The organism is Butyrivibrio sp. AC2005, assembly GCF_000424145.1.
In the GTDB taxonomy this organism is placed as follows: Bacteria; Bacillota; Clostridia; order Lachnospirales; family Lachnospiraceae; genus Butyrivibrio.
Genome location: NZ_AUJI01000009.1, coordinates 1 through 57671 on the forward strand (window position 1 = coordinate 1; position 57671 = coordinate 57671).

General features: G+C 40.9%; 50 protein-coding genes (1 of these 50 running past the window's edge). 45 read left to right on the forward strand and 5 right to left on the reverse strand.

The window, feature by feature from the left end:
- The first annotated feature begins 305 nt into the window (after positions 1–305).
- From G602_RS0100010 to G602_RS0100030, 5 genes are all read left to right on the forward strand, one after another.
- Positions 306–896, forward strand: a complete 591-nt coding sequence (locus G602_RS0100010; protein ID WP_026657035.1) for an HD domain-containing protein — start codon at positions 306–308, stop codon at positions 894–896.
- Positions 897–928: 32 nt separating this feature from the next.
- Entirely contained in the window at positions 929–1408 is a 480-nt protein-coding gene (locus tag G602_RS0100015) for a DNA-deoxyinosine glycosylase (RefSeq protein ID WP_026657037.1), read from the forward strand.
- A gap of 115 nt (positions 1409–1523) precedes the next feature.
- On the forward strand, positions 1524–2363 hold the full coding sequence (locus tag G602_RS0100020; protein ID WP_026657038.1) for a S66 family peptidase: 840 nt from the start codon (positions 1524–1526) through the stop codon (positions 2361–2363).
- 357 nt (positions 2364–2720) lie between these two features.
- Positions 2721–3641, forward strand: coding sequence for a hypothetical protein (locus G602_RS0100025; protein WP_026657039.1), 921 nt, complete (start codon positions 2721–2723; stop codon positions 3639–3641).
- Between the two features lie 140 nt (positions 3642–3781).
- A complete protein-coding gene (locus G602_RS0100030) occupies positions 3782–4222 on the forward strand; it encodes a hypothetical protein (RefSeq protein WP_026657040.1) in 441 nt (146 codons plus the stop codon).
- A 21-nt stretch (positions 4223–4243) separates the two neighbouring features.
- Here G602_RS0100030 and G602_RS0100035 read toward each other — a convergent pair whose 3' ends face one another.
- A complete protein-coding gene (locus G602_RS0100035; RefSeq protein ID WP_026657041.1) occupies positions 4244–4426 on the reverse strand; it encodes a hypothetical protein in 183 nt (60 codons plus the stop codon).
- A 164-nt stretch (positions 4427–4590) separates the two neighbouring features.
- Between G602_RS0100035 and G602_RS0100040 the strand changes: the two genes are divergently transcribed.
- The 4 genes from G602_RS0100040 to G602_RS0100055 all read left to right on the forward strand — a co-directional run bounded on the left by G602_RS0100040 (position 4591) and on the right by G602_RS0100055 (position 7696).
- Complete coding sequence (locus G602_RS0100040; RefSeq protein ID WP_026657042.1) at positions 4591–5193, forward strand: 5' nucleotidase, NT5C type; 603 nt, start codon at positions 4591–4593, stop codon at positions 5191–5193.
- Between the two features lie 38 nt (positions 5194–5231).
- Complete coding sequence (locus G602_RS0100045; protein ID WP_026657044.1) at positions 5232–6260, forward strand: NAD-dependent epimerase/dehydratase family protein; 1029 nt, start codon at positions 5232–5234, stop codon at positions 6258–6260.
- Positions 6261–6365: 105 nt separating this feature from the next.
- Entirely contained in the window at positions 6366–7058 is a 693-nt protein-coding gene (locus G602_RS0100050; RefSeq protein WP_242835464.1) for a YdcF family protein, read from the forward strand.
- A gap of 110 nt (positions 7059–7168) precedes the next feature.
- Positions 7169–7696: a QueT transporter family protein gene (locus G602_RS0100055; RefSeq protein ID WP_026657046.1), complete on the forward strand. Its 528-nt coding sequence runs from the start codon at positions 7169–7171 to the stop codon at positions 7694–7696.
- Positions 7697–7821: 125 nt separating this feature from the next.
- On the opposite strand, the gene G602_RS28395 is transcribed toward G602_RS0100055, so the two are convergent.
- The gene (locus tag G602_RS28395) at positions 7822–8877 is read right to left on the reverse strand and encodes a hypothetical protein (protein ID WP_049944967.1); all 1056 of its coding nucleotides are present in this window, start codon (positions 8875–8877) and stop codon (positions 7822–7824) included.
- Positions 8878–9047: 170 nt separating this feature from the next.
- Entirely contained in the window at positions 9048–9908 is an 861-nt protein-coding gene (locus G602_RS0100065; protein ID WP_026657047.1) for a YitT family protein, read from the reverse strand.
- 108 nt (positions 9909–10016) lie between these two features.
- Here G602_RS0100065 and G602_RS0100070 point away from each other — a divergent pair, with 108 nt between their 5' ends.
- The 27 genes from G602_RS0100070 to G602_RS0100200 all read left to right on the forward strand — a co-directional run bounded on the left by G602_RS0100070 (position 10017) and on the right by G602_RS0100200 (position 43091).
- Complete coding sequence (locus G602_RS0100070) at positions 10017–10655, forward strand: sugar transferase (RefSeq protein WP_305803860.1); 639 nt, start codon at positions 10017–10019, stop codon at positions 10653–10655.
- Between the two features lie 40 nt (positions 10656–10695).
- Positions 10696–11691, forward strand: coding sequence for an ATP-grasp domain-containing protein (locus tag G602_RS0100075; RefSeq protein ID WP_026657050.1), 996 nt, complete (start codon positions 10696–10698; stop codon positions 11689–11691).
- A gap of 26 nt (positions 11692–11717) precedes the next feature.
- Positions 11718–12824, forward strand: a complete 1107-nt coding sequence (locus G602_RS0100080; RefSeq protein ID WP_026657051.1) for a glycosyltransferase family 4 protein — start codon at positions 11718–11720, stop codon at positions 12822–12824.
- Positions 12825–12875: 51 nt separating this feature from the next.
- Positions 12876–14192: a nucleotide sugar dehydrogenase gene (locus tag G602_RS0100085; RefSeq protein ID WP_026657052.1), complete on the forward strand. Its 1317-nt coding sequence runs from the start codon at positions 12876–12878 to the stop codon at positions 14190–14192.
- A gap of 67 nt (positions 14193–14259) precedes the next feature.
- Entirely contained in the window at positions 14260–15063 is an 804-nt protein-coding gene (locus G602_RS0100090; protein WP_026657053.1) for a DUF2334 domain-containing protein, read from the forward strand.
- A 2-nt stretch (positions 15064–15065) separates the two neighbouring features.
- On the forward strand, positions 15066–16343 hold the full coding sequence (locus G602_RS0100095; RefSeq protein ID WP_026657054.1) for a glycosyltransferase: 1278 nt from the start codon (positions 15066–15068) through the stop codon (positions 16341–16343).
- A complete protein-coding gene (locus tag G602_RS0100100; protein ID WP_044930693.1) occupies positions 16343–17575 on the forward strand; it encodes a glycosyltransferase in 1233 nt (410 codons plus the stop codon). Before G602_RS0100095 ends, G602_RS0100100 begins: the two co-directional genes overlap by 1 nt.
- A gap of 43 nt (positions 17576–17618) precedes the next feature.
- Positions 17619–18716, forward strand: a complete 1098-nt coding sequence (locus G602_RS0100105; protein ID WP_026657057.1) for a glycosyltransferase family 4 protein — start codon at positions 17619–17621, stop codon at positions 18714–18716.
- A gap of 269 nt (positions 18717–18985) precedes the next feature.
- On the forward strand, positions 18986–20926 hold the full coding sequence (gene asnB / locus G602_RS0100110) for an asparagine synthase (glutamine-hydrolyzing) (RefSeq protein WP_026657058.1): 1941 nt from the start codon (positions 18986–18988) through the stop codon (positions 20924–20926).
- A gap of 92 nt (positions 20927–21018) precedes the next feature.
- Positions 21019–22269 (forward strand): glycosyltransferase, encoded by a 1251-nt coding sequence (locus G602_RS0100115; RefSeq protein WP_044930694.1) that lies wholly within the window; start codon positions 21019–21021, stop codon positions 22267–22269.
- Positions 22270–22527: 258 nt separating this feature from the next.
- The gene (locus G602_RS0100120; RefSeq protein WP_242835465.1) at positions 22528–23808 is read left to right on the forward strand and encodes an MBOAT family O-acyltransferase; all 1281 of its coding nucleotides are present in this window, start codon (positions 22528–22530) and stop codon (positions 23806–23808) included.
- A gap of 23 nt (positions 23809–23831) precedes the next feature.
- The gene (locus G602_RS24550) at positions 23832–24941 is read left to right on the forward strand and encodes a hypothetical protein (RefSeq protein WP_049944968.1); all 1110 of its coding nucleotides are present in this window, start codon (positions 23832–23834) and stop codon (positions 24939–24941) included.
- Positions 24942–24955: 14 nt separating this feature from the next.
- Positions 24956–25999, forward strand: a complete 1044-nt coding sequence (locus G602_RS0100130; RefSeq protein ID WP_026657061.1) for a glycosyltransferase family 2 protein — start codon at positions 24956–24958, stop codon at positions 25997–25999.
- Between the two features lie 40 nt (positions 26000–26039).
- Complete coding sequence (locus G602_RS0100135; RefSeq protein WP_026657063.1) at positions 26040–26909, forward strand: alpha-1,2-fucosyltransferase; 870 nt, start codon at positions 26040–26042, stop codon at positions 26907–26909.
- A 13-nt stretch (positions 26910–26922) separates the two neighbouring features.
- Positions 26923–28746: an ABC transporter ATP-binding protein gene (locus tag G602_RS0100140; RefSeq protein WP_044930695.1), complete on the forward strand. Its 1824-nt coding sequence runs from the start codon at positions 26923–26925 to the stop codon at positions 28744–28746.
- Positions 28715–29899, forward strand: a complete 1185-nt coding sequence (locus G602_RS0100145; protein WP_026657065.1) for a hypothetical protein — start codon at positions 28715–28717, stop codon at positions 29897–29899. The genes G602_RS0100140 and G602_RS0100145 overlap by 32 nt, the downstream gene beginning before the upstream one ends.
- The gene (locus G602_RS0100150) at positions 29883–31292 is read left to right on the forward strand and encodes a sugar transferase (protein ID WP_026657066.1); all 1410 of its coding nucleotides are present in this window, start codon (positions 29883–29885) and stop codon (positions 31290–31292) included. Before G602_RS0100145 ends, G602_RS0100150 begins: the two co-directional genes overlap by 17 nt.
- 38 nt (positions 31293–31330) lie before the next feature.
- A complete protein-coding gene (locus G602_RS28400) occupies positions 31331–32365 on the forward strand; it encodes a glycosyltransferase family 2 protein (protein ID WP_049944969.1) in 1035 nt (344 codons plus the stop codon).
- The gene (locus G602_RS0100160; protein WP_026657067.1) at positions 32365–33405 is read left to right on the forward strand and encodes a glycosyltransferase family 2 protein; all 1041 of its coding nucleotides are present in this window, start codon (positions 32365–32367) and stop codon (positions 33403–33405) included. The genes G602_RS28400 and G602_RS0100160 overlap by 1 nt, the downstream gene beginning before the upstream one ends.
- A 9-nt stretch (positions 33406–33414) precedes the next feature.
- Positions 33415–34794, forward strand: a complete 1380-nt coding sequence (locus G602_RS0100165) for a DUF3329 domain-containing protein (RefSeq protein WP_026657068.1) — start codon at positions 33415–33417, stop codon at positions 34792–34794.
- A 4-nt stretch (positions 34795–34798) separates the two neighbouring features.
- Positions 34799–36010 carry a polysaccharide pyruvyl transferase family protein gene (locus G602_RS24560; protein ID WP_044930745.1) on the forward strand — a complete coding sequence of 404 codons (1212 nt, stop codon included), beginning with the start codon at positions 34799–34801 and terminating at the stop codon, positions 36008–36010.
- Positions 36010–36924: an alpha-1,2-fucosyltransferase gene (locus G602_RS0100175; RefSeq protein ID WP_026657069.1), complete on the forward strand. Its 915-nt coding sequence runs from the start codon at positions 36010–36012 to the stop codon at positions 36922–36924. Before G602_RS24560 ends, G602_RS0100175 begins: the two co-directional genes overlap by 1 nt.
- Positions 36925–36971: 47 nt before the next feature.
- Positions 36972–37781: a DUF4422 domain-containing protein gene (locus tag G602_RS0100180; protein WP_026657071.1), complete on the forward strand. Its 810-nt coding sequence runs from the start codon at positions 36972–36974 to the stop codon at positions 37779–37781.
- A 27-nt stretch (positions 37782–37808) separates the two neighbouring features.
- Positions 37809–40580: a sulfatase-like hydrolase/transferase gene (locus tag G602_RS28405; RefSeq protein ID WP_049944970.1), complete on the forward strand. Its 2772-nt coding sequence runs from the start codon at positions 37809–37811 to the stop codon at positions 40578–40580.
- The gene (locus G602_RS24570; protein WP_049944971.1) at positions 40581–41504 is read left to right on the forward strand and encodes a LicD family protein; all 924 of its coding nucleotides are present in this window, start codon (positions 40581–40583) and stop codon (positions 41502–41504) included.
- Positions 41505–41529: 25 nt separating this feature from the next.
- Entirely contained in the window at positions 41530–42255 is a 726-nt protein-coding gene (locus tag G602_RS0100195) for an IspD/TarI family cytidylyltransferase (RefSeq protein WP_026491751.1), read from the forward strand.
- The gene (locus G602_RS0100200; protein WP_026657072.1) at positions 42252–43091 is read left to right on the forward strand and encodes a LicD family protein; all 840 of its coding nucleotides are present in this window, start codon (positions 42252–42254) and stop codon (positions 43089–43091) included. The genes G602_RS0100195 and G602_RS0100200 overlap by 4 nt, the downstream gene beginning before the upstream one ends.
- Before the next feature lie 47 nt (positions 43092–43138).
- On the opposite strand, the gene G602_RS0100205 is transcribed toward G602_RS0100200, so the two are convergent.
- Positions 43139–44092 (reverse strand): glycosyltransferase, encoded by a 954-nt coding sequence (locus G602_RS0100205; RefSeq protein WP_026657073.1) that lies wholly within the window; start codon positions 44090–44092, stop codon positions 43139–43141.
- A 106-nt stretch (positions 44093–44198) separates the two neighbouring features.
- On the opposite strand from G602_RS0100205, the gene G602_RS0100210 reads away from it, so the two are divergent.
- The 9 genes from G602_RS0100210 to G602_RS28410 all read left to right on the forward strand — a co-directional run bounded on the left by G602_RS0100210 (position 44199) and on the right by G602_RS28410 (position 57486).
- Positions 44199–45914 carry a CgeB family protein gene (locus G602_RS0100210; protein ID WP_026657074.1) on the forward strand — a complete coding sequence of 572 codons (1716 nt, stop codon included), beginning with the start codon at positions 44199–44201 and terminating at the stop codon, positions 45912–45914.
- Positions 45915–45979: 65 nt separating this feature from the next.
- The gene (locus tag G602_RS0100215; protein WP_026657075.1) at positions 45980–46783 is read left to right on the forward strand and encodes an ABC transporter permease; all 804 of its coding nucleotides are present in this window, start codon (positions 45980–45982) and stop codon (positions 46781–46783) included.
- Positions 46784–46803: 20 nt separating this feature from the next.
- Positions 46804–47745, forward strand: a complete 942-nt coding sequence (locus tag G602_RS24575; RefSeq protein ID WP_081675776.1) for an ABC transporter ATP-binding protein — start codon at positions 46804–46806, stop codon at positions 47743–47745.
- A gap of 1 nt (position 47746) precedes the next feature.
- On the forward strand, positions 47747–48844 hold the full coding sequence (locus G602_RS0100225; RefSeq protein ID WP_026657076.1) for a glycosyltransferase family 2 protein: 1098 nt from the start codon (positions 47747–47749) through the stop codon (positions 48842–48844).
- A complete protein-coding gene (locus G602_RS0100230) occupies positions 48844–49890 on the forward strand; it encodes an NAD-dependent epimerase/dehydratase family protein (protein WP_026657077.1) in 1047 nt (348 codons plus the stop codon). The genes G602_RS0100225 and G602_RS0100230 overlap by 1 nt, the downstream gene beginning before the upstream one ends.
- A gap of 163 nt (positions 49891–50053) precedes the next feature.
- Positions 50054–51268, forward strand: coding sequence for a CDP-glycerol glycerophosphotransferase family protein (locus G602_RS24580; RefSeq protein WP_044930699.1), 1215 nt, complete (start codon positions 50054–50056; stop codon positions 51266–51268).
- Positions 51268–53265 carry an LTA synthase family protein gene (locus tag G602_RS24585; protein WP_049944972.1) on the forward strand — a complete coding sequence of 666 codons (1998 nt, stop codon included), beginning with the start codon at positions 51268–51270 and terminating at the stop codon, positions 53263–53265. The genes G602_RS24580 and G602_RS24585 overlap by 1 nt, the downstream gene beginning before the upstream one ends.
- 6 nt (positions 53266–53271) lie before the next feature.
- Positions 53272–54972 (forward strand): DUF6020 family protein, encoded by a 1701-nt coding sequence (locus tag G602_RS0100245; RefSeq protein ID WP_026657079.1) that lies wholly within the window; start codon positions 53272–53274, stop codon positions 54970–54972.
- A gap of 15 nt (positions 54973–54987) precedes the next feature.
- Positions 54988–57486 (forward strand): CDP-glycerol glycerophosphotransferase family protein, encoded by a 2499-nt coding sequence (locus G602_RS28410; RefSeq protein ID WP_049944973.1) that lies wholly within the window; start codon positions 54988–54990, stop codon positions 57484–57486.
- Here the strand turns inward: G602_RS28410 and G602_RS0100255 are convergent.
- On the reverse strand, positions 57451–57671 hold the 3' portion of the coding sequence (locus tag G602_RS0100255) for a hypothetical protein (protein WP_026657080.1). 343 nt of this gene lie beyond the right edge of the window; only the last 221 of its 564 coding nucleotides appear in the window; its start codon lies beyond the right edge, outside the window; it ends in the stop codon at positions 57451–57453. The two genes, G602_RS28410 and G602_RS0100255, sit on opposite strands and share 36 nt — an antisense overlap.

Sequence of the window (57671 nt, forward strand, 5' to 3'; positions counted from 1 at the left end):
GCTTTGAGATATAGCATCTGGATCAGGGTAATATTTGCGGAGATTTTCAACAACAAAGTTTTGGTAGTCGGCATGACTGCCACAATTAACAGGTAACATAAAATCGCCCTCCAATCAAAAAACTTACGGCCGCGCCGTAACGACACATCCTTTTTAACAAGGGCGCGAAGCGCCGCATTTTTGGAGGTAAATGTCAAGTGTTTTTTGATAAAAAAGTGGGGGATTTTAATAAAAAAGGAATCTGAAAGCCGCATTGTTACTGGCTTATAGATTCCGAGAGTATATTCCGAGTAATGGGAGGAAATATGCTACCAACAAGAATGGAAGCAGAAAGACTTTTAGAGGAAGCAGAGAAGTATAATCCTGGACCATGGGGGAATCACAGCCGTGTTGCTGCGCATTGTGCAGAGAAGATTGCTTTAGGCTGTGAGGGGATGAATCCGGAGAAAGCCTATATTTTAGGACTCCTTCATGATATTGGAAGAAAGTTTGGAGTAAGCTATTTGAAACATGTTTCTGATGGATATTCATACATGATGTCCTTGGGATATGATGAAGTTGCCAGAGTGTGCCTCACACATTCCTTCAACAACATGAGAGTTGATGAGTATGTTGGTAAGGTTGATACTTCAGATGAGGAGTATGAGCTGATTCAGACTGAGTTGGGGAAACTTTCAGCTGATGATTATGACAGACTGATCCAACTTTGTGATGCATTGGCCGGAAGTAAAGGTGTGATGAACATCGAAGAACGTATGAATGATGTCAAAAGCCGCCATGGAAATTATCCTCAGGCAAAATGGGATTCCAATATGCGTCTGAAAGCATATTTTGAAGAGAAAGCATCCAAAGATATATATGATTTGGCAGAAAAAGACAGTTATACGCTGGACTAATGGAGACTGATGGGGGAAGGGGAGACATAATTATGGTTATACATCCAATTGAACCAATATATGATAAGAATTCAATAATACTTATTCTGGGAAGTTTTCCCTCTGTTAAATCAAGAGAAGAAGGATTTTTCTATGGGCATAAGCAGAATAGATTTTGGAAGGTGGTTTCCGGAGTGTTTGAAGAGGAAGAGCCAGGGACAATTGAGGAGAAGAAAGCTCTTTTGATAAGGAACAGGATTGCAGTATGGGATGTGATACAATCCTGCGATATTGAAGGATCATCGGACTCCAGCATCACTAATGTAGTACCGAACGATTTAAGCGTTATCTTAAATACAGCGGATATCAAGGCAATATATGTCAACGGTAAAACGGCACTTAAGTATTATGACAAGTATACGGAGCCTGTGATCAAAAGACCAGCAATATGTCTTCCATCTACAAGCCCCGCCAATGCTGCCTGGAGTATGGAAAAGCTTCTGAGTGCTTGGAAGATTATAAAAAAGTATTGACCTTGCCCTTGGGGCAGCCCTTACCATTAAGTAATCACAGGATGAAGTACGTACGAATCAGCTGTATTACTTAGTTTCTAAAAATGCATTTACATAAAAAGGAGGGAAATATAGTATGAGAGTTGGAATATCAGCATGTTCAAATGGACATTTGAAAGAATGGGAATATCAGATAGATGAATTGATCAAAATACTTAAGGATTTCGGAATAGAACCGGTTCTGGCGTCGCATATAATGTCGACTAAGGATGACTTTAGTGGAACGGATAAGGAAAGAGCTGCCGATCTTATGCAGCTATATGCAGACGATTCCATTGAGGCGATATATGATATTTCCGGTGGGGATCTGGCAAATGGTGTTTTGAATTATCTTGATTTTGATAAGATTGCAAACTCAGGGAAAAGATTCTGGGGCTATAGTGACCTTACGACTATAATAAATGCTATTTATACCATGACCGGAAATGCTTCAGTTTTATACCAGGTAAAGAATATGGTATATTCAGAAGCTGTCGTACAAAGAAAAAGGTTTGCAGATTACCTGACCGGGAATACGCAACCGCTATTTTCTTTCAATTATCAGTTCCTCCAAGGAAACAGTATGGAGGGGATTGTGGTTGGCGGTAATATTAGATGCTTGTTAAAACTGTCAGGAACAAAATACTGGCCTGATATGAACGGGAAGATCCTTTTTCTGGAATCGCTAGGCGGAGGATCAGGACAGATTGCAACGTTATTAACACAGCTGGAGCAGATGGGTGTTTTTGATCAGGTTTCGGGAGTGTTACTTGGAACGTTTACAAATTATGAAAAATCAGGATTAGAACTGACTGTTTACGATCTGCTTAAAATGCATATTTCTGATTCAGTACCGGTCGCAAGTACCAGAGAAATTGGACATAGTCATGATTCTAAAGCCGTTGCTGTTGGGGAGAGATTAAAACTGTCATTATAGAAATTGTGATGAGGAATGGTAGCAGTAATTGTAACTTGTATGAGTACTTCTATATCAATGACATACCTAATGACGTTATAGGTTATTATCCCCAGTATAAGGGATCCATGGGGTATATATGCGAGTATGATAATTAAATGAATGAATAAGGGACAAGCAGGATAAATGTTGATAACAGCAGTTTCCTGCTTGTTTTTATGGTTATTTATGTAAAAATAATTATTTTTTTAATGATTTTATATATTTAATGAAAAGATAATCAAATGTCATAGAATGTTTCAACCTTTGTCAGTACGTAGAACTTATAATTATATCTATACGAAAAGTTTATCCCAACTATATAAGGAGGACCTGGATATGAAGAAGAAATCTATAGCATTTTTGCTTGCTTCGATTATGATAACAACGATGTCAGCATGTGGTATGCCTGATAAAGTTTCTGCAGCAGATATAGATCCTTCAGATGTGATAGTAGTATCTGAGGATAGGGTTCCGGGTGCAGCAACTCCTGAAACTGACAAAGATGCCGAAAAGTCAGAGGAAGCTAAATGGGAAAACTTTAAGAGTAATGATGGTTGGACTGTAACCTATGATGCTAATGTGATAGCTGTTGAGGATAATACTGATCCCGCAGATGAGATTTGCTTTAATTACACCGGAGAGCAGGCGGGAACCAATTGTCTGGTCATAACCTATGTAAAGGATAAGCTTCCCGATAAGGTTATTGAAGAGATAAAAAGTGCTCAGGAAAATGGGACAGAGACCGAGGTTACCGGGGGCTATTTTCCAGGAGCAAAGAATGCCTGGGGATATTGGATTGATTTTAAGTATCCTGAGGAAGGTTCAGGACTTCGTCAAAGCTACGTGATTGGCGAATATAATGGCGGAACACTTGAGTTCATGTTTCTGACTCATAAATCCGGTGACGATGAGCTTGATATGGCTTCAAGTGATGCAATAGCCATGATAATTGATTCCATAGAATATGAGGATTTCAAGCCGCAGAGTATGTATGAAAAAATCCCGGGGACCTATACGCAGAAGATCAATGAGGAACTGGATGGCACGGAATATACTTTTGAATATAAGCTCACTTTGGATGAGGATCATACAGGTCTTATGAGTATACAGGATGATATGAAGATCTTCTGGGATGACAAGATTATCCAGGCAGAGGATGGAAGCTTTAAATACTCTTACACGCTTGAAGGCGATAAGCTTACAATCGATTATGATGGAATGGATTCGGTATTTGAGCGAAGCAGCGAAAACAAATAAAGACAGATGAATGATAACAGGAATGCAGGAAAATTGCTGATGCGGCAGTTTCCTGCATATTTTTTTGTTTCATAATGAAACATTTACTTGAAATATCATCTTGTTTTAGGCACAATTTAATGTAGGAGAGTGTTACAACTATGGGATTATTTTTTAATGCAGCAAAGTATCTGAAAAGAGTAGAGAAACCTAGAATCGACAAAACGCTTACAGGAAGGGAACAGATTTTAGCATATATCAACAAGTATTTTGATGAATACAGTCACGATTATATAGAAAAGGTAAAATCCGCGTGTACAAGGTATATAGATGAGATGTTTGAAGAGGGGAATATGGCAGAAAAAAGTGATATCACCCCTGAAATTCAGGCTATTTCTACCATAATCAAGGGCCTTCAGGGGTTTGTCACAGATGGCGAACTCGACAAGATGAGTTATAATCGTACCCTTGGCGCGAGAGAAGCCTTCAGCCTTTACTGCGCAATGATCTCCAGATCAATGGATCTTGAAATTCTGGATATCAAACAGGCCAAGAGAAGGATTACAACTTTTTATAAAGAATGCAGGTTGGATAGAGTATAAAGCATTTACTCTCAATATCTATTAGAGAAATTGGAAAAAAGAGAAAGCAATTAAGCCGGTAAATACCACAACAGATACTATTCCGGTAGCTTTCTCTTTTACTGTTTCTTTATCTATATAACGATTATTAAAACGAATCGTATCTATGGTTTTTGGTGATGATTTATCAATGAAAGATTTATTTGCAGAACTATTACAACGCATACTTTTGCCCTCCCATAAAAACAATAAATGTTGCAATCAACATCTAGTGTTCTTTTAGGAGAGTATACACTACATATATAAAATATTTATAAACAAAATGAAAAAAGTTTATAATTTTGATATGTGTTATAGTAATTAAAACGGATTATGGATGGAGAGACGAGATGGGAAAAAGGATTTATGTAGATTTTGATGATTGCCTGTGTGAGACAGCCAGATCTTTTTCTGATATTGCAAAGAGACTGTTTGGGAAGGATGTCCCTTATGAAAAGATTCGTTTTTTTAATCTGCAGGAGTCTTTTGAACTATCGGATGATGATTATGAGAAGCTTATGCTGGAGGGGCATAAGCCGGAAGTCCTGGTATCATATGACGAGACTCCGGGGGCATCACGGGTATTGAACGAATGGATTGACTCAGGGCATGAGGTCTTTGTAATAACAGGGCGTCCTTACATTGCTTTTGAGGCGTCAAGAAGATGGCTTGATGAACATGGTTTAAGCCGCGTAAAACTGTTTTTCCTTAATAAGTATGGCAGAGATTTTTTTTATAAAAACAGTGAGTTCAATTTGGAATTGGAAGACTATTACAAGATGAAATTTGATTATGCCATAGAGGATTCACCAATGGCATTCAGGTTCTTTGGCCATTTGCCGGAATTAAGGGTTATGGTCTACGATCGCCCCTGGAATCACGAATGCGAACTTCCTGGAGATAATTATTTCAGATGTACGGATTGGGATTTGATTCAGAAGAAGGTCAAATAAACTAATCTATAAATGTGATTTTTTAAGAGGAGGTTATCATGAGAGCACTTTTTATTGGCGGTACAGGAACAATAAGCATGGGAATAGTGAAAAGGCTTGCAGAGGATCCGTTGTGGGAGGTATATCTTCTGAACAGGGGTAACCGCAAGGCTGAGGTGCCCTCCGGGGTAAAGCAGATAGTTGCTGATATTTACGATGAAGATGACGTAAAGAAAAAGCTGGATGGGCTTACTTTTGATGTGGTAAGTGAGTTTATAGCCTTTGATGTGAGTGCCGTAGAGCGTGATTACAGGCTGTTTAAGGGAAAAACAAGGCAGTATATTTTCATAAGCTCTGCGTCTGCCTATAACAAACCGGCAGCAGGTTATGTGATAACAGAAGGAACGACACTTGCTAATCCTTACTGGGAGTATTCAAGGAATAAGATTGCCTGTGAAGAATTTTTGATGAAAAAATACAGGGAGGAGGGATTCCCTGTAACTATAGTAAGACCGAGTCATACCTATAGCGAGAAATCCGTTCCTCTTGGGGTTCATGGGGACAAAGGCTTCTACCAGGTTATAAAGAGAATGCAGGAAGGAAAGCCGGTTATTATACAGGGGGATGGATCATCTCTGTGGGCTGTAACCTTTAATAGTGATTTTGCTATTGGCTTCACAGGCCTTATGGGGAACAGACATGCCATAGGAGAGGCTTTCCAGATAACAGGAGATGAGATACTTACCTGGGATCAGATACACCAGACAATAGCTGATGCGTTGGGAGTGGAGCTTAAGCCTTACCATGTATCGTCAGACTTCCTAAGTGAGGTTGGAAAAAAATACGGGTATGACTTTACAGGTAGCCTTCTCGGAGATAAGGCTGTGTCTGTTGCTTTTGATAACAGTAAGCTCAAAAGGCTGGTACCTCAGATGACTACTAATGTTCCTTTCCACAAAGGCGTGCGAATGTCTCTGGACTATTGTCTTGCACATCCCGAACAGTATGAGGAAGATCCTGAGTTTGACGCATTCTGTGACAAAGTAATAGATGTGCTTGAAAATGCAAAGAAGAGTATGACAGATTAAATAAAAAGCCCGGGTGTGCTGATGAAAAATAAAAGTAATAAGGTGCTGCGGAGTATATGGCTGATTATGTCGATGATATGTCTTATATACTCCGTGAGCATTTATATGGTTGGAAGTGGAACCTTTTCATTTGTAATATGGCTTGCGGGTGCTGTATTTTTTTCTGTCTCATTTTTTCTTGCGGGAAAAGGGCGGTGGTATAAGATTCCGCGACTTATCAGAGGCGTTATATTGTCTGTAATAGTTATCGGGATTGTGGTTTTTATAGCGTGTGAGGGCATGATTGTAAGCCATATGAACGATAAGGGTGAAGATGGTCTGGATTATATCATTGTCCTTGGGGCACAGATGAGAGAGTCAGGCCCCAGTATTATATTTAAGTATCGATTGGATGCCGCTTGTGAGTATCTTGAAAAAAATCCTGAGACAAAGTGTATAGTATCAGGCGCAAAGGCTCCTAACGAAAGCATAAGTGAGGGTGAAGGCGGACGGGATTATCTGATCTCATTAGGTATTCCAAAGGACAGAGTTCTGGCCGAGACAGAGGCTGTTGATACAGTTGAAAATATCCGATTTTCAATGGATATGATAAATAGAGACAGGCCCGGCGAAAATCTAAAAATCGGAATAGTGACCAACAATTTTCATGTCTTCAGGGGCGTACGTCTTGCGATGGCAGAGAGTGAAAATGAAATCTATGGAATTGCTGCATATACGAGACCATGGTACCTACCTAACAATATGGTAAGAGAGTTTTTTGGGGTTATAAGGGATTTTAAAATTATGTTCTTGCATTAGCTTATTATGAGTGCTATAATTTCATGCGCTACAAATGATATACGAGTGTTAATTCCTTCCCACTCGCACTGGTCAGTAGTAGACCATATAAACCCTAAAGGAGAAAAATAATGCAAAACAAAAAGATTTCATTTATGACTCAGGCGGCTCTTATCGCTGCTGTCTATGTTGTGCTCACATTGATGGTTGCTCAGGTTAACCTTGCAAGTGGCGCAATTCAGTTTAGAATTTCAGAAGCACTTTGTGTTCTTCCGTTTTTCACACCAGCTGCAGTTCCGGGCGTTATTATCGGATGCTTTTTAAGTAATATTCTTATTGGAAGTGCTCTTCCTGATATTATTTTTGGTACTCTTGCTACAGCAATTGGTGCATATTTCTCATATAAGCTGAGAAACAACAGATTCCTGGTTACTATTCCTCCTGTTGTTGCAAATGCGCTTATTATTCCTTTTGTTCTTACTTATGCATATAAGATTCCAGGCGGAATTCCTTTTCAGATGCTTACAGTCGGAGCAGGTGAAGTTATTGCATGTGTAGTGTTGGGATCCATTCTTATTACAGCACTTATACCGGTAAGAAGATATATTTTCGGTGAAAATGCATATGATAAAAGTGGAGAAAAATCATTTTCACTTTGATTGAAACATAATTTGGAAGGTTAATAAAAAGCAGGACGTCCGGGGCATGGACGTCCTGCTTTTTTTTGAGGAAACTATAGATTCCTGTTTCTTTCAGAAAATCAAGAAACTATATTATTGTAGAGTCAGGCCATCTTGGCAAGGTCGATCTGGTGGACGGATCCTGCATCACCGGAGGACTCGTGCAGGAAAATGCCGCTTGCTCTGAATCTGGCATTAACCATAAAGTCCGTTCCTTGTGAGGTGAAGTTAGTTTCTGCGTGCCCAAGATAGATTGCTCCTACATCGGCCTCCTTTAAGGTCATAAGTGTATCTTTGCCATCTTCTCCACGGCACCAGACGCGCAGGTTCTCGTAGATTTTGTCGGCTTCGTCAATCCATCCGTTGCCATCATTGTCATATTCGGATAGCTCTGCAAAGCCATTTCCTGTTCTGGCACCAAAAAGCTCTGTTCCGTTATTGATTATTCCGTCGCCGTTTTTATCATATGCGAGAAATCCGCTTCCGGAGGTAATATTTTTTACCTCTTCCGCCTCGCCGTCAGAATCAAGGTCGAAGGTGAAGGTCTGATCGGAAATCTCAGTTACTCCGGATCCTACGTTTATTACAAGGGGATCCATGAGCTGAACAGGATTAAGCTGCATTATACCGACGGATTCGGTGAACTGTCTTGACATGCAGAGATTTATTCCAAAATTAAGCTCGCGACCATCCTCGGTTTTTGCAATGCCCTGTGCCTGAAAAGCAGTTTGCTCGAATTCTGTGTGTATGTAGGTTGTGGTTGATACAGACATCCACTGGAAGGAACCCTGGTTCATTTGTGAACTAAGACCACGCATATATTCCTGCATCCTGCTCTTGTTGCTTCCGGATGCGCTTCCATACAGAATTTGCATTATATTGAGCAGCCTTTCCATGATTTTCATTCTGATACTTTCAATTTCAGTCATTTTGTTCACGGAAGGAATCATGTCCTGAACTGAAAATTCGCCATCAGCATTGTAGTTGGTGAATAATGTCTGTTCTTCCTTGTTTTCTTCGGCATCAAGAATTTTCCTGAAGTCAGGGGTATCGCTTTTTATAAGAGATGATGCGATGATGCCCTTTTCATGTGAAATGCTGTAGGTTTCTCTATACCTCCTTTCAGAAATAAGGTTAACTGTGCTGTCTGTAATTCTCATAGGCAAAACCTCCAAGTTATCGTTTCCTGTGCGCACAAGAAGTTAAACAAAAAAATAAACCAGGCCTAACCCTATCAGGGCTGCCCGGTTGAAAAAGAAGTTTTGATGGCTCCGCCATCTTAACTCAACATATATTTCGGATGGAATGAAAAATTCTTTATAGTGGATTTTCAATCTCTGGGTTTTAGATAAAAATTACCCTTTACTCTGTCGGTTCGAATGGAGTTGATGAATGCGTTTTCATCAATTTCCTTAATTGCGGGGATGAGCTTTCTGGTATCTGATGCGCTTACAACGGAGTAGACGACCATTTTGTTGTTGTGCTCGAAGGACCCCTCCCCGTGCATGAGAGTGGCACCGTGGTTACTTACTCTGTAAATGATGTCACATACTTCTGCCGGTTTATCAGTGATTATGAAAAGTGTCTGCTGCTGATAGGTTCTGTACATTACATGGAGAACCTGTGTTGAAACGTACTGGAAAATAATGGAGTACAGAGCCTTGTCCCAACCAAATAAAATGCCTGCAACAGTAAGGATTATACAGTTTCCGGCAAGGATTATCGGGAAAGCATCTATACCCTTTCGTTGTGATAGAAAAATGGAAATAAAATCTGTTCCGCCACTTGTCGCATCAGCCATGAGACAGATGGAGAGAGATACACCTGCGAAGATTCCGCCGAATACGGAAATCAGTAGTGGGTCATGAGTTATGACATGGGCAGGAATAAGGTCGACAAAAAAACCATTGGTCAATACCATGATCATAGAATAAATAGTGAATTTTTTGCCTATATAACGAAAGCCAATATAGATAGGAATGATATTAAGGATAACGTTAATAGGAGTATAGGGGATCTTTAGGGCAAAGTATTTCTGGGCAATACGCTGGATAATGATGGTGAGTCCCTGTGCACCACCGGGATAAAGGCCGCCGGCATCGACAAAGGTATTTATATTCAACGCCATTAAAAAAGCAGCTAAAAGAACTACGATAAGTCTGATGCTGCCACGCCTGAAATCTAATTTCATTACTGGAAAACTCCCCTGAAAAAACTAAATTTGGAATTAAAATCCCTATAGGTTATAATACAATATTGGGGTTAACGTTGCAATTCTATATTATATAAGGAAAGATGTATGAAGAAGAAAACAAAGAGTGGTATATATGCACTTTTTATTAAGAGACTGATAGACATTATTTTATCGTTATTTGTGCTGGTTTGCTTTAGCTGGTTATATCTGATACTTGCGATACTTGTGAGGTTTAAGCTTGGGAGCCCGGTGCTCTTTAAACAGCCAAGGCCTGGTAAGGATGAGAAGGTATTCAATCTGTACAAATTCAGGACTATGACTGATAAACGTGATACAGAAGGAAACCTTCTTCCTGATGAGGACAGACTTCCGGAATTCGGAAAAAAGCTTAGGGCTACAAGTCTTGATGAGCTTCCGGAATTTATAAATATTCTAAAGGGAGACATGAGCTTTGTCGGACCAAGGCCTCTTTTGGTAAAATATCTGCCACTATATAATTCAGAGCAGAGAAGAAGGCACGATGTTCGTCCGGGGCTTACGGGATGGGCTCAGGTAAACGGAAGAAATCTTCTGAGCTGGGAGGACCGTTTTGAGAAGGATGTTTATTATGTTGATCATTTATCCTTTTTGCTGGATTTAAAGATAGTATTTATGACAGTTGCTGTTGTATTCAGACATAATGACATAAACAGTGCTACAGATGCAACAATGGAGGCATTTACGGGAACACCTGAGAAAAAATGACTTCATGGCAGCTTAATATATATTTGGGAGAAATATGAAGATGAACATATTATTTACAAGCGTTGGAAGACGCTGCGAACTTTTAAAGGATTTTAGGAATACACTTGGAGATAAGGTGAAGATAGTGGTTACGGACAACAGTCCCTATGCACCTGCGCCTGCTTTTGCGGATGTGGTTTACAGAGTTCCGCTGATAAATGATATCACTTACATTCCTACTGTTCTTGAGATCTGCAAGAATGAGAAAATTGATGCGATCACAACTCTTATTGATCCGGAGATTTCAATTCTCGCTGATCACAGAGCCGAATTTGATGCTTTGGGAGTTACGGTTCTCGCACCTTATAAAGAAACAGCGGATCTGTGCTTTGACAAATATGAGATGTTTAAATATCTGAAGGAAAAGGGTGTTCCGACAGTTCTTACCTTCGGATCCTTTGCTGATTTTAAGGAGAGCTATGACAGAAATGAGATAAGCTTCCCTGTTTTTGTAAAGCCAAGGACCGGAAGCGGAAGCGTTGGCGCAAGAAAGGTAGATAGCCTGGAACTTCTTGAGGAGCTCACTGCAAGAAGCCCGGAGCTTATCATCCAGGAATTTATGGATGGTAAGGATATGGATGCCGACGTATACGTTGATACTTTTACGCATGAACCTGTGGCTATCTTTTCCAAGAAAAAGATATCGACCACAATTGGTGGTGCAAATAAAACAATTTCATTTAAGGACGAAGCTCTGTTTGATTTTGTGAAAAGTGCTATGAAGCATTTCAAGTTTAACGGACCGCTGGATATGGACCTCTTCTTTAAGGATGGACAGTACTACCTCTCAGAGATAAATCCCAGATTCGGAGGGGCTTATCTTCATGCATACGGTGCCGGAGTTGATTTCCCTGCACTCATTTATACAAATGTCGTTGAGAAAAAAGCGAATACGCCTATCATCGGGCAATATGAAGAGGACGTCTGCATGCTTATGTATGACAGCGTTGTAATAGAGAAGCTCTCTAATCTTGAGGGACGCATGAAGCAGGTATGATTACACTGCATTAAAAGGAATATAAGATGCGAATATTAATTTTGGCTAATTATGCCAATGGTTTGTTTTTATTCAGGAAGGAACTGCTTAAATCCTTCCTTGATGCGGGACATGAGGTGCTGATTTCTGTACCTTCAGATGAAAATTGTGTAAAGCTTAAAAATTACTGCACAAAAATAATTGAGACCCCGTTGGAAAGACATGGTATGAACCCCGCGAGGGATTATGGGCTTTTTAGATTTTATGGAAAAATGCTTAAAACCGAAAAGCCGGATGTGGTTCTGACTTATACTATAAAGCCCAATATCTACGGTGCCCTTGCCTGCAGACTTGGAAAGGTTCCGTATATATGTAATATCACGGGGCTTGGAATGGCTATTGAAAACGGCGGTCTTATGAGCAAGGTGCTGCTACAGCTTTACAGAATATCAACCGGTAAGGCGCAGAGAGTGTTCTTCCAAAATGAGAGAAACCGCAAGTTCATCCAGATGCATGGAATAGCAAGGAAAAACAGCGGACTTCTGCCTGGATCAGGAGTTAACCTTACAGAGCACACTTTTCATGATTATCCTTCAGAAGCGGAGGGAATTCACTTCCTTGCAGTTATAAGGATGATGAGAGATAAAGGAATAGAAGAATATCTGTCGGCTGCAAAGTCAATAACTTCTGAATATAATAACGTATATTTCGACCTCGTGGGTGAGTATGAAGAGGACGAGAGAGCTAAATACGAGCCCATGATTATGGAGCTTGAAAATGCAGGCAAGCTCAAATACTATGGGCATCTCGATAGTGTTGACCCCGTATTTGAAAAATGCCACGTAGTTGTGCATCCCTCCTATCATGAGGGAATGTCCAACGTCCTCCTCGAGGCAGCAGCCTGCGGACGACCGATTCTCTGCTCCAACATACACGGCTGCATTGAAGCCATAGAGGACGGTAAAACCGGATTTACCTTTGAATCCAAGAGTGCAGAATCATTGATTGGTGCTGTTAAGAGGATACTTGCGCTAAATGAAAATGAGCGAGCTGATATGGGAAGACGCGGACGAGAATACATCGAGAAAAACTTTGACAGACAACTCGTAATCAATGCTTACAAAGAAGAACTTGAGAAAATCCGCACAAAGTAAGATAATAGTAATGTTCGGGGCGGACTAAAAATAAAATAAGAGGTTTTTGGAATGAGTATATATGAGAAGCTCCTTGCCGGAGAAGAAAAACTATCACTTGTTGGACTTGGATATGTAGGCATGCCTATTGCAGTTGCCTTTGCCAAGAAGATTAAGGTTGTTGGATACGACTTTAATGCTGAAAAGGTAGAACTTTATAAAAATGGAATTGACCCGACAAGAGAAGTTGGAGACGAAGCAATTAAGGAGACAGCGGTTGAGTTTACAGCAGACCCTGAAAAGCTTAAGGAGTGCAGATTCCATATCGTTGCTGTACCTACACCGGTCAATAATGATCATACACCTGATCTTACACCTGTTGAGAGTGCCAGCAGAACACTTGGAAAATACCTTACAAAGGGATCAATAGTAGTTTATGAATCAACTGTATATCCCGGAGTAACTGAGGACGTATGCGTTCCGATTCTTGAGAAGGAATCAGGACTTAAGTGCGGAGTTGATTTTAAGGTAGGATATTCACCTGAGCGTATAAATCCCGGTGATAAAGTACACAGACTTGAGACTATTGTGAAAATCGTATCCGGTATGGATAAGGAGACACTTGAGGAGGTTGCAAACGTTTACAAGCTTGTTGCCCTTGCAGGTGTTCACGAGGCAGAGAGCATCAAGGTTGCTGAGGCTGCCAAGGTTATTGAGAACAGCCAGAGAGATATCAATATCGCTTTCATGAATGAGCTTTCAATGATCTTCCACAGAATGGGAATCGATACCAAGAGTGTACTTGAGGCAGCAGGAACAAAGTGGAATTTCCTTAATTTCAAGCCCGGACTTGTAGGCGGACATTGTATCGGTGTTGACCCATATTATCTTACCTACAAGGCTGAGGAGCTTGGTTATCACAGCCAGATTATCCTTTCAGGACGTCGTATCAACGATGATATGGGAAAGTACATCGCAGAGAGCTGTGTAAAGAATCTTATTGCACAGGATCTTAATGTAAAGAATGCAAGAGTGGCAATTCTTGGATTTACTTTCAAGGAGAACTGCCCTGATACACGTAATACAAAGGTAATCGACATTTACAATGAGCTTAAGGAGTACGGCATTGATCCTGTTGTTGTAGATCCTGAGGCTGACAGTGCAGAGGCCAAGAGACTTTACGGAATCACCTTTGATACCATGGATTCTGTCAGGGATATGGATGCGGTTATCATGGCTGTTGCTCATGAGGAATTCCTTGGAATAACAACAGATGAGATTAAGAAGTGGTACAATCCTGAGCACAAGAGAAGAGTATTCCTTGATGTAAAGGGGATTTATGACAAGAACAGTTTTGATGCTTCAGAGTTCAGCTATTGGAGACTCTGATCGCAACGATAAATAAAGAAAAAACTAGGGGGATATGCCGCCACCGACAAAGTGGCGGCGTTGTTGTATGAAGATAGTAATTCGACTTGATGACATTTCTCCGGGAATGGACATGGGTAAATTCAGGAGGTTTAAGAGGCTTTTAGATGAAAATCACATAAGGCCTCTTATTGGCGTTATTCCGGAAAACATGGATCCGAAGCTTGAGCTGGCGGAAGACGAGACAGATGAGGATGGTCCTGCTAGCAGAAACAGGGTTTCCGATCCGGATGACAAGATTAAGGAAAAGGATTATGCATTCTGGCATCTTGTGCGCAATCTTCAGACTGAGGGCTGGATAATTGCCATGCATGGTTTACATCATGTTTATACTACTCGAAAGGGAGGAATGCTTCCTCTTAACAAGCAGTCTGAATTTGCCGGAATAGACCTTGAAACGCAGATAAAGATGATTGCTGAAGGTAAGAAAATTCTTGGAACTCATGGAATTGCAACGGACTTTTTCATGGCGCCAAGTCACAGCTATGATAGGAATACTATGACTGCGCTTGCCGAGAATGGCTTCAGAAGAATTACTGATGGTTTTGGGAAGAAGGCATATCGCAGATTTGACATGACCTTCTATCCGATTTCCTTTAAAAAAGATGCAGTTTTAAAGGATGAAAGAGAGGGCTACACTACTTTCGTTGTTCATACAAATACATTAAATGGGGATGATTTTGCGTTCTATGAAAAGGTATTCGAGTCCGGCAGGGTTGTAAGCTGGGATGAATGGCTTATGCAGGAACCTGAGGAGGCTTCCGATTTCCAGGGTATTAAGGAATATCTCATGGCACGCTTTAAATATATCGCCGTGCATAAAAGGTGGTAAAAATGGCAGAACCTATTAGAATATTGCATGTTTTTGGAACACTAGGACTGGGAGGCGCTGAGAGCCGCATCATGGATCTGTACAGACACATTGACAGAGAACGTGTGCAGTTCGATTTTTTGGTGCATGCAGATGCAGAGCCTTCAGGTAAAAAATGTCCGACTTCGGATGAGCTTATGGCAGTGAGAGAGCCGGACTATTTTGACGCTACAGTAAAAAAGCTTGGCGGAAATATCTATGCAGTTCCAAGATTTCATGGAACGAATGCAAGGGATTATAAAAATGCAATAAGGATGTTTTTTATGCAGCACAGGGGCGAGTGGAAGATGGTGCAGGGGCATATGACAAGTACTGCGGCTATTTATCTTCCGATTGCCAAGAGTTGTGGTATAGGGACAACTATAGCTCATGCAAGAAGTGCCGGAGTGGATCCCGGAATCAAGGGAGTTGTGACAAGAATAATTCGTGCTCCTCTTGCTAAAACAGACACCTGTGATCTTAGATTTGCATGTACTGAGAATGCTGCCAGATCTGTCTTTGGAGATACTCTGACTGATGAAGGACTGGTAAGAATTATTCCGAATGCCATTGATCTTAGACGTTTTGTCTATAATCAGGAGATCAGGGACAGGGTAAGAAAAGAACTGGGATTATCTAGTGCTATAATCATCGGGCATGTGGGGAGATTTCATTATGCAAAGAATCACGAGTATCTTCTTAAGGTTTTTGCTGAGTTTTTGAGGATTTTAAAGCATGACGATGTCAATGCCTTCAGTATGCTTCATGGTATGAGGATAAGACTTCTCATGCTTGGTGAGGGACCTCTCATGGACACCATGAAACAGCTTGCAGCTGATCTTCATATTGAGAAACATGTGATTTTTGCAGGAAATAAGAGTAATGCAAATGAGTATTATCAGGCGATGGATTACTTCCTTTTCCCTTCGAGATATGAGGGGCTTCCGGGGACGGTTGTAGAGGCTCAGTCAGCAGGTCTGCAGTGCCTTGTTTCCGATTCGATTACGCCTGAGGTTGATATAACTCCGCTTGTCAGCAGACTGAGTATAGAAGAAGCTCCGGCTGTGTGGGCAAGGAAGATACTTAATGATCTGATGCTCAGGGATTATGAGGAGGCTGATGGGGAAGACGGTGTAGCTCTGCCGATAGGTGACAGAGAGGCATCCTCAGAGCCTGTTAACGAGATGATTAAAAAGGCAGGCTTCGATGTCAGGACACAAGCGCAGAGGATGCTGAATTTTTATACAACAGGAAAATTTTAATGAAACATCTTTTACTGATTGTGCCGATGCTTCATCAGGGTGGATTCGAGAGAGTCTGCGTTGCAACAGCTCGGCTGATGCAAAAATATTATAAGGTAACAATTCTCATCTTTTCCGATAAGGACATAAATTATGATATATCGGGACTGGATGTGGTCAATATTGATCTGCCTGCCACTAAGAAATATGGCAAGCTTGGAAAAGCTGTCAATGTTTTCAGGAGAGTAAAGAAAGTCAGACAGTATAAAAAGGCAAACAAGGTAGATATTTCATATAGCTTTGGGTCAAGTGCAAACTATGTAAATGTTCTTTCAAAGGCGGGGACAAGAGCAAAGGTGCTAACAGGACTTCGTTGTTCTACTGATATGGAAAACAGAAGAGAGGTCAGTCTTTTCTGTAATAAGGCAGATCAGGTTCTGTCCTGCTCAAGAGAGATAATGAGAGAGCTCCTTCGTGATTACAATTATGAAAAGAGCAGCTATATCTACAATCCCCTCGACATAAAGATGATTCGTGATAGAGCAGGCTCAAAGGACGCACTTTTAAATGCAAGTGATATGTTTGGAAACGGCAAGCTTGTGAATGATGCGCAGGATAGCAATATTACACTTATTTCTGTAGGAAGACAGGACTATATAAAGGGCTTTTGGCATTTGATCAAGGCTTTTTCAATAGTTGTAAAGAATTACCCTGCGGCCAGGCTTCAGATAGTGGGTACAGGGGACTTTAGCGGACTTAGAAAGCTTGCGGAGGATCTTGGAGTAGAGGGGAAGGTTTTCTTCCCGGGACTTCAGAAGAATCCGTTCCCGTTTGTTGAAGCTGCAGATATTTATGTGCTTAGTTCAAACCATGAAGGTTTTCCTAATGCGATACTGGAGGCTATGGCACTTGGTAAGCCCTGCGTTGCGGCAGATTGTAAAACCGGTCCCCGTGAGATACTTCTAAATGAGAAGGAATATGGGGAGCTTATCACGAGTAAGCCGGATGGTTCTTCCACGGATAAGATTATCGAGGGAGAATTCGGAATTATCGTTCCGGATATGGATGAGCATATCGATCTTGATGCTTCAAATATCACGGAGGGCGATAAGCTGCTGGCTGAGGGAATACTCAGGATGCTCGCTGATGAGAAGAAGATGAAGCATTATGGTGAGAAGGCCTATGAGAGGGCACAGACCTATGATCCGGAGAAGTATGCAAAGGATTTGCATGGGATTTTAGAGAAGGTATGAAATGGTGACATTCCCCTCATTATAGAGTAATATGTAGGATATTATGAAAAAGATTGCGTTTCATTTAAATAGCCTTGGACAGGGCGGTGCGGAGAGAGTTGTAAGTAATCTCGCAAACCAGTTTGCCAAGGGCGGGTATGAAGTATATATAGCAACGGAGTGGTTTGATGAGAATGAGTTCACTCTGGATCCCCGTATTCACAGGGTTCATGTGGGACTGCGCGAAGAAGATGCAAAAAAAGGCCGCGTCACAAAGTTCCTCCTGAGAGTAAAGTACTTGAGGGAATTTCTCGAAAGCACCCGTCCGGATGTTCTCGTGGCATTTGCCCACAGAGCTAATTACAGGGCTCTTATGGCTCAGAAGAGCACAGGGACGCCTACAGTGATATCTGTGCGAATAAATCCCGTAGGTAATTACGATGCGCTTTCTGATAAGATACAGATAAAGTGGCTGTTTCCCAGGGCTGCAGGATGTGTTTTTCAGACAGAGGAGCAGAAGGAATTCTTTAAACCGTATCTGCAGGATAATTCGAGGATAATTTTAAATCCTATAAATGCTAAATACCATAATGTTCCACATCCGCAGTTTAAGGAAAAATCAGTAGTTCATCATGCCAGACTGGTGGATTTCAAGAATCAGCTTATGCTTTGTGATGCCTTCCTGAAGGTTCATGAAAAGCATCCCGACTATATATTAAGGATATATGGTGGTGGTTCTGAGGATGGAACAAAGGAGAAGCTGGAAAAGAAGATTGCGGATAATAATGCAGAAGAGTTCATGTTTTTGATGGGCCCCTGCAACCATATAGATGCGGAGATTCCTAAAGGTGAGGTTTATGCCTATAGCTCTGATTATGAGGGATTTCCCAATTCTCTTCTTGAAGCCATGGCTATGGGAATGCCGGTGGTTTCAACTGATTGCCCTCCAGGAGGACCCAGAACCGTGATAAGGGATGGGGAGAACGGATTTCTTGTGCCTGTTGGGGATGCAGATGCGCTGGCAGACAGGATTTGTCGCCTGATTGAGGATAAGGATATGGCTAAGCGCTTTGGTGAGGAAGCTGCCAGGGTGTATGATATTGCCAATTCTGAGGCTGTCTTTGAGCAGTGGAGGGAGTATTTAGAAGGGCTAGTTAAATAAGAATCCCCTCATCCGTCAGCTTCGCTGACACCTTCCCCCCAAGGGGAAGGCAATAGAAGATATGCGGAGCCTTTTCCCAAGGGGAAGGCAATAGAAGATATGCGGAGCCTTTTCCCAAGCGGAAGGTGATAGAAAATATACAAAGCCTTCCCCTTGGGGGGCGCTCAACGTCCGGTGGACGTTGGTTCAGCGCGGACCGAAGCGGAGCGAAGAAAGGTGCCCGAAGGGCGGATGAGGGGAATGCAATAAAAAAATAGAAGGAGACGCCTATGTGCGGAATCTGTGGATATATATCCAGAAACAGAATAACTGAAGATGAACTTAGAGCCATGAATGACACCATGATCCACAGAGGACCGGACGATAATGGCGTCGAGCTATATCCGGGAAAAGACGGATATACGATTGGTTTTGCACAGAGACGACTTTCAATCCTGGATCTTTCGCCGCTTGGGCACCAGCCCATGTCTACGGAGGATGGCAGGATTTCTGTCGTTTTTAACGGAGAGATTTATAACTTTCTTGAACTTAAGGAAGAACTCAAGGGTTACCCCTTCAAATCAACCTGTGATACCGAGGTTATACTTGCGGGGTATCTGAAGTGGGGGGCTGATTTTGCAGAGCATATTCATGGAATGTTCGCGATAGCGCTTTATGACAGAGAGACTGAGGATATTTTCCTTGTAAGGGACAGAATCGGTAAGAAACCATTATATTACTGGCTTGAGGATGGGAACCTGGTATTTGGTTCGGAGCTTAAGCCCATCATGAAGTGTCCCGGATTTAAGGTTGACATAAGAAAATCAATCATTCCGAGATACATGTTTCAGCAGTACATAAATGCACCCGAAAGCATATTTGAGAATGTATGGCAGATAGAACCCGGGCAGATGCTGGTATTTAACAAGGGAAGCATCAGTAAGAAGAAGTACTGGGATGTGAAAAAGGCGTACAAAGAGAGATCTGCCAGACAGGTTTCTTCCTACGAAGAAGCAAAGGAAGGCTTGAAGCAGCGTCTTAAGAAGTCGGTTGCAGACAGAATGATAGCAGATGTGCCGCTGGGGGCATTTTTATCAGGCGGTTATGACTCATCGCTTATAACAGCGCTTGCTCAGGAAAACAGTGATTCACCTGTTAAGACCTTTAGTATCGGTTTCAACGTGCCGGAATATAATGAAGCAGAGTTTGCAAAGAGGGTGGCGGAGCATCTTGGCACAGACCACACTGAGCTTTACATAGATGAGTCGGAGATGCTGGATCTTGTGGAGAGTATTCCCGATTATTATGATGAGCCTTTTGCAGATGAGTCAGAGATACCTACAATGCTTGTGTGCAAGCTTGCTAGGGAGCAGGTGACTGTAGCGCTGTCGGGCGATGGCGGAGATGAGTTTTTCTGCGGATATAATATTTATGAGAATGTGGCACAGGCACAGAAGCTTGATGCGGCCGGGGCTATTGTAAATGGAATAGGTCAGATTCCCATGGGGGACAGTAAGCTTCTTAAAAAGCTTCCCTTCAGGGTTCGGGTGGTAGCGGAAAACAGAGATCCGGAGACTAAGACTCAGTTTTCATCACCCAGTTATATTCTGGCTGCCCATGCATTTATAACAGGGCAGGAGGCTATGGATGACAGGCTCACATATGAGCAGTATATGGGTAGAGAGTTTGGAAATAGCGGACTTTTCCCATGTAAATATCCGATAGAGTCCTCTTATGGAGTATCGGACTGGCAGATAAGGCGTATGCTGCTTGATATGGATACCTACCTTCCCGGGGATATTCTGGTGAAGATGGACAGAGCATCTATGAAGTATTCACTTGAGTGCAGATGTCCTATAATGGATACAGAGGTTATGGAGTACAGCTTTGCTATTCCGCACAGATTCAAGTTTGCTGATGGTGACAAGAAGCATATTTTGAAGGATATAGCATATGATTATATTCCAAGGGACCTTCTGGACAGGCCCAAGAAGGGCTTTGGATGTCCCACGGATTCATGGCTTAGAGGCCCGCTGCGTGACAAGCTTATTGATTACAGTGATGTGAGCTTCTTGAAAAAACAGGGCATATTTGATGCTGATTATGCGTCACGATTTATCAGAAATTATTTGGAGAAGGGCGATGGAGGTCCGGCTACAGGAGCGAATTATTCGAAGTTGTCGTGGAGCTTCTTTAATTTCCAGCAGTGGTATGAGAGGTATTTAGTGTGACCCCTCATCCGGCGCTGCGCGCCACCTTCCCCCAAGGGGAAGGCAGTAGAAAGAAAGCTATATTCCTTAGGGGAAGGCAGTAAGAGGTTTGAATGGCAAAAAAGGTAACTATCAGGAAAAAGCATATAGTTATGTATATAGGCTCACTCAATAAGGGCGGGGCTGAGCGCGTCATGTGCAATCTTGCTGAGTATTTCTACAGCATAGGTTATAGGGTGACGCTTGCTACTACCTATTTGTCCGATGATGAGTATGAGCTTCCTCATGCTGCCTGGAAAGTACTTGAGAGTGAGGCTGAGAATGCCGTAAAGGTATTAAATCCGGATGAGAAGGTTCGATATGTGGATCTTAAGGGCGGAGAGCCTATGGGGATAGGCAGGGTATTCACTGCGCTTATGCCTTATGAAAAGGGAAACCGTGCCCAGAATTTTCATAGAAGAATACAGAAGCTGACAAATGCCTGGGAGAGACTAAAGCCTGATCTGATTCTTTCTTTTCTCGGTAAAAACAATGTAATGGCACTGCAGTCCGCTATATCATTGGGGATTCCTGTGGTGGTATCAGTTCGGGCAACGCCGTCGGAGGAGTATGCTTCATTTGGGCTTAAAGCGTCAATGAAGGTGTTGTTTCCTGCTGCTGCAGGGGTTGTGGTTCAGACAAATGGTGCAATGGAATTTTTCGGGCCACTTATAAAGTCAAAATGTAAGGTTTTGCCAAATGCAATAAATGAGGAGTTTATTGCGCATGAGGTGGTGCCTTTTGAGGATAGAAAAAAGGTTATCGTATCTGTCGGAAGGCTTGATGAAAATAAGAATCAAAAGCTTGTTATCAATGCCTTTTCATATTTTGTAAAAAAGCATCCTGATTACAGACTGATGATTTATGGCGATGGTCCGACGAGAGAACTGCTTACAAAGCTCTGCGGAAAGCTTGATATTCTTGATGAAACAGGTAAGGGGGCTGATGGCAAAGCAACCTTTATGGGAAGTGTCGACAGAATAGCTGACAGAATAAGCGATGCGGAGATTTTTGTGCTCACCTCCAAAACGGAAGGTATGCCGAATGCTCTAATCGAAGCGATGTCACTTGGACTTTGCTGTATATCCACGGATTGTCCCTGTGGTGGTCCTGCGGATCTTATTCAGAATGGAAGAAACGGAATTTTAATACCGATGGATTCCGATGTAAAGATGGCGACTAATATTTTTAATACCCTTGAGAGACTTGCCGAAGATCCGGCTGTAGCAAGAAGAATGGGCGGAGCTGCGCTTGAAGTCAGGGAAAAATATAATCCTGACAGAGTAAATGAAATGTGGCGTGAGTATTTTGAGGAACTAATGTAGGCGCTGAACGGAGTGTAGAAACAGAGAATGCAATTTAACTCATATATTTTTATATTGTGTTTTTTGCCGCTATCGCTGATTTTGTACTTTGCCTTCCATAGTATGGGGCAAAAAAGGCTGGCACTTGGGTCACTTCTTGCCATGTCACTTTGGTTTTACGGATATTTCAATCCGTATTATCTTCTTATTATTTGCAGCTCAATAGCGGTTAATTATATATTATCAAAGGCTATGCAAAATTCCCGTCGCAGGCTTTTTTTGATACTTGGAATTCTTTTTAATGTAGGACTTATTTTTTATTTTAAGTACTACGACTTTTTTATAGAGAATGTAAATGCTGTATTTGGTGCAGGTTTTAACCTAAGGCACATAGTACTTCCGCTTGGAATCAGCTTTTTCACGTTTCAGCAGATATCCTTTATTGTGGATGCTTACAGAGGGGAGACGGAGGATTACTCATTCCTTGAGTATGCATTGTTTGTGTCATATTTTCCACAGCTTGTTGCAGGACCTATAGTTCTTCATTCAGAACTTATTCCACAGTTTCGCGATACCAAAAAGCATAAGATTAATTTTGATAACTTATGCCGCGGTATAATGATGTTTTCAAGAGGCCTTGCAAAGAAGATGCTGATAGCTGATATGTTCGGTAAGGCAGTGGATTATGGTTTTTCACAGGCGGCGCTTATTCCGGTGGGAGAGGGTGCACTTACTATTCCTGAGATTGTGATAGTTATGCTATCCTATACCTTCCAGATTTATTTTGATTTCAGCGGTTACAGTGATATGGCGACGGGGTTGGGCTCCATGTTTAATTTTGACATTCCGATGAACTTCAATTCGCCCTATAAGGCTATATCGATCGCAGAGTTCTGGAAGCGCTGGCACATGACTCTGACAAGATTCCTTACGACATATATATATATTCCACTTGGTGGTAACAGAAAGGGAAAGGTGAGGACATATATAAATACCCTCATAGTTTTTCTTGTGAGCGGAATATGGCATGGTGCGAACTGGATCTTTATCCTATGGGGAATTTTGCACGGAGTGGGACAATGCATAAACAAGCTTACACATGGCATATATGTAAATATGTGTGAAAAAGTAAGGAATGCTCCGTTGGGATATGTTATTGGAGGTTTGGTAAAGGCTGTAAGCTGGATTGTGACTTTTGTATTTATAAATGTAGCCTGGCTGCTTTTCAGGGCTGACAGTGTTACTCAGTGGCTTCAGATACTAAAGCGCCTTGGAGTTACCAATTATGATGTAAGGTCTGAAGTGATTGAAGGCTTCAGAATTCCCAGGTTCAGGTATGTTCTTGAAGTACTTCACCTTCCAAGCGCTGATAACAACGTGCTTATGACCGGTTGTGTCATGGCTATGGCTGCTGCGCTTATAATATGCCTTTGCTGCAGGAATAATTATGAGAGAACTTACAGGACAAATGTGGTTTCACTGGTATTTACCTGGGTACTGCTTGTGGCCTGTATTGTATCCATGAGCTCAATTTCGACTTTTTTGTATTTTAACTTTTAAACCTTCGGAATAAGGATGTTTAAATGAATTCTAAAAAATGGTTTACGGCAATTTTGATAATGACTATTGCCACACTTGCTCTGGCAGCAGGGCTGGTGTTTTTTGTGGACCCTTTTTTCCATTACAGAGCTCCTAATCCGAAGCTGTTCTACAGGCTTTATGACCAGAGATCTCAAAATGACGGTATTACAAGGAACTTCGATTATGATGCCATTATAACAGGAACCTCCATGGCTGAAAATTTTAAAGCCAGCCAGTTTGAGGATGGGCTTGGAGTTAAGGTTATAAAGGTGCCCTATTCCGGCGCAACTTATAAGGAAATAAACGATAATCTTATCGCTGCCTTTAAAAGCGGTCATAATCCGAAATATGTTTTGAGACCCCTTGATTATTCACTTTTGTTAAGAGATAAGGATGAGATGAGAGATGATATGGGTGATTATCCATACTGGCTCACCGATGATATTGTATATAATGATGTGAATTATCTTTTAAATAAGGATGTTATACTCAGGTATGCCATTCCTGCCGTGTTGTCTTATTTTCAGGGAAAAAATCCTGGGTATACCAGCTTTGATGAGTATAGCTATACTGACGGTGATAATAAGTATGGTAAGGACTATGTTCTTGTTGGGAAAAAGGAATTTAAGGAGCCTGAAAGCACAGAGCTATGGTTTCTGACCAGTGAAGAGGAGGAGATGCTCGAAGGTAATATCGAGCAGAATGTTGTGTCTCTTGCAAGAAAGCATCCGGAGACGACCTTTTTATATTTCTTTCCGCCGTATTCTATGGTTTATTGGGGAGGACTTTATGAGGAGGGAATGCTGGATAAAATCCTGGAGTATAAAAGGAAAGCAATCGAACTGATGCTGGAATGTGATAATATACACATATACAGTTTTACAACGCATACCGACATTACTGCAGATCTGTCAAGATACAGAGATCAGGCCCATTATGATTATGAAGTGAACGCCTTTGTTATGGATACCATAATTAATTATGAGAATGGGTATGAAAATACTGATATGTTTGAAGTATCGGACAGAATAACACGCGAAAACGTTGTTGAATATTTAACTACGGAAAGTCTTTTACTGAATAACTTTGATTACAACAGTCTCACTAAATAGAAAACGGAGAAAATATGAAGGATCTTTCTCATTTTTATTTCAAGGGAATACCTGCTAAAGAGCAGCCGCTTATAACAGTTGCAATCACTGTATATAATGTTGAGAAATATATGTCCAGGTGCATTGAGTCAGTTATGGCTCAGACTTATTCCAATCTGGATATTCTTATAATAGATGACGGTTCCCGTGACAGGACGTCTCATATCTGCGAATATTATATGACGCAGGATAAACGGATACGTGTGATAAATCAGAGTAATCTGGGACCGGGTGCTGCAAGGAACTATGCCATGCAAGAGGCAAGGGGCGAATATCTGGCATTTCTGGATGGCGATGATTATGTCGAAAACTACATATATGAATATATGATGAGCGCAATTCTGGAATCAGATGCTAAGCTTGCTGTCTGTAATTATTTTGAGGACAAAGAGGATATGCCGGTGGATATCCATCCGCTTACAGAAGATATGCGGGCAGGTCGTATAAGAATGGTTCCATCAGAGGAGCTTATTACGGAATGCATTGAGGGATCGGATGAGCTTCATTTTGGAAGTATGGTCTGGAATAAGCTGTACCACAGAAGTCTTTTAAAGGGAAAGAGCTTTCCGAGCATAATGTTCTATGAGGACAGGCGGTTTATCCTTGAGATACTTCATGATGCCGGGGAAGCTGTGTTCGTTGACACGCCGCTTTATCATTATATAATAGACAGAAAGGATAGTGTCAGTGCACAGATAGGAATTTTCTGCATTTTTTCAGAGTGGATACCGGTTTGTAATTCGGTTAAGGCGTTTCTTAAGCAGATAGGGATGGAAGAGCTTGTAGATACTCAGGATTATCTGATGTATAAGAGTCTCCTGAATTATTATGTTGAGGCTAAGACCGACAAGATTGGGGACAAGGGCAAATATCTTGAGGACATAACGGCTTATATAGAAAGGTGCCGGGACTCCATAGACAGGATATATGGATGCAGGATTGCGGATCCAAGGGAGAAAAAGCGAATGCAGAAATTTTTGAATCATCGTTGGACTTTCGATCACTTTTATCTTCGATGATTTATAGTATATTTCGATTACCACTACTACAGGGGGATGTATGATAATAATAAGAATGATGGGCGGACTTGGAAATCAGATGTTCCAGTATGCCCTGTATCTTCAGCTTAAGGCGTTGGGGAAAGAAGTGAAGATTGATGATGTGTACGGATTCCGTGATGATGAGCAGAGGGATCCGGTACTTGAAGATATGTATGGAATCACCTATGACAAGGCTACAGATGCTGAGGTGGTGGATATAACAGATTCTTATCTTGATATTTTTAGCAGAATCCGCAGAAAGCTTTTCGGAAGAAAGACCAAGGAATATGAGGAACTTACCGGTATTTTTGATCCGAAGGTTTTTGAGCTTGAGGATGCTTATCTGAACGGCTATTTTCAAAGTGAAAAGTACTTTCCTGACAAACAGGTTATAGAGCAGCTTCGCAGAGAGTTTGCATTTAAGCCCGAGGAGGTATTTACCTCTGCAGAGAGCTGGGAGCTTTACAGACAGATTCGGGAGACCAAGTCTGTCAGTATTCATGTGAGAAGAGGGGACTACCTTCTTCCGGGCGCAATTGAGACCTACGGTGGAATCTGTGATACGGATTATTACAAAAGAGCAATTGACCTTATGGTCAGTAAGCATCCTGATGCCATTTTTTATGTTTTCACAAGTGATAAGGAATGGTGTGAGGAAAATGTATCCGGAAAGAAGTTTCGTATTGTCGATACGGGAGAGGAGAATGAGGATGCGGCAGATATGCTTCTTATGAGTCTGTGCAAGCATCATATACTGGCCAATTCCAGCTATAGCTGGTGGAGTGCATGGATGAATGATTCTCCGGAGAAGATGGTGATCGTGCCTAAGAAGTGGCTTAACAATAAGGCCATGGATGATATTTACACTGCGCGTATGACGCGTATTTAAAAAAGGAATTTTTATGAGTTTGACTGATCCAAAGGAGAAGAAGGCGGAGAGCCTTAATCTCCTGACTAAGATAAATTATATTTTTGATAAAAAGCAGAAACGACATCTGGTTATTTTGGGAATAATGATTATTATCGGAGGTCTCTTTGAAACCCTTGGTGTCGGAATGCTTATGCCGGTATTTGGTGTGGTTCTTGACCCCGAGTCTTTGCATAAGGGGATGGAGAAGTTTCCGATACTTGCAAATATAGCAACTTCTATGGGAATTGATACAGATACCAAGAGAATATGTGCCATTATGGGAGCACTTATTGCTGTATATGTAATAAAAAATGTATATCTTGTCTTCTTGGTATTTGTACAGAACAGATTTATTTCGACAACCAGAAATGATATGATTTCCCGCGTTATGCGTGAGTTTTTAAACAGACCTTATGAGGATTATCTCGGAGCGGATATTCCTACAGTATTCCGTATAACAGATGGCGATATACCGAAGATGTTCTCACTTATGCTGGCACTTCTTAATTTGTGTAATGAGCTTGTTGTGTCAACATTTTTAGGGCTTTATCTTATTTATACCAGCTGGAAGATGGCTTTGCTCATTATAGTTGTTCTTGTAGTAATTACAATTCCCATAACCAAGATCATTAAGCCTAAGATGAATGACGTGGGCAGACAGAACCAGAGCATCAGTTCAAGGATAGCAAAGTGGAGAATTCAGGCTATTTACGGACTCAAAGAAGTTAAGGTCCTTAACAGGGAAGACTTCTTTATAAGAAATTATTATGAGTCAGGTAAAATCGGGGCTGCTACGGATGTCAGATACACCGTATTGAACAATATGCCCAGACCTATTATAGAGACTGTATTTATGGCAGCAGTTTTTGGATTTATCATGGCATATGTTGCAGGAGGCGGAGACACAACGCTTCTGGTTACCCAGCTTGTAGCCTTTGGTGTTGCTGCTGTAAGACTTATGCCCAGTGCATACAGGATAAATACGTATATCACAGAGATTGCCTATGAGGAGCCTAACCTCAACTTCGTTTATGACAACCTGTCAGAATCCATGAAGACAGATAAGAAGATGGCTGCTGAGCGTATGGCTATCGCAGGTCCGGCGCTTTCGCTTGATGATAAGATTGAACTTAAAGGGATTACCTTTGCATATCCCGATGCGGATAAGAATATTTTTACTGATGCAGACATGGTTGTTCCCAAGGGAAAATCTGTCGGAATCATGGGTTCATCAGGTGCAGGTAAGTCGACAATTGTAGACATACTTCTTGGGCTTTTACATACGCAGAAGGGAGAAATCCTTTGCGATGGATCCAATATTTTCAGCAATTATGAGTCCTGGCTTGCCCAGATAGGATATATTCCCCAAAGTATATATCTGATTGACGAATCAATAAGGGATAATATCGCATTCGGTATTGATGCGGCTGAGATTGACGAAGAGAGAATCTGGCAGGTGTGTGAGGAAGCACAGCTTGCTGAGTTCATAAGATCACTTCCGGAGGGACTTGATACTAAAATCGGTGACCGTGGTGTCAGACTTTCCGGTGGCCAGAGACAGAGAATAGGTATCGCAAGGGCTCTTTATCACAATCCTGAGATACTTGTATTTGATGAGGCTACCAGTGCTCTTGATAATGAGACAGAGGCAGCAGTTATGGAGGCGATTAATAGCTTCCATGGAAAGAAGACGATGATTATCATAGCTCATAGACTTAATACTATTGAAAAGTGTGACATGATCTATGAGGTTAAGGATGAGAAGATCGTGGAGACAACTCTTGATGGAAAGATCGTTTATCACAAGAATACGTAATATAGCGTTATATTTGGCGCTATCCATAGAGCTTCTTTTGATGATTTATGAGAGGAGTACTCTTCCACTTTCAAGTCCGAAGCAGATTTTCAGGGTTAGCTTTGTGCTTTCGGTGATAGCACTCTTACTGACAAAGTACTCATGGAAGCAATGGATCTCGATTGTCATTGCATGTGCCATAGGAGTGATTTCTTATAAGATTACAGGAAATAACGATCTCCTGAGATTTTCGGTTTTTGTAATAGCCTGTAAGGATGCAGACCTTAAGGTTATGCTGAAATATATTTTTGCAGTGACGGCAGCAGGTAGTATTCTGATTGCAGCTGCGGCATTACTTGGATTTGCCGGAGATATCAGGCTTGTAGATGATTTTGGAAGAGATGTGGGAACTGAAGTCAGATATACCTTTGGCTTTGGCCATCCCAATACTCTTATGAGTGTTGTATTTTCTATAGAAGTTCTTCTTATGTATCTGATACATGATTTTAAGAAGATTACAAGAAATGCTATAATGGTAGCCGCGCTTATTGCCAACGTGATTTTGTATTTTCTTACAGGATCAAGAACAGGTGTGGCGCTTACAATATTTACAGTTGTACTTGCTTTTGCAGTATATGAAGTTGATTTCTTAAAGAAATCGGGATTTATATATGGTTTCGGTGTTTTTGTTATAGGTGCCTGTGTGGCATTTTCAGTATGGGCAGCGAAGATAAGCAAGTATGCCAGGAAAAAGAAGTATCCTTTTTATTATAAGTTGGACAGAATACTTACAGGCAGAATCCAGTCCCTGTATTATGATACAAAAGCACATAAGGGCTCACTAAAGACATGGAGTCTTTTCGGAGATGAATTCAGTGGTAATGCTTTTTTTGATATGGGCTGGGTAAGGCTGTTTTACTGGTATGGGATTATACCGGCGATACTGATTTTGCTGGCTATTCTTTATTTTATTTATCGCTTATACCTTAAGAGAGATTATGCAGTAATGATAATGGTAATCTCTATAAGTGTATTTACTCTGGTTGAAGCAAGCTTTGTTTCTTCATTTATCGGAAGGAATTATTTGCTTCCCATAGCCGGAGTGTATCTGCTTGCAGATAATATGAAAGCAAATTTGAGCATAAAGGTGGGAAAACGTGCAGGGAAAGACTAAATATCTGGTAAATTATGTTGTTTGGGCAGCTGATATTGTTGCTATTGTAATATCGTTTGTTCTTGCGACTTATATTCGATTCTGGAATTTCAGGGACATGCAGGATAAGACAATGCATTTTATTATATGCATTCTGATGGTGCTTATCTGTACTGTTTATACCTTTGCAATTGATGCAAACAGGGGCTTTTTAAAGAGAACCATATGGAAGGAAGGAACAGCAGTTGCAAAGTTTGAGTTTGTTCTTATTCTGGGTACCATTGCTGTAGCTTATATTCTTAAGCTTGCAGAGCAGTTTTCACGTCTGGTAATGTTTTATTTCATTATTTTTGATGTGGTTTTGACGCTCGCTTTCCATCAGCTTGTTAAATTCGTTCTTAAGAAGTACTGGGAGAGCGGCGATACAGCGATTAAGCTGCTTGTTGTTTCCGAAAAAGAGATAATGATGCCTACAATCAGGCATCTTCAGCACAGGCTGGAGATTAATTATTCCATCGAGGGAGCGGTATGCCTTGATGAGGATATGTCAGGTGAGGAAATTCGCGGCGTTAAGATAATTGCAAACAGGGAAAATCTTATAGATACGGTTACTTCATATCCTGTTGATGAGATTTTTATTTACACACCTAACATAAGTCAGAATGCGCTTAATGAGACTATTGCAGCATTTGGGGACATGGGTGTTACTGTTCACTATTGCGTCGAGCTTCCCAATATTGCAGGAAGTACATCCGTAGGCAATCTTGCTACATATTCAGTAATCTCATATATTCATGGAACTGAAAGATACAGAGCGCTTATTCTTAAGAGACTTATGGATATAGTAGGTGGCCTTGTAGGGCTTATTATTACCGCTGTGTTTACACCATTTGTGGCACTTGCCATAAAGCTTGATTCTCCGGGACCGGTTTTCTTTTCACAGGTTCGTATAGGACGAAACGGCAGACGCTTTAAGATTTATAAGTTTAGAAGTATGCGAATTGATGCCGAGGAAATTAAGAAAAAGCTTGAGAATCAGAATGAGATGAACGGTCTTATGTTCAAGATGAAGGATGATCCCAGAATTACCAAGGTCGGGGCATTTATCAGGAAGACCAGTATAGATGAGCTTCCCCAGTTCCTTAATATTTTTAAGGGCGATATGAGTCTTGTGGGAACAAGACCGCCAACCGAGGATGAGTTTGAGAAGTACAATCAGTATTATCGAAGAAGAATCAGCATGACTCCGGGACTTACAGGAATGTGGCAGATAAGCGGAAGAAGTGATATAGAGGACTTCGATGATGTAGTAAAGCTTGATCTTCAGTACATAGATAACTGGTCCCTCGGACTGGATATCAGAATTCTTATTAAAACTGTCGGGGTTGTGCTCTTTGGAAGAGGGGCACGCTAAAAAGTACGGAGTAATATATCTTAGGAAAGAATCTTGATATGGCGGATAAAATAGTCAGCGTTATCATAACTGTATACAATATCAGAGAGTATTTTAACGACTGTATGAGAAGCGTTCTCGGTCAGACTTACAAAGATATAGAAATTATACTGGTGGACGACGGAGCAACTGACGGAAGCGGTGAGCTCTGCGACGAGTATGCAGCGAAGGATTCACGCATAAGAGTTATCCATAAGAAAAATGGCGGCCTTATGTCAGCCTGGAGTGAGGGAATAAAAGCGGCAGAAGGCAGATATGCAATGTTTATTGACGGAGATGACTGGGTCGATGGGGAGATGATAGGAGAACTCCTTAAGTATACCTCGGATGAACCGGATATCAGAGAGATAATAAGCAGTAATTATATTATTGAAAAGAAGAATGAAAAGAGAAAGGCAGGTCATGGGGCAGCTCCCGGAGTTTATGAAAAGGAGAGACTTTCAGACCTTCGAACAAGACTTCTTGGAGAAGAAACAAGACCTGTTATAATGTCCAGGTGCATGAAGCTTATAAGCCGTGAGCTTATATTGGATAATATGCATTACCTGAATTACAGTATCAGAATGGCAGAGGATGTGAATATCATGCTTCCGTGTCTCCTGGATGCTGAAAGACTGACGATAGTTAAGGATGGGTACTTTTACCATTATAGGACTGTGGGTGATTCAATGGCTCATGGTTATGATAAGAGACTTTTGGAAAATATTAAGCTTGATTATCATACTTTTCTTGGGATTATGCAGGATAAGGGAGTTGCAAATGCCGGGGAGCAGATGGACAGGGAGTATATAAGGCTCCTTTTTCTTGTGATGAAGAATGAGCTTCGTTCAGATGCAGGCGGAGTAGTCAGACGTGTAAAAGATATATTTGGTGCAGGTGAGATTGCTGATATTATTAAGAGAACACCCGTTGATGTATCTGAAAAATCAAATCGTTTGTTATATTATGGGATGAAACATCCGATTGCACCTGTTATCATGGTGACAAAGATGATTTTAAAAACTTTTGACAGAGTTACGGCGGGGGCACATTGATGAATACAGCTGTATCTAAACCTATGGTAAGCATAATCATACCGGCTTATCAGGCACAGGATTCCATAGAAGACTGTGTGAGTTCAGTATGCTCACAGGTAATATCCTATGAGGTCAGCGAGGAGGCGAAAAACTTCGATGGCCTTATGGAAATAATAATAGTCGATGACGGATCTACGGATCAAACCGGTGCCATCTGCGACAGACTTAGTGAAAGTAATTCAAATGTTAAAGTATTACATGTAAAAAACGGCGGTGTATCTAAAGCCAGGAATTTGGGAATGGAGAATTCAGGCGGAAGGTATATCGCTTTTGTTGATGCCGATGATCTCGTGGGTGATACATATATTTCCGATCTGCTCAGGGCTGCATTAAAGAAAGATGCCGACCTTGTAATAATGGACGGAAAAATAGTAACGAATGATATTATTACCGGACGCAGGTATATTGAGGATGGACTTCTCAGCGAGGATACTCATGTTTGGGGAAAGCTTTTTAAACGAGAGCTGATATTTGATGGCGGAAAAACAGTAAGATTCCCTGAAAACATAACCATTGGGGAGGATATGCTATTTTTACTTGAGGTATTGCTTAAGGTGGATCAAAAGGCTTGTATCAGCATGATTCCGGGAAAAGGATATAAATATAATTTTAATGATAACGGAGCTATGCTAAAGTCCTTTAAGCCCTCATACCTGGATCAGATTACCTGCTGGGAGCTGGCAGAGAAGGAACTGGATAAGCTTTCTCCTTCGATTTCCAATGAGGCACAGGTAAAATTTGCCATAATAAGGGTTATGGCAGCACTTTTAGTGGTTTCAAAATTTGCTAAATCACTTAATATGAGAGAAAATAATGAAGTGACAGTTATGCTTGCTTTAAAAAGTGAGGTTATATTACGGGCTAGGGAGATGATATCCAAGGCGAGGAAAGTAAAGGGATGCTTTGGAGGATTGTCTGCCGGGTATAAGATAAAGAATAAGCTGTTCGACGTAAGTCCCGAGCTGTATATTAAGCTTTATAAAATGTGGAAGGTATAATAACCATTTATGATAAGAGAAGAAAACACAAGAAAAAAACTGTTCATAATGTCAGTTATATTGTGCTTTGTGACGATTCTCATCTATGAGATGCTAACGCCTATGCTTATGGATGACATGAGTTATGGTAAACAGGTTCAGGAGGCAGGGAATTTTTTTGAACTGTTTGCACAGGAGCATCATCAGTATATGACCTGGACGGGAAGATCCGTAGCACATTTCATGCTAAGGATGCTTATGTATATTGATATGCATACTCTTGGCGGAAGAGTGATTTTTAATATAGTAGCAGCTGTCATGTTTACAGTACTGTCTATACTCATATATTTAAATGCGAATAGTAATATTCGGTATGATGTTAATACATATCTTCTTGGACTGTTTCTTATATGGCTGTGTGCCGTGTCATTTGGACAGACAATTTTATGGGAGACCGGTGCCTGCAATTATCTTTTTACAACAACAATTGTTATGGCAATGATCACTTTATATAGAAGAGGCCATAGAAATGCATCTGAAAAGGGCAATAATATAATATCCTGTTTCGGATTCTTTCTGCTTGGCGTTCTTTCAGGCTGGTGCAATGAGAACACCAGTGGCGGATTGTTGCTACTCATGATAATTATAGCAGTGAACTACAGAAAGGTTTATGCATGGTCTGTATCAGCAATGGCAGGAACCGCAATCGGACTTGGACTGATGGTGCTTGCACCCGGTAATGCTGAGAGAAGCCAGTACCTTGAGGAGGCACATGACGGACTTTTGGGAATGGCTGCAAGATTTTTAAAGATAACACTTGTGCTCAAAGAAGAATTCATGGTATTGCTTATAATAGCGGCTGTTTTATTTCTGCTTCTGAAATTTCAGGGAAAAGGCTTTGAGTCCTTAAAGGATATGATTCTTTTTGTGTTCATATTTTTTGCTACGGCATACAGCCTTATTCTTACCGTTACACCTCAGGACAGAGCATTCTTTGGTGCCGGCATATTTCTTATTCTGATTATTGTTCAGGGGTATTGTAAGATTGATACCGGAGATGACAGAGATATGTCACGAAATAGTGAGTCTGCCGGGGAAAAGGCGGTACTTCTTAAAACAATGAAGAGTGGCGTAGTGATAGCCTTGGCAATATACATGCTGTTTACATATATTGATAGCGGGGCGAATCTGGCAAGGATATACCGGGAGGAACAGAATCGTTACAGCTATCTTGAAGAACAGGCGGCTGCAGGAGCTGAGGATGTAGAAATTCCAATGTTGAGTGATCAGTTCTATACGAAATATACAGCTGCTTATACCTGCGATGTCTCAGATGACTGGACAGACTGGAATAATCAGATGATTGCAAACTATTATGGTTTTAAGACCGTACTTGGGGTGAGTGAATAAGCCTATGAACAGACAACTTTTACTATATATGCACGCAGGTAGCGGAAATCACGGCTGCGAAGCGATAGCAGATGCTACTCTTGAAGCGCTGACTTCGCTATGTAAGGATGAAAATTACATACCGCCTGTAATAATTACCAATAATAAAGAACAGGATTTAAAGTATGGGCTTGGAGAGAGAGTACAAAAAGGTCAGTGCAGTATTATAGAAGAGAGGCATATAGCAGAGGATTTTATACCTCATGTTATGTATTATGCCTACAGAAAGCTGACTGGTGATGCAGTTTCTTTCCTCAGATATCAGTTCAAGGACGTTCTGAAAAAGGTATCGGATTATAAGAATCCCATTGCGGTTTCCATTGGAGGAGATAACTATTGTTATCCTGAAATGGTCGGAGATCTTAAGCTTGCACATGAAGCCTTTCTTGAAAAAGGAATGTCTTCCGTACTTATGGGATGTTCTATTGAGCCCGATACGGTTCAGGATTTGAAGGATGACCTTATGAAGTTTGATCTCATAACGGTCAGGGAATCAATTTCCTACAAAGGAATGATTGAAGGTGGTATCCCAAAGGATAAGGTCAAGCTTTGCCCAGATCCCGCATTTATGCTTCCGGTCAGAAAAACATCTCTTCCGGAAGGCTTTGAAGAGGGAAATACTATCGGATTAAACGTGAGTCCCATGGTTCAGGGGAAGGAATCTTCTCCCGGTATAACTATGGAGAATTACAGGAATCTGATAAAACATATTTTGGATAAGCTTGAAGGTTCAAAGGTTTTACTTGTTCCACATGTTGTATGGAAAAGCAATGATGACAGAGAGCCACTCACAAAGCTCTATGAGGAATTTAAGGACACCGGAAGGGTGATACTTGCAAAGGATGCCTCCGCAGAAGAACTTAAGGGACTGATCAGCAGGTGTAGATTTTTCATAGGTGCAAGAACACATTCAACAATTGCGGCTTATTCTACCTGTGTTCCTACACTGGTGCTTGGCTATTCTGTTAAATCAAGAGGGATAGCAACTGATTTGTTTGGGACCGATGAAAATTATGTTATTCCAGTCCAAAAGCTTTCTACAGACAGGGATCTTGCTAAAGCTTTTGACTTTATAGCCAAAAACGAGGATAGTATCAGGGGGAGACTTAAGGAAATAATGCCTGAATATAGTAAGCGTGCAGCTGACAATGCGCGCTATATAAAGGAGCTTATTTAATGCTGATAATACAGATAGCCGGGGGATTGGGAAATCAGATGCAGCAGTATGCCATGTACAGGAAACTGCTAAGATCCGGAGCGGACAGAAATATAAAGCTTGATACAAGCTGGTTTGATAAAAAGACGCAGGAAGGGGTTCTTGCAAGGAGAGAGCTGGAGCTTTCATATTTTCAGAATCTACCGCTTCCTGTGTGCACAGATGAGGAAAGGGCATATTTTCTTGACAGAAATATTGCAAGAAAGGTCTTTGAAAAGGTGGTTCCCGGTGCAGGTAAGAGATTTACGGAGAGCTGTATGTATCATCCGGAGATTTTCGAACTGCAGGATAAGTATATTGAAGGATATTTTGCCTGTCAGAAATATTATGATGATATAATGGATGAGCTTAGAGACCTTTTTGTATTTCCGACACAACCGGATACAGAGATAAACGTGCGGAATATGGATCTTATGAACGAGATGGAACTTCGGCCCAGTGTCAGTGTGCATATCAGACGAGGCGATTATCTCGATCCTGAAAATGCCGCGCTTTTTGGAAATATTGCAACTGATGAATATTATGAAGGGGCTATGAATTATTTCATGGCACTTGATCCCGATACACATTTTTATATTTTTACAAATGATCCCGAATATGCCAGGGAGAAGTACTCAGATCCTGACAGATACACAATTGTGGATCACAATACAGGAAAGTATTCTCTTCTTGATATTCAGCTGATGAGTCATTGTATGGGAAATATATGTGCTAATTCAACTTTTTCCTTCTGGGGAGCAAGACTGAATCGCAGGAAGGATAAGAAACTTGTGAGGACTTTAACCATGAGAAATAATCAGCCTGCCAGTCCCGAACTGATGCATGAATACTGGGCGGGTTGGGTACTCATGGACAAAGATGGCAAAGTGCGTTAAAATTAACATTTAGGTATTGATTAAAGTTTTAGAAAAGGAACTGTCGGATGCCCGATATAAAGATCATTATAGCGACCACAAAAAAATATAGGATGCCTGATGATCCGATATATATGCCTTTGCAGGTGGGCGCAGCTAATAAGAAGGCCGCAAATACCCCGTATGAAAAGGATAATACCGGAGATAATATTTCTGAGAAGAACAGCAGCTACTGTGAGCTGACAGGCCTTTATTGGGCATGGAAGAATCTTAAGGCAGATTACATTGGTCTTGTGCATTATAGAAGATACTTTGCTTCACCGGAGGCAAGAGGTGAAGAGGATCCGTTCAATAAGATAATGGGCGGTGAGGAGGTCAAGAGACTTCTTCAGAAGAACTGTATTATTGTTCCCAAAAAGCGGAAATATTATATAGAGACTCTTCAGTCACATTATGCACATACACATTATGTTGAGCAGCTTGATGAGACAGGCAAGGTAATTAAGGATATCTGTCCCGAGTATATGGAGTCTTTTGAGAGAGTTATGACACAGACTTCAGGTCATATGTTTAATATGATGATAATGCGTAAGGATATTCTTGATAGATACTGCGAGTGGCTTTTCAGGATACTTCGTGAGGTTGAAACCAGATATCCGGAAAACAATCTTAGTGCTTATCAGGGTAGATATATTGGAAGAATTGCGGAACTTATTTTCAATGTCTGGCTTGACTATCAGGTTACGACAGGAAGTATTCCGAGGTATCAGATTCAGGAGCTTCCATGCGTGCATATCGAGAATATTAACTGGTTTAAAAAGGGAGGAGCATTCCTTGCTGCAAAGCTCTTCCATAAAAAATATGATCACAGCTTCTGATCATAGGGAATTAGTGAGAAGTGTAAAGTGGAAAGAAAATCAGGAAAAAGTGTTGCGTTTGGCATTATATATTTAATATTTTTATTAATTGTTTCATTCTTTGCATACAGACACGTAACTGATTTTACAGGAAAAAGATATATAGTTATTTGCGCTGTACTGTTTTTGTTTTCGGCAGCGTCACCCTTTATTCTAATTAGAAAAAAGTGGAAAACTCCCATAATTGTAAAGCTGATAGCACTTATGATATACCCGCTATTGTGCTTTTATTTTACCGAAAAAACGTTGGGGACCGGATTTGCTTTCGGAAGTGCCGGTAAAAAGATTCTCATTGGCAATTATGGACTGTATGCGCTTATCATATGGTTCATATTTGCGTTAACGTTATCTCTTGGCATATCGTTTTTTACAAGCGGTCTGCTGTTCATTTCTTTTGGGCTCGCCAATTATTTCACTATTTTATACAGACAGGTACCAATTCTTGCAGGTGATGTGGCTACTGCAGGTACAGCCCTTAATGTGGCCGGACATTACACATACGAAATGGGTATTTGCCAGCTAATGGGCATTATGTTTGTGCTTGCAATCCTATCCCTTGCCTTGTTTTATAGGGAGGAGCACGAAAACAGGTTTGGAATCGGAAAGAGACTGGCTATAGCTGTTGTTTCCATCGTAATTTTTGTGGCAGCAGCCAGAATAGTGGCATTTACTGATTTTCTTGAAAATCAGGGGATATCTGTTCATGTGTGGGTGCCTGCGAAAACCTACAGACAAAAGGGCGGGCTGCTTACCTTCGGAAGAAGTATCAGAAATATGGTGGTCGATAAGCCCGAGGGCTATAGTACGGACAATATCAAGGCTCTTATGACAGAGTACCCTTCGGATTCCATTTCCGATGACAAGGTAAGACCTAATGTGATCGCCATTATGAATGAGGCATTTTCTGATCTTCAGGATGTGGGAGATCTTCCGACTAATATAGAAGTGATGCCGTTTTATGACAGTCTTACCGAAAACACCATTAAGGGGTGGAGCTATGTTTCGGTATTTGGCGGACAGACAGCAAGCAGTGAATATGAGTTTTTGTCAGGGGATTCCATGGCCTTTATTCCTGCCGGAACGACGCCTTACCAGCTATATATTAAGAGATTTATGCCCACGCTTACGGGGAATCTTTTGCTGGATAACTATTTCAGAGCTATAGCACTTCATCCGTATAAACCGAATGGATATAACCGTAATAACGTATATCCTATTTTGGGATTTGACCAATTCATTTCCGTAGATGATTTTCCTGCAGATACGCCTACTATGTCGCAGCATATTACAGACAGTGCGGATTACAAAAGGATAATTGAAGAATATGAGAAAGCTAAAAAAGAAAGCGATGAGCCTTTTTATGTATTCAATGTGACAATGCAGAACCACGGGCCTTTTTCAAAAGGAATGGAAAATGTGCCTGATGAGGTGAAAATCACGGATGAGGAGCTGGATATGGACGGAGTTCAGGACTATCTGAACCTGATTCATGAGAGTGATAGGGCCTTAAAGGAGCTTGTGGAATACTTTGAAAATGTTGATGAACCGACAGTTATTGTGATGTTCGGAGATCATGAGCCCGGCGTGGGGAACGCTTTTTATAACAAACTCGTGGGTGGAAATAAGAATAACCTCGAGGGTGAGGAATTGATGAATCTCTATCACACAAAGTTTGTTATCTGGGCTAATTATGATATTCCCGAGGCAGATTATTCCAAAGAAAATGCCATAAGCATCAATTATCTGCAGTCACTTATGCTGGACGCGGCAGGAATGAAGATGAGCGGTTACAATAAATATCTTTTGGATGTGATGAAGGAAGTGCCGATAATTACAGCCAATGGATATTATGGTGCAGATGGGAATTTCTATAATACAGACGATGAGAAATCTCCTTACTATGAGAGACTTCAGCAGTACAGATCTATAGTATACAATCACCTCTTCGATAAAAAGGGAAGGGTGGACGAGTTTTTTGAGTATTCCCAAATGAGTCCTGAGGAGACTGCCAAAGTCAGGCAGGAGCTTCTTTCCGAGAAGCATATAGTCCATGCGGGAGGTTTCATCACGGCAGCCGATGGGACAGAGTATAATTATACAAGCAGCGTGGAAGCCATAAATAACTGTTATAATAATGGAAATAAGTTTTGTGAACTTGATTTTTTAATGACTTCGGATAACCAGCTGGTATGTGCCCATGCCTGGAAGCAGCTTTATAAAAACGGGGAACCCCTGGAGGATGCGGTGACTCTTGATGAGGCACTATCCTGTAAGATGGAGAATCAGTTTACGACCATGTGGCTGGGAAGTCTTGTGGACTTTCTGAGAGAGCACGATGGGATGTACATAGTGACAGATATTAAGCAGAGCTACAATGAAGAAGGGGCAAAAATGATAGCGGAATATTGCCCTGATCTCAAGGACAGATTCATAATCCAGGTTTATAATGAAGAAGAAGCGACTGTAATGGAGAAGCTTGGATTTAACAACATCATATTTACGCTTTACCGAACTGATGAAGCTGAGAGGACAGCAGATGCCCTCATGAAAGCAGCGAATAAACACGATTTTGTTGCCTGGACTGCAAAAAAGGCGTTCATAACAGATGAGTTTGTCTCTGATATTAAGGCTACAGGTGTGCCGCTCTTCACACATACTGTCAATGATCCCGAAGAGATGAAGGAATTCGTGACCAAGGGGGTAGACGGTTTTTACAGTGATGTGGCAGATTTTGATACTATAAAGAAGGAACTGGAATAAATGGATAATAAAAAGGCCATGGGAGCGGCCGATAAGCGGCATTTTTTTAAGACCGGATTTCGCGGAGCCCCCGGCACCTTTGAACTGAATGATGAACAGCTAAAAAAGCTGCAGCAGACGTTGCTTGAAATGCTAAAGGATTTTATAGCGGTATTCGAGGAGGAAGGCATCTTCTATACGTTGAGCGGCGGTTCAGTTCTTGGTGCTATAAGGCATCAGGGGTTTATACCCTGGGATGATGACATTGACATAAATATGCCAAGGAAGGATTTCGAACATCTAAAGAGGGTGTTTGATGAAAAGCTTGGAGATAAGTATGTCCTCTGTGGTCCTGAATTTGGCAGAGGCTATGGTATGTCCCATGTTCAGATAAAGAAAAAGGGTACAACCTACAAGGCTTTTAATGAGCTTACCATGCAGGATACCGGTATTTTCATAGACATATTTGTGCTTGAAAATACCTATGACAGTGCAATTAAGAGAAAGATACACGGATACTGGTGCCTGGTGCTTGGATATATCCTGACCTGCAGGAAAACAGCAGAGGATTGGAGCGCTCTTGAACCATATCTGTCGGTGAATAAGGTGCTTAAAGAGGCTTTTGAAAAGAAGATGAAGATAGGAAGACTCTTTAAGTGGCAGAGCCTCGACAAAGTTGCCAAAAGGGTTATTTATTGGTATTCTTACTGTGATTTGGAAGAATCTAAGCTGGTATGCATTCCAAGCGGCCGTAAGCACTATTTCGGTGAGATGTACAGGCGCGAGGATATGTGTGAATCCAGGGACGCAGTGTTCGAGGGAATGAAAGTTAAGATTCCCAAAGGAACGGAGACTTATATGGAGATTCTTTACGGCCCTAATTATATGAAGATTCCTCCGGTAGAGGACAGAGAGATTCATTCAGCAGTAGAGCTGGAATTCTAAATAATGAGGGGAAAGGGAGAGAAATATGGCAAATATAGCAATCATTATTGCAGGCGGTTCAGGACACCGCATGCAGCAGGATATTCCGAAACAGTTCATAAACGTATATGATAAGCCCGTTCTTATGTACACACTTGAGGGCTTCCAGAAGCACCCTCAGATTGATGCAATTGAGCTTGTGTGCATCGATGGCTGGCAGGATATGGTTTGGGCATATGCAAAACAATTCAATATCACAAAGCTTAAATGGATAGTTCCCGGAGGCGAAAGCGGTCAGGAATCAATCAGAAACGGCGTGTTTAACCTTGAAGGCAAGGCAGAGGATGATGACATTATCATCATACATGACGGAATAAGACCTCTTGTGGACGAGATGGTTCTTTCTGATGTAATCGTGGTTTGTAAAAAGCATGGCAATGCTGTAACCTCACTTCCATATAACGAGCAGATTTTTGTTGTGAATGATGAGGAAGAGGGTACAACCAGAAAATACATTCCCAGAGAAACTTTAAGAAGAGTATCCACCCCTCAGGCTTACAAATTCGGTAAGCTTGACTGGGCATATCATGAAGCCTTCGAAAAGGGAATCGGTATAAAGGGCAGTGCTTATACCAATACCATGATGGTTGATCTTGGAGAAAAGCTGTACTTTGCTGCAGGCTCCGATAAGAATATCAAGCTTACAACCAAGGATGATCTTGAGATGTTCAAGGCATATCTTAAATCGGATAAGGATAACTGGTTAAAGTGAGAACAAAAGGCGAAACAGGGAAGAGACTTTCTCTTCAGGAAATAAAAGATACACAGCTTAATATTCTCCTTGAGTTCGACAAAATCTGTAAGGAAAAAGGTCTTACCTTCTATCTTTGCGGCGGGAGTCTTTTGGGGGCAGTAAGGCATAAGGGATTTATCCCCTGGGATGATGATATTGATATATGCATGATACGACCTGAGTACAACAGACTTTGCGAGCTTGCAAGAAAAGACGAAGTCGGAGGCCCTGACTGGTTAAAGATTGTTTGCTATGATAACGGAACATCCAGATATCCCTTTATAAAGGTGTTGGATAAGCGAACAGTGGTTTATAACGACTTTTTCAGGGAAGAGGAATACGATAATCTCTGGATAGATCTTCTTCCGGTTGACGGACTTCCGGATGATGAGGCAGAGGTTGCAGATCTCTATAGAAAGGTGACTACATATAGGAAATATGTGCAGATGAAGCATGTCAGACCTTTTGAAGGGAAAAGTCTTTCAAAAAAACTTGTTAAGCCTTTCCTGTTCCTTTTTGCCAATATAATTAACACTGATCGTTATAATGAAAAGCTTGTCGCTATTTCCACAGCTCATCCCTATGAGAAGGCCAATCAGGTTGGGATAGTTACGGAGGGATTGTATGGAACAAAAGAGGCAATCCCAAGAGAAGCCTACGAAAAATCCATAGAGGTGGAATTTGAGGGACATATCTTCAAGGCAACCTCATATTGGCATGAATATCTGAGTAATCTTTTTGGCGATTATATGCAGCTTCCGCCGGAAGATAAAAGAAAAACTCACGATATGAAAGCCTACAGAATAAGTGAATAATACTGAAAATACTATATTGTAAAGACGAAAAAAATAGGAAACGATTATCAGTCGTTTCCTATTAGTTCTTTAAAGGAAGGCCATTTGCTCTTTGTGCCGAAGGAATCAAAATATCTGGCAAGGTCACCGGAGAAGAGCTCTTGTATAGCTTGTCTGTGTTCCGGAAAAACAGTTCCTTTATTGGTGAAAATCGTGTACCATCCAAATACATTTTTTAGTTCGTGCTCTAATATTTCAAAGCGAACTCTGTCGTTTACATCATTGTTATTGCAAAGCTCTTCACAGATTTTGAAGGAATTCAGATCGCAGTCGAAATGAGCGGCGCGCTTACCTACGAGAGAATCACCATTATTTTTTCTGTGGAATACGAAGGAGCGCCTGGTAATCATAATGCGCTCAGCCTTTATACATACATTTACATAAAAGGATCTGTCGTTTGCACAAAACAGATTGTTGAAGCGGATATCATTATCCATAAGGAAGCTTCGCTTATAAATTCCATTCCATGGAACAACATTTATGCAGTAGAGATCTTCCGGCTTGTTGTGAAAATCCAGGATAGTATCATATAGCTCCTCGGGAAATCTTGGAAAACGGTACTGTTTCTTTATGGGAAGACCATTTTTGGCATTAAAGGCTATGCACCTTGTCTTTAGCATATCGAGGTTGTTGGCGGAGGCTATTTTATATAAGTGAGAATATGTTCCGGGTATTACAAAATCATCGGAATCCATAAAGTGCACGTATTCGCCCCTGGCAATCTCAAGCCCCTTGTTTCTGGACGGACCGGCGTACATGTTCTTTTCGTTCTTTAGAACAGTTACATTTGCGTGATTTTTTTCATATTCATGAAGGATGTCCGGGGTGGAATCCGTAGAACAGTCGTCAACACAAATAACCTCCAGCGGAAAACGCTGAAGGAGGATGCTGTTTAAGCACTTACGAATATATTTTTCCGCATTATAAATCGGGATAATTACTGATATTTTCGGATTGTTCATGTTAACCTCAAATTATTTTTGTACTATATTTTACCAAATGAATTTGATTATATCTATGCTTTGAATTAGAATTTGAAAAAAAGGAATTAGATTAAGGACATTTTTTATGCTTGGAAAGGTAAAAAGAGGAATCCTGTCGCTGGAAGCCTATGCAGCCAGAGGAAAGGATAAAATTAGAATACAGGAGAGATTAAGAAGCATGCAGGAAGATACTGGTATGTCTGTTTCTGTTATTAATCTGCCTGTAGATAATCCTGACGTGAAGAAACGATTTGCTGCTTCAATTGCAAAGGCAAAGACAAATATTCAATATGAAATAGCTGAGGATGCAGAGAAAGCCAAGGGAGAATACCTTGTCTTTGTAAACTGCGTAGATGATGTATGTGACGGATGGCTGGATTTTCTTGCAGAAGCATTCAGAAAGGATGAAAACACAGGAATTGCCGGCGGAAGTACTTATTATTCAGCTAAGATGAGAAAAGGAAAGGCCTATAAAACCAGATTCAAAGGGGTTTCATATACGGCAAACCGTACAGATAATCGTGGCATGTCCTGTAAGCTTTCAAATGCCAATATAGAAGGTGACGAGCAGAGTGGTGGAATAACTAAAACAGATATTCCTTCTATAAATATAATAATGATAAAGGCAGATTATTACAGGAAGCTTGGCGGCTTGTGTAAGCTGTATGAAAATAATGCCTGGGACTTTGCTATTGCTGATCTGTGTTTTATGTCTGTCGCATACGGAAAAGACAATTACCTGTGTGATAATTGCCTGGTTTCCGTGTTTAGAGACAGGGCTATACGAAAAGGAAATAACGACGGAAGGTATATACTACCCGGAAGGTGGAGAAAAAATGCTTTATCCGGGAAAAGACCTAAGATAAACAATAATGAAATAGACATCTGTGCTTCAATGCCGGCGAACGAGGATGGAAAGTTCTGGGGTGACTATCACTATGCCAATGCTCTTCAGGCAGCATTGGAAAGACTGGGCTATATTACCAATGTAGTTCCGATAGATGACTGGTACGAGGAGAGTACAGCCAGAACAGTATTGGTGCTAAGGGGAAGACGGGGGTATTACAGAAAGGCTTTGGATGACGGGCAAAGGCTTATTTTCTGGACAATATCCCATCCTGCCGATATAAGCGTTCCTGAGCTTAATCAGGCAAACTACATATTCTATGCTTCGGAAAGAATGCAGGATAAGTTTTCTGAAAAGGTTGATGTTCAATCCGAGGTTTTGATGCAGTGTACTGATCCTGTGGCAATGCTGTACAGTGATGAGAGAGTTATTCCGACTAACAATTATTCTCCCGAATTATTATTTGTTGGAAACAGCAGAGGAGTATTCAGAAAAATTTTAAGGGATGTTCTTCCTACAGACCATGACCTTCATGTATATGGAAGACATTGGGAGAAATTCCCTGAGGTTCAGGAGCATGTGATAGCAAATTATATAGACAATGACAAGGTTGCAAGTGTTTATCACAATGCCAGAATACTGCTTAATGATCATTGGGATGACATGAGAGAATATGGCATTATTTCCAACAGAATTTTTGATGCCATGTGTGCCGGGGCGTTTGTTATAAGCGATGATGTACCGGGACTTGAGGAAACCTTTGGCGGATGTCTTGTGACTTATACTGACAGAAAGGATCTCAGCGACAAAATAGATTATTATCTTACACATGAGTTTGAGAGGATGAGAATTGCCAGAGCGGGCAGAAAAAGAGTATTAAATAAACATACTTTTGATGACAGAGCCGAGAAGATAGCGGAAGTTATAATGGCCGATAAGTATGCCAGGTTGTAAATTTGGAGAATAATTGTTAATATATTAGTTTGGATACCTAATGTTAGAGAATAAAAAAGAGAGTTATGAGTATTAGTACAAAGATAAAAAAGAAAATCAGAAAAGCAAGGTCTTATAAGTTCCTGTTTGAAGAGCTGGTTCAGAGAGACTTTAACCAGAAATACAAGCGAACCATACTTGGAATGGCCTGGAGTATATTATCGCCCCTTTTACATCTCCTTGTTATGAAGGTTGTATTTACACAGTTCTTCGGAAGAGGCAAGAATTCACTCTACTATACAACGTACCTTTTTTCGGGGAATATAATAATGTCTTTCTATAAGGAAGCTACCAAGCAGGGTATGAGTTCCCTTTTCAAGGAGAGGAAGATACTGCAGAAGATAAACGTACCAAAGTATCTGTTCCTTTTATCAAAAAATGTGTCGGCTTTTGTTAACTTCCTGCTGACACTGGTCGTTTTTTTCATATTCTGTTTCTTTGACAAGATACAGTTTGGACCGCGAATGCTGCTGATAGTTTATCCTATTTCAACGCTTCTTGTTATGAATATAGGAATAGGAATGATTCTTTCGGCTTTGTATGTATTTTTTAGAGATATACAATATTTATATGATGTATTCCTGACACTTCTCGGATATCTGTCAGCTATCTTCTATCATGTAGAGGATTTCAACAATATCATGGTACAGAGAGCATTTTTGCTTAATCCTGTGTATGTGGTAATAAAGTATATCAGAGTAGTAGTTATAGATTGTCAGATACCTTCAATAGAATATCATGCATTATGCGCATTTTATGCATTGTTCTATCTGGCAATCGGCTTGTGGATTTATAAGAGATATAACCACGAGTTTGTTTATTATTTGTAATATAAAGATCAGGAGTTTTCATGTCAGTTATTGAATGTAATGATGTCAGTATCCGCTACATCACCGGAGACTTAAAGGCAATTGGATTAAAAGAGTTTGTTGTCCGCAAGCTTACAGGCAATTATCATGTCAAAGAGTTTTGGGCAGACAGACATATATCCTTCAAGCTTGAGAAGGGAGATATGCTTGGAATCATAGGTTCCAACGGTGCCGGAAAGAGTACTATCCTTAAGGCGATTTCCCAGATTCTTCTTCCTGTTGAGGGTTCTATTAAAGTGAATGGTACAATTGCCGCACTCCTTGAGCTTACCAGTGGCTTTGATGAGGATATGACTGTTAAGGAGAATGCGTATCTTCGTGGAGCGATGCTTGGATACACCAGACAGTTCATGGATGAGAGATATGAGGAGATTATTCAGTTTGCTGAGCTCCAGAAGTTTGAGGATTATCAGTTTAAACAATTATCAAGTGGTATGCGAAGCAGACTTGCATTTTCAATAGCCTGTCTTGTTGATCCGGATGTCCTCATACTGGACGAGGTTCTGTCAGTAGGTGACGGTGCATTCCGTGAGAAGAGTGGTAATAAGATGAGAGAGATACTAAAAAAGGGTATCACAGCAATCCTTGTATCTCACTCGATTTCACAGGTAAGGGAGCTCTGCGACAAGATTCTGTGGCTTGATCATGGTAAACAGATAGCGTTTGGCTCAGATGTTACAAGGCTTTGTGATGCATATGAGGAGTTCCTCCAGACACAACAGATTCCTACTTCGGAAGCAGAGATAGATAAGCTTGCCAATGATTTCAAGATCCGCAAGGAGAAGGAGGTTAAGGAACAGACTTCTGAGCTCAGAAAGATGATGAGGACTGTACCTGACGACGAGGCATACAGAGCAGCAATTGGCTTCCTTAAGGAGAAGCATCCCGAGACACTCAGGGATATAGATAAGTTGAGAGATTAGTATGGAAAAGAAAGTTACGGTGGTTGTTCCTTCATATAATACGGAGAAACAGATTGAAAAATGTCTTGATACCATCTGCGCGCAGACACTTAAGGATATTGAGATAATCGTTGTGGATGACGGGTCTACGGATGGTACGGTTTCTATTGCTGAGGAATATGCAAAAAAGGACAACAGGATATCAGTAATAAAAAATCAGCATGAAAATGCCGGGGCTGCGAGAAATGCAGGGCTGGATAAGTCGGAGGGCGAATACATCGTCTTCTGGGATTCAGATGATTTTTTTGCTGTATCTGCACTTGAGAAGTTATATAAAAAGTGTAAAGCCGAAGATGCCGATATTTGCATCTGCGACGCTTTTCATGTGGATGATAAAAGCGGCAAGAGGGTACTTGGTAACAAGAATAATTACCAGTATCTTGTTAAGGGCAACACTTACAATAGGAAAACCAACCCTGACTACATCCTGAATATAACTACGAATGTTCCGTGGAACAAGATGTTCCGCACAGGGTTTATAAGAACTCAGGGGATTCGCTTTCAAAGCATCGAGAGAGCAAACGATGCTTTTTTTACTATGTCTGCGATGACTCTTGCTGAAAAAATAACTGTTATAAAGGATCCGCTCATTTACTGGAGAATAAATCAGAAGATAAGTACTACAAGTGATAAATCAAGATCACCTATGTGTGTGTTTAAGGCATTTGAGGAGACGAAGAGGTTTCTTGAGGAGAGAGGCGTCTACGGGGAAGTTAAAAAGAGCTTTCTGAACAGGGCTGTAGACAGTTATCTGTACAGTCTTAAGTGCCAGAAGAATTTAAACAGCATAGACAGCTTCAGAGAGTCTTTTGATTATATAAAAAATGAGGCATTTCCAAGGCTTGGATGGGAAAATATAGGCCCGGATGATATTTATAAGCGTAACAAATATGAGACCTTGATGTATGTAATCAATGGAAGTTACGAGGAATACATGTTGTTCATGGAAGATGAGCTCCAGACCAGATATAACAAAACTATCAACTCAAAAGCTTACAGATTTGCCAGAAAGTTAGCATGGTTTCCTAGAATGCTTAAAAGAAGGATGGGACTGAAATAATGAATTTATTGGATAATTCACTTTATTTAGAGGATATTTCTTATATTACAGGAAGGAAGCTTCCCTGGGATAAGCTTTCCGGGAAGAGCTTTCTGATATCAGGTGCAACGGGACTTATCGGAAGCTGTCTTATTGATGCGCTTACAGCGCTTGATAAAGAGAAAAATCTTGGAATTAAGATTTATGCCATCGGAAGGAATAAGAGCAAGATCGAAGCAAGATTCGATACAGCCATCGTGACTGCGGTAGAACAGGATGTTAATAAGCCGTTTTCAGAAGAGATTAAGAGTGTAAAAGCAGATTATGTGCTTCATCTTGCAAGTAATACTCATCCGATGCAGTATTCGACAGATCCTATCGGAACCATCATGACAAATCTGATAGGGCTTAACAATATGCTTGAAATAAGTGAGACTGCAGAGAGATTTCTGTTTGCGTCATCTGTTGAGATATACGGCGAAAACAGAGGAGATGTGGAACGTTTTGATGAGAGCTACCTTGGTTATATAGACTGTAATACAGCAAGGGCAGGTTATCCTGAGGGAAAAAGAGCAGGTGAGGCACTTTGTCAGTCTTATATAAAGCAGAAGGGAATGGATATAGTTATCCCGAGACTTTCAAGAACCTATGGACCTACAATGCTCCAGTCAGACACAAAGGCGATATCCCAGTTTATTAAGAAGGGCGTTGCAGGTGAGGATATTGTGCTTAAATCCGAGGGTACCCAGCTTTATTCCTACAGCTATGTGGCGGATGCTGTAACGGGACTTCTGTATGTTCTCTTACTTGGCGAGAACGGTGGCGCCTACAATATTGCAGATGAGGCTTCAGACATTACACTTAAGGATCTTGCGGCCATAATTGCAGATTATGCAGGCAAAAAAGTAATTTTTGAGCTTCCGGATGCCACAGAGGCAGCAGGCTACTCCAAGGCTACAAAGGCTATTCTTGATTCGGCTAAATTAAAGAAGCTTGGCTGGAACGCAGGCTATGACATGAAGAAGGGTCTGGAGCGAACTATAGATGTCTTGAAAGAAGAACTTTGAGCGAATTGTAATTGCTTGTAAATATTATAAAAGGACATGAGAAAAAATAATGCCTTCCCTTTGGGGGCGCAAGACGTCCGGGGGACGTCTGCTTTGCGCCGACCGAAGTGGAACGAAGACAGGTGTCAGCGAAGCTGACGGATGAGGGGAGGATTATCCTAGAATGAAGTTTAAGGAGTGGAAGCAGTCCACTGAGGATTTTATAATAAGATGGGTTTCCAGAAAGATAGTATTCCCTGCCATGTTTTTTGCAGGCAGCCTAAAACCCCTTAAGGAAAATAAGGTGGTCTTTTTGGAATTAAGGCTCCTTTCGCTATCAAATAACCACAAAGAGCTTTATAAGAGGCTTACAGAGGACTATGACCTCGATGTGCATTGCATTTTCTTTAAAATAGGGACAGCGAGACGACGCGAGATATATAAGCATTATGCGGAATATATCAGGGAAGCGGCAGATGCAAAGTACCTTATTTTCAGCGAAGGTAATGATGTTCATGCCTGTGTGTGGAAAAGAAAAGGCCAGCATCAGCTAAATACCTGGCACGCTGCAGGCGCCTTTAAGAGATTTGGGCTTTCTACAGCAAAGAAACTGTTTGGAGACACAGCAGCAAATATGAAAAGATTCCCTTCGCATGGGGATTATGACCTGGTGACAGTAAGTTCTCCTGAAGTTGAGTGGGCTTATATAGAGGCCATGGGCAAAGAGAAAGATCCGGAATGCATAAAGGCAGTTGGCCTTTCGAGAACGGATATTTTTTATAAAGATGGTGAAAAAGCTGCTGCTTATGAGAGATTCTATAAGCAGTTCCCGGAGGCAAAGGGTAAAAAGGTTATTCTCTATGCACCTACTTTCAGAGGAAAGACTGTTGGAGCCGAGACACCGGACAGACTGTCGGTTAAGATGTTTTATGAAAGTCTCCATGAAGACTATGTTCTTGTGTTTAAGCATCACCCCATTGTACATAAGAGACCTGAGGTTCCGGAGGAATATAGCACGTTTGCCAGGGACTTGTCCGATACCATGACAATTGAAGATCTGTTGTTTGTCAGTGACATATGCATAAGCGATTATTCATCTCTTATCTATGAGTATTCTCTCTTTGAAAAGCCGATGATATTCTTTGCTTATGACCTTGATGATTACTTTGACTGGAGGGGCTTTTATTATAACTATGATGAGCTTACTCCCGGCCCTGTTTACAAGACTAATGAAGAGATGCTCGACTATATAGAGCATATAGATGAGAGATTTGACAGGGAAGAAGTAAGGAGATTCAAGGAGCGGTTTATGAGTGCATGTGATGGTCATGCTACGGACCGCATAATGAAGATGTTTTTTGAACCATCACTTGAGAAGTATAAAAAGAAAGATAAGTAATGACTCAGAAGAAGACCTTTAAAATTGTATACCTCATAATAGCGGCACTTATAACTGCATTTGGTTTAAGCCAGGTAACGGATTACACAGGAAAGAGATACCTGGTTCTTACGGCAGCTTTTTTAATTTTTGCGTTTGGATTTCCTTTTGTCAGTGAAAAGGTAAGAGGGATTCTGGATAAATGGCCAAGATATGTGCTCCTTATAATATATCCGTTTATATGTTATTTTCTTACAGAATGTGCACTGGATACAGGATATTCCATATTCGGAGCTAAGCTTAAGGCTATTGTCGGTAATTACGGACTATACTGCCTGATGCTGTGGGCCATATATGCATTTACCTTATCCCTTAGATGGTCACTTTTTCTTACGGGTGTTCTGTCGGGGATGTTTGGTATAGTAAACTACTATGTCATAAAGTTTAGACAGATACCAATACTGGCAGGTGATATAGCAACAACGGGCACAGCGCTTAATGTGGCAAAAGAGTACGAATATTCATACACTATCAAGCAATTTATGATGATAGCATTTATTCTTGCATGTTTTTCTTTTTTCTTGTTCTATAGAGCGGGCGAGGAGAAGAGAAGGGATATTCGTTTCAGACTGATAGTTGCAGGCCTGGGTGTTATAGTAGTAATCGGATCAGTATATACACTTGGTGCAACGGATTTTCTTAAAAATCATGGGATTACAATTAATACCTTTATGCCCATAAAATCATACAGAAATAACGGTGGTCTTCTTACATTTACAAGAAGCATTCGCACTATGGTAATAGATAAACCCAAGGACTATAGTGTTAAAACCATTACAGAGCTTCAGAATACCTACACTTCAGATTCTGTATCATCTGATACCGATTTTAAGAGACCAAATGTTATTGTTGTTATGGATGAGGCATATGCTGATCTTCAGGATGTGGGAGAGCTTCACACAGATAAGGAGGTCATGCCTTTCTACGACAGTCTTACAGAGAATGCAATAAAGGGGAAGAGCTATGTATCGGTATTCGGAGGTCAGACAGCCAATACGGAGTACGAATTTCTAAGCGGAGATTCCAAGGCATTCCTTCCTGCCGGAACTACACCTTATCAGCTCTATATAAAGAGCTTTATACCGACACTTACCCAGAATATGATATTGGATAATTACAGTGGTATTCTGGCGCTCCATCCTTATAAGAAGAGCGGTTACAACAGACAAAATGTTTATCCTTATATGGGATTTTCAAGATTTATAACAATTGATGATTTTACTGAAGATACACATACAATCGGCGGTCATATAGATGACAAAGAGGACTTTGCAAGAATAATAGAGGAATATGAGAAGGCCAAGGCTGAGAGCGATGAACCTTTTTATATTTTCAATGTTACTATGCAGAATCACAGTCCTTATGCAGGCGAGTGGGAGAATCTTCCTGATGAGATAGACGTACTTGATGATAATCTGCAGCAGGACGGAGTAGAGAACTATCTTAATCTTATCCATGAGAGTGACGCTGCACTTAAGGAACTGGTGGAGTACTTTGAAAAAGTTGAAGAACCAACCGTTATTGTGTATTTCGGAGATCATCAGCCGGGGCTTTCGGATGAGTTCTATGATAACCTGCTTGGTGCTGATAAGAGCAGTTTAAAGGGACTTGACCAGATGAATCTGTACCATACGAGATTTCTTATCTGGGCAAATTATGACATACCTGAAGAAAATTATAACCTTGAGAGTGGAATAAGTATTAACTATCTTCAGTCAGTGATGCTTGAAGCCTGCGGAATGAAGAAAAGCGGATATAATAAGTATCTCCTGGACCTCATGAAGGATGTTCCTATAATAAATGCTAACGGTTATGTTGGAGCTGATGGGAATTTCTATGAAGTGGATGATAAGACGTCACCTTATTATGAGGAGATAAATATTTATAATACACTTTGCTACAATCATCTTTTTGATAAGAAGAACAGGGTGGATTCGTTCTTCGAATATGGGGAGTGAGACTGATTGAAAAAGTATTTGAAGATTTTTTCGGAAAAGAGTTTTATAGTAGCAGATGTTATCGTGTCTATGTTTTTTGCTTTTTTCCTGACAGTTGGCTATTCCGTTAAAACAACAGGTGGAATAGAGCTTATAAAGGATAATCTTATGAAGAGCATTGCGGAATATATTGGATATTCTGCTTTGCTCTTTGTCGCATTTTCCGTGGCAGCATATTTGGTTGAAGTGTTTCTGGAAAAAGAGAGAGTCAGGATTTATGCGCCCTGGATATTTGGCAAATATATAGAGATGCTTAGAAATAAGCCATTTATGACAACGTTTGTTACTTTATTTGTTTGCTTTTTGCCTTTTCTGATAGCTGCTTATCCGGGCCTTTTGATGTCGGATAATAAGGCGCAGCTTGCAGGTGCTTTTAATTCAGCTTCTTTTAATCACTATGCGGTAGAATATACAGGCTCTAAACTGGATAATCATCATCCGATTCTGCATACCCTTTTGATGTATGGATGCATAAAAACCGGTGTTATGCTATTTGGATCCTTTAATATCGGAATCTTTTTCTATGTTTTAATACAGTTTGTGTTCATGCTGATTTGCTTTTCGTATATTGTAAAGGTGTTCACGGAGCAGGGATTTTCTGATTTTTGGAATCTTCTATTTATGATGTACGTGCTTTTTGCGGGTGGTCACCTTACCAGATATATGTTTCTTTGTACCAAGGATATTATATATACCGGTTTTATGCTGTTGTTTCTGGCAGGAGCCTATAAATCCTTTAAGGGGAAAAAACTTTGCATAGTGTTTGTTATTTCACTTTTGGGAATGATGGCCTTCAGAAAAGATGCGTATTATATAATATTACTGTCTCTGGTATTTGCATTGCTTCTTCTTGGTCGTAAGAAAAAGCTTACTGTGCTGGCGCTTATGGTTATGACTATTCTGGTGCATTCGTTATGGAATAATGCGCTTTTACCTGCTATGGGAATTATGCAGGGAAGTAAAAGAGAGATGCTGTCGCTTCCCTTTCAGATGACTGCCAGATATGTAAGAGACTGTGAGGAGGATGTGACAGAGGAGGAAAAGGAAGCTATAGATGTTGTGCTTGGATATGATAATCTTGCGGAAAGATATAATCCAAGACATTCCTCGCCTGTAAAGAATGCTTTCAATGAGAGCGCAACATCAGAGGATATGAAAAGATATTATAAAGCATTTTTCTCTATGATGAAGAAGCATCCGAATGTATATTTCTATGCTCTCCTTGAGTTTAAATATGAGCTGTTTTATCCTGTACCGTTTAATAAGGCATACTACAATTACGATTCTACAGCAAACACTATGGAGGAATTAAATGAGATTCTTGCAGAAGAAGGTGCGGATTTTTGCTTTCCGCAGTCGGAAACGTTGACTAAATACAGAGAAAAGATATACAAATTACAGACAATAATCTCAACATATCCGATAATAGGAATTTTCAGTTCATCATCAACCTACACATGGACGCTGATTCTTCTTGCATTATATGCGATAGTAAGGAAGAATAAATATGTATTTATGATGTGTGTGCCGTTTCTTGCGATTATAGCACTATGCATCCTGGGACCGCAGAGCGGAGCGCATATCAGATATCTGTATCCTATTCAGATGGCATTGGTGCCGCTTATAGCGATGTCCATGGATATTTTCAGAGATCAGCAGAGAAGATGAGGAGGAAACTCGGGCATGAGTTTTTTTGATAACAGACATGTTAAAGGCGGAACCTTTAAAGCTTCGGTTTCAGCTAACACCAGTCTGTCCGCAAATTTCAACAGAATTCTTACGAGAAAGATAATTTTCCCGATTATATATCATTTTAATGCCGTAAAACCCATAAAGGATGATAAGGTAATTTTTTTGGAAATCAGATTCGGTGAGCTGACAGACAGCTATAGGGAGCTTTTTAATTACCTTGTAAGGGGCTATCAGATGGATATTCACTGCCACTTCTTAAGGCAGGGATTTGTTAATAACAGACAGGAGCTTAAGAGGCAGATTGATTTTATAAAGGATGCTGCAACAGCCAGATATCTTATCTATAACGACAGTAGTGATACTCAAGGGTCATTTAAGGTAAGACGAGGAACTCATGCCATGAATGTGTGGCATGCAGCAGGTGCCTTTAAGAAGTTTGGAAACAGTACGGCAGATAAAATCTATAATGACGGTAAGAAGGGAATTGTTTACAGGCTCCATCCCAAATATGATCTTGTTACAGTATCCAGCCCTGAAGTTGAGTGGGCATATGCTGAGGCCATGGGAATGGATCCTTCCTGTGTAAAGGGACTTGGCATATCAAGATCAGATGTTTTTTATAGAGATGATTTTAAGCAGGCAGCATATGAGCATTTGTATGATGCGATGCCTACTGCAAAGGGGAAAAAGGTTATTCTTTATGCTCCGACCTTCAGGGGGATTCCGAGAAATGCCATGACGCCTGATATGTTTGAGGTAAAAAAGTTTTATGAACATTTTAAGGATGAATATGTGCTGATATTTAAACACCATCCCTTAGTTAAGAATAAGCCGGACATTTCTGCAGAGTATGCAGGATTTGCTGCGGATATGACGGACAGCATGAGTATAGATGAGCTTCTGTGTGTGACTGATATCTGTATTACGGACTATTCTTCACTAATATTCGAATACTCTATTTTTGAAAAGCCTATGTTATTTTTTGCATATGATCTGGCAAACTATTTCGACTGGAGAGGCTTCTACTACAACTTTGAGGAGCTTACTCCCGGACCGGTGTGCTATACCAATGCTGAGATGATAGACTTTATTGAGCATGTGGATGAGAGATTCGACAAGGAAAGGGTACATGCATTCCGCGAGAGATTCATGAGTGCCTGCGATGGCCATGCAACAGAAAGGATAGCAACTGATTTCTTTGGCGACAGGATAGACAAGTATAAGAGAGCAGAAGTTATTGATGGTGATTTTTGTGATCTTCCGGAGGTAAAGAGACTTTTTGGGGCTGAGGAAAAGCGGATTTCCGAGATGGAAAAACTGCGAAAAAAGGCCAGGAAAGCTTATGTTAAGGGAACAGCTATGCCTCTTGTTAAGGGCAGGGTTGTATTCCTTGGGGATGAAGGCTCTGAGTGGGATGCTTTTATCGGAGTAGAGAGAATTCTTGAAGAAGAAACCGAAAAGACAGGTGAGAAATTTGAGATTCTTAAGGATGTGAAATATAACAAGGATAATATTGAGGATTTTTGTGAAAAGCTGGCAGGAGCAGAGAGAATCTACGTCGCAGGTGAACCATATATTCTTAGAATGTTTGATGTAAGATCTGAGACAATGGTTATACAGATCAGCCCTGAGCTTCGTCCGCTTTACCCTATGTGGGGAGCATCCAAGGAGGCCAGAAGCGGTTACAAAGTAAGGGAGAGCAGGCTTTTTCCCGTGAAGACGGAGTATGATCAGGTTTACGGAAGCGTAAAAGAGGAAGAGGAGTTTTGGAAAAAGAACTATAAGCTTAAGAATAAAGGCGTGATAACGAATGATATCAATCCTGCATTTCGCATGCTTTCGGATGAGAATTACAGAACGGATGCAAAAGATAGACTCCTTAATATGATTCCTTATGCGAAAGGTAAGAAAATCATTGCTTTTATCTGTAAGGACAGAGAACAGCTGGGAGGATATATCGGACGGCTTTTGACAAAGATGCATGAGGATTTTGCAAGGACACATGTGTGTGTATGTATGGCCGTTGATGGAAAACCGGGAAGCATGGTGGATATTCCCGATTATCTGGAGGGATTTGCCTTTGATCCCAGAAGGAGCCTTGCTGAAATGGTAGCGCTTCAGAATGTGGCTGGCAGCGATGTAGAGAAATTCCAGATGACCGGTGGCACAAAGAATTCAGGATATGATTTTTCTGAAGAAGGGCACACATCCGAAAATTCATCAGATATCAGGGAAGCAGATTTCAAGAATATGCCCCCGCTCTCTGTAAATGAGCTTATAGCAGCTGCGGATGCAGTTGTGGCTGATTACAGTCCAAGAGCTTTTGCAGCTGTGGAAATAAAAAAGCCCCTGTTTCTCTGGATGCCTGACAAAATAGGCTATAGCAGAGCTCAGGAGGCTTATATATCCATGGATGAGATATTATCTGATTTGGTAGTATCTTCAGATGAAGATTTAATTAGCAGGCTCATTTCTTGTTCTAATAACTAAGAAGATGCTGATAGCTATGAGAATTCCTGCTAAGGGGAGAAACCTGTTAAGTCTTCCGAGTAGAACTCCGGGGAATCCTATGAGGAAGACTGCATATAGCAATGTCTCCAGGACAATCATTAGAATAGCGATTTTCTCGCAGATATTTTTATCAATAATTATCGCCATAGCAGCACTTGTGCAGG

Bases quoted from the DNA above. Each gene is read 5' to 3' on its own strand.
- G602_RS0100010 (WP_026657035.1), top strand. From the start codon at position 306: ATGCTACCAACAAGAATGGAAGCAGAAAGACTTTTAGAGGAAGCAGAG.
- G602_RS0100015 (WP_026657037.1), top strand. From the start codon at position 929: ATGGTTATACATCCAATTGAACCAATATATGATAAGAATTCAATAATA.
- G602_RS0100020 (WP_026657038.1), top strand. From the start codon at position 1,524: ATGAGAGTTGGAATATCAGCATGTTCAAATGGACATTTGAAAGAATGG.
- G602_RS0100025 (WP_026657039.1), top strand. From the start codon at position 2,721: ATGAAGAAGAAATCTATAGCATTTTTGCTTGCTTCGATTATGATAACA.
- G602_RS0100030 (WP_026657040.1), top strand. From the start codon at position 3,782: ATGGGATTATTTTTTAATGCAGCAAAGTATCTGAAAAGAGTAGAGAAA.
- G602_RS0100035 (WP_026657041.1), bottom strand. From the start codon at position 4,426: ATGCGTTGTAATAGTTCTGCAAATAAATCTTTCATTGATAAATCATCA.
- G602_RS0100040 (WP_026657042.1), top strand. From the start codon at position 4,591: ATGGGAAAAAGGATTTATGTAGATTTTGATGATTGCCTGTGTGAGACA.
- G602_RS0100045 (WP_026657044.1), top strand. From the start codon at position 5,232: ATGAGAGCACTTTTTATTGGCGGTACAGGAACAATAAGCATGGGAATA.
- G602_RS0100050 (WP_242835464.1), top strand. From the start codon at position 6,366: ATGGTTGGAAGTGGAACCTTTTCATTTGTAATATGGCTTGCGGGTGCT.
- G602_RS0100055 (WP_026657046.1), top strand. From the start codon at position 7,169: ATGCAAAACAAAAAGATTTCATTTATGACTCAGGCGGCTCTTATCGCT.
- G602_RS28395 (WP_049944967.1), bottom strand. From the start codon at position 8,877: ATGAGAATTACAGACAGCACAGTTAACCTTATTTCTGAAAGGAGGTAT.
- G602_RS0100065 (WP_026657047.1), bottom strand. From the start codon at position 9,908: ATGAAATTAGATTTCAGGCGTGGCAGCATCAGACTTATCGTAGTTCTT.
- G602_RS0100070 (WP_305803860.1), top strand. From the start codon at position 10,017: ATGAAGAAGAAAACAAAGAGTGGTATATATGCACTTTTTATTAAGAGA.
- G602_RS0100075 (WP_026657050.1), top strand. From the start codon at position 10,696: ATGAACATATTATTTACAAGCGTTGGAAGACGCTGCGAACTTTTAAAG.
- G602_RS0100080 (WP_026657051.1), top strand. From the start codon at position 11,718: ATGCGAATATTAATTTTGGCTAATTATGCCAATGGTTTGTTTTTATTC.
- G602_RS0100085 (WP_026657052.1), top strand. From the start codon at position 12,876: ATGAGTATATATGAGAAGCTCCTTGCCGGAGAAGAAAAACTATCACTT.
- G602_RS0100090 (WP_026657053.1), top strand. From the start codon at position 14,260: ATGAAGATAGTAATTCGACTTGATGACATTTCTCCGGGAATGGACATG.
- G602_RS0100095 (WP_026657054.1), top strand. From the start codon at position 15,066: ATGGCAGAACCTATTAGAATATTGCATGTTTTTGGAACACTAGGACTG.
- G602_RS0100100 (WP_044930693.1), top strand. From the start codon at position 16,343: ATGAAACATCTTTTACTGATTGTGCCGATGCTTCATCAGGGTGGATTC.
- G602_RS0100105 (WP_026657057.1), top strand. From the start codon at position 17,619: ATGAAAAAGATTGCGTTTCATTTAAATAGCCTTGGACAGGGCGGTGCG.
- asnB (WP_026657058.1), top strand. From the start codon at position 18,986: ATGTGCGGAATCTGTGGATATATATCCAGAAACAGAATAACTGAAGAT.
- G602_RS0100115 (WP_044930694.1), top strand. From the start codon at position 21,019: ATGGCAAAAAAGGTAACTATCAGGAAAAAGCATATAGTTATGTATATA.
- G602_RS24550 (WP_049944968.1), top strand. From the start codon at position 23,832: ATGAATTCTAAAAAATGGTTTACGGCAATTTTGATAATGACTATTGCC.
- G602_RS0100130 (WP_026657061.1), top strand. From the start codon at position 24,956: ATGAAGGATCTTTCTCATTTTTATTTCAAGGGAATACCTGCTAAAGAG.
- G602_RS0100135 (WP_026657063.1), top strand. From the start codon at position 26,040: ATGATAATAATAAGAATGATGGGCGGACTTGGAAATCAGATGTTCCAG.
- G602_RS0100140 (WP_044930695.1), top strand. From the start codon at position 26,923: ATGAGTTTGACTGATCCAAAGGAGAAGAAGGCGGAGAGCCTTAATCTC.
- G602_RS0100145 (WP_026657065.1), top strand. From the start codon at position 28,715: ATGGAAAGATCGTTTATCACAAGAATACGTAATATAGCGTTATATTTG.
- G602_RS28400 (WP_049944969.1), top strand. From the start codon at position 31,331: ATGGCGGATAAAATAGTCAGCGTTATCATAACTGTATACAATATCAGA.
- G602_RS0100160 (WP_026657067.1), top strand. From the start codon at position 32,365: ATGAATACAGCTGTATCTAAACCTATGGTAAGCATAATCATACCGGCT.
- G602_RS0100165 (WP_026657068.1), top strand. From the start codon at position 33,415: ATGATAAGAGAAGAAAACACAAGAAAAAAACTGTTCATAATGTCAGTT.
- G602_RS24560 (WP_044930745.1), top strand. From the start codon at position 34,799: ATGAACAGACAACTTTTACTATATATGCACGCAGGTAGCGGAAATCAC.
- G602_RS0100175 (WP_026657069.1), top strand. From the start codon at position 36,010: ATGCTGATAATACAGATAGCCGGGGGATTGGGAAATCAGATGCAGCAG.
- G602_RS0100180 (WP_026657071.1), top strand. From the start codon at position 36,972: ATGCCCGATATAAAGATCATTATAGCGACCACAAAAAAATATAGGATG.
- G602_RS24570 (WP_049944971.1), top strand. From the start codon at position 40,581: ATGGATAATAAAAAGGCCATGGGAGCGGCCGATAAGCGGCATTTTTTT.
- G602_RS0100195 (WP_026491751.1), top strand. From the start codon at position 41,530: ATGGCAAATATAGCAATCATTATTGCAGGCGGTTCAGGACACCGCATG.
- G602_RS0100205 (WP_026657073.1), bottom strand. From the start codon at position 44,092: ATGAACAATCCGAAAATATCAGTAATTATCCCGATTTATAATGCGGAA.
- G602_RS0100210 (WP_026657074.1), top strand. From the start codon at position 44,199: ATGCTTGGAAAGGTAAAAAGAGGAATCCTGTCGCTGGAAGCCTATGCA.
- G602_RS0100215 (WP_026657075.1), top strand. From the start codon at position 45,980: ATGAGTATTAGTACAAAGATAAAAAAGAAAATCAGAAAAGCAAGGTCT.
- G602_RS24575 (WP_081675776.1), top strand. From the start codon at position 46,804: ATGTCAGTTATTGAATGTAATGATGTCAGTATCCGCTACATCACCGGA.
- G602_RS0100225 (WP_026657076.1), top strand. From the start codon at position 47,747: ATGGAAAAGAAAGTTACGGTGGTTGTTCCTTCATATAATACGGAGAAA.
- G602_RS0100230 (WP_026657077.1), top strand. From the start codon at position 48,844: ATGAATTTATTGGATAATTCACTTTATTTAGAGGATATTTCTTATATT.
- G602_RS24580 (WP_044930699.1), top strand. From the start codon at position 50,054: ATGAAGTTTAAGGAGTGGAAGCAGTCCACTGAGGATTTTATAATAAGA.
- G602_RS24585 (WP_049944972.1), top strand. From the start codon at position 51,268: ATGACTCAGAAGAAGACCTTTAAAATTGTATACCTCATAATAGCGGCA.
- G602_RS28410 (WP_049944973.1), top strand. From the start codon at position 54,988: ATGAGTTTTTTTGATAACAGACATGTTAAAGGCGGAACCTTTAAAGCT.